Annotated in this window: 42 protein-coding genes and 1 other RNA gene (2 of these 43 only partly in view); 27 read left to right on the forward strand and 16 right to left on the reverse strand. The window is 72.3% G+C overall.

Features of this window, described 5'->3' with window-relative positions; translation table 11 throughout:
* On the reverse strand, positions 1 to 536 hold the start of the coding sequence (locus tag OG520_RS25045; protein ID WP_406014665.1) for a hypothetical protein. It extends 901 nt beyond the left edge of the window; the window shows 536 of its 1,437 coding nt (coding positions 1–536); it begins with the start codon at positions 534 to 536; its stop codon lies off the left edge, out of view.
* Between the two features lie 46 nt (positions 537 to 582).
* Here OG520_RS25045 and OG520_RS25050 point away from each other — a divergent pair, with 46 nt between their 5' ends.
* Positions 583 to 2,133 carry a hypothetical protein gene (locus tag OG520_RS25050; RefSeq protein WP_406014666.1) on the forward strand — a complete coding sequence of 517 codons (1,551 nt, stop codon included), beginning with the start codon at positions 583 to 585 and terminating at the stop codon, positions 2,131 to 2,133.
* 6 nt (positions 2,134 to 2,139) lie between these two features.
* Positions 2,140 to 2,751 carry a hypothetical protein gene (locus OG520_RS25055; protein WP_406014667.1) on the forward strand — a complete coding sequence of 204 codons (612 nt, stop codon included), beginning with the start codon at positions 2,140 to 2,142 and terminating at the stop codon, positions 2,749 to 2,751.
* On the opposite strand, the gene OG520_RS25060 is transcribed toward OG520_RS25055, so the two are convergent.
* From OG520_RS25060 to OG520_RS25075, 4 genes are all read right to left on the reverse strand, one after another.
* Entirely contained in the window at positions 2,732 to 4,546 is a 1,815-nt protein-coding gene (locus OG520_RS25060) for a serine/threonine-protein kinase (RefSeq protein ID WP_406014668.1), read from the reverse strand. The two genes, OG520_RS25055 and OG520_RS25060, sit on opposite strands and share 20 nt — an antisense overlap.
* Positions 4,547 to 4,598: 52 nt before the next feature.
* The gene (locus OG520_RS25065) at positions 4,599 to 5,618 is read right to left on the reverse strand and encodes a serine/threonine-protein kinase (RefSeq protein ID WP_406014669.1); all 1,020 of its coding nucleotides are present in this window, start codon (positions 5,616 to 5,618) and stop codon (positions 4,599 to 4,601) included.
* A gap of 71 nt (positions 5,619 to 5,689) precedes the next feature.
* A complete protein-coding gene (locus OG520_RS25070; protein ID WP_406014670.1) occupies positions 5,690 to 6,556 on the reverse strand; it encodes an ABC transporter ATP-binding protein in 867 nt (288 codons plus the stop codon).
* On the reverse strand, positions 6,462 to 7,403 hold the full coding sequence (locus OG520_RS25075; protein ID WP_406014671.1) for an ABC transporter permease: 942 nt from the start codon (positions 7,401 to 7,403) through the stop codon (positions 6,462 to 6,464). The genes OG520_RS25070 and OG520_RS25075 overlap by 95 nt, the downstream gene beginning before the upstream one ends.
* Positions 7,404 to 7,531: 128 nt before the next feature.
* Here OG520_RS25075 and OG520_RS25080 point away from each other — a divergent pair, with 128 nt between their 5' ends.
* Entirely contained in the window at positions 7,532 to 8,137 is a 606-nt protein-coding gene (locus OG520_RS25080) for a TetR/AcrR family transcriptional regulator (protein ID WP_399332034.1), read from the forward strand.
* Between the two features lie 6 nt (positions 8,138 to 8,143).
* Here OG520_RS25080 and OG520_RS25085 read toward each other — a convergent pair whose 3' ends face one another.
* Complete coding sequence (locus OG520_RS25085; RefSeq protein ID WP_406014672.1) at positions 8,144 to 11,668, reverse strand: CDP-glycerol glycerophosphotransferase family protein; 3,525 nt, start codon at positions 11,666 to 11,668, stop codon at positions 8,144 to 8,146.
* Between the two features lie 100 nt (positions 11,669 to 11,768).
* On the opposite strand from OG520_RS25085, the gene OG520_RS25090 reads away from it, so the two are divergent.
* From OG520_RS25090 to OG520_RS25110, 5 genes are all read left to right on the forward strand, one after another.
* Positions 11,769 to 13,907, forward strand: a complete 2,139-nt coding sequence (locus OG520_RS25090) for a CDP-glycerol glycerophosphotransferase family protein (RefSeq protein ID WP_406014673.1) — start codon at positions 11,769 to 11,771, stop codon at positions 13,905 to 13,907.
* 42 nt (positions 13,908 to 13,949) lie between these two features.
* A complete protein-coding gene (locus OG520_RS25095; RefSeq protein WP_406014674.1) occupies positions 13,950 to 17,498 on the forward strand; it encodes a CDP-glycerol glycerophosphotransferase family protein in 3,549 nt (1,182 codons plus the stop codon).
* 350 nt (positions 17,499 to 17,848) lie between these two features.
* Positions 17,849 to 18,931, forward strand: a complete 1,083-nt coding sequence (locus OG520_RS25100; protein ID WP_406014675.1) for a glycosyltransferase family 39 protein — start codon at positions 17,849 to 17,851, stop codon at positions 18,929 to 18,931.
* A gap of 72 nt (positions 18,932 to 19,003) precedes the next feature.
* Complete coding sequence (locus OG520_RS25105) at positions 19,004 to 20,518, forward strand: methyltransferase domain-containing protein (RefSeq protein ID WP_406014676.1); 1,515 nt, start codon at positions 19,004 to 19,006, stop codon at positions 20,516 to 20,518.
* A 70-nt stretch (positions 20,519 to 20,588) separates the two neighbouring features.
* Positions 20,589 to 20,963, forward strand: coding sequence for a hypothetical protein (locus tag OG520_RS25110; RefSeq protein ID WP_399332024.1), 375 nt, complete (start codon positions 20,589 to 20,591; stop codon positions 20,961 to 20,963).
* A gap of 91 nt (positions 20,964 to 21,054) precedes the next feature.
* On the opposite strand, the gene OG520_RS25115 is transcribed toward OG520_RS25110, so the two are convergent.
* The 6 genes from OG520_RS25115 to OG520_RS25140 form a co-directional block, all read right to left on the reverse strand.
* Positions 21,055 to 23,226, reverse strand: a complete 2,172-nt coding sequence (locus OG520_RS25115) for a CDP-glycerol glycerophosphotransferase family protein (RefSeq protein WP_406014677.1) — start codon at positions 23,224 to 23,226, stop codon at positions 21,055 to 21,057.
* Between the two features lie 62 nt (positions 23,227 to 23,288).
* Complete coding sequence (locus OG520_RS25120) at positions 23,289 to 25,613, reverse strand: CDP-glycerol glycerophosphotransferase family protein (RefSeq protein ID WP_406014678.1); 2,325 nt, start codon at positions 25,611 to 25,613, stop codon at positions 23,289 to 23,291.
* Positions 25,614 to 25,795: 182 nt separating this feature from the next.
* Positions 25,796 to 26,707: a carbohydrate ABC transporter permease gene (locus OG520_RS25125; RefSeq protein WP_406014679.1), complete on the reverse strand. Its 912-nt coding sequence runs from the start codon at positions 26,705 to 26,707 to the stop codon at positions 25,796 to 25,798.
* Positions 26,704 to 28,122: a carbohydrate ABC transporter permease gene (locus tag OG520_RS25130; RefSeq protein ID WP_406014680.1), complete on the reverse strand. Its 1,419-nt coding sequence runs from the start codon at positions 28,120 to 28,122 to the stop codon at positions 26,704 to 26,706. Before OG520_RS25130 ends, OG520_RS25125 begins: the two co-directional genes overlap by 4 nt.
* Positions 28,123 to 28,126: 4 nt before the next feature.
* The gene (locus tag OG520_RS25135; RefSeq protein ID WP_406014681.1) at positions 28,127 to 29,488 is read right to left on the reverse strand and encodes an ABC transporter substrate-binding protein; all 1,362 of its coding nucleotides are present in this window, start codon (positions 29,486 to 29,488) and stop codon (positions 28,127 to 28,129) included.
* Positions 29,489 to 29,630: 142 nt separating this feature from the next.
* Positions 29,631 to 33,341: an FHA domain-containing protein gene (locus OG520_RS25140; protein WP_406014682.1), complete on the reverse strand. Its 3,711-nt coding sequence runs from the start codon at positions 33,339 to 33,341 to the stop codon at positions 29,631 to 29,633.
* Positions 33,342 to 33,839: 498 nt separating this feature from the next.
* Here OG520_RS25140 and OG520_RS25145 point away from each other — a divergent pair, with 498 nt between their 5' ends.
* The 4 genes from OG520_RS25145 (at position 33,840) to OG520_RS25160 (ending at position 39,523) form a co-directional block, all read left to right on the forward strand.
* Positions 33,840 to 35,525: a serine/threonine-protein kinase gene (locus OG520_RS25145; protein ID WP_406014683.1), complete on the forward strand. Its 1,686-nt coding sequence runs from the start codon at positions 33,840 to 33,842 to the stop codon at positions 35,523 to 35,525.
* 181 nt (positions 35,526 to 35,706) lie between these two features.
* Positions 35,707 to 36,945, forward strand: coding sequence for a serine/threonine-protein kinase (locus tag OG520_RS25150; protein WP_399332010.1), 1,239 nt, complete (start codon positions 35,707 to 35,709; stop codon positions 36,943 to 36,945).
* Positions 36,946 to 37,039: 94 nt separating this feature from the next.
* Positions 37,040 to 38,146 carry a peptide chain release factor 2 gene (gene prfB / locus OG520_RS25155; RefSeq protein ID WP_389971956.1) on the forward strand — a complete coding sequence of 369 codons (1,107 nt, stop codon included), beginning with the start codon at positions 37,040 to 37,042 and terminating at the stop codon, positions 38,144 to 38,146.
* Positions 38,147 to 38,530: 384 nt separating this feature from the next.
* Complete coding sequence (locus tag OG520_RS25160; protein WP_406014684.1) at positions 38,531 to 39,523, forward strand: hypothetical protein; 993 nt, start codon at positions 38,531 to 38,533, stop codon at positions 39,521 to 39,523.
* 120 nt (positions 39,524 to 39,643) lie between these two features.
* Here the strand turns inward: OG520_RS25160 and OG520_RS25165 are convergent, their stop codons facing one another.
* Positions 39,644 to 39,844 (reverse strand): hypothetical protein, encoded by a 201-nt coding sequence (locus OG520_RS25165; RefSeq protein WP_389971952.1) that lies wholly within the window; start codon positions 39,842 to 39,844, stop codon positions 39,644 to 39,646.
* 269 nt (positions 39,845 to 40,113) lie between these two features.
* On the opposite strand from OG520_RS25165, the gene ftsE reads away from it, so the two are divergent.
* The 5 genes from ftsE (at position 40,114) to ssrA (ending at position 44,030) form a co-directional block, all read left to right on the forward strand.
* Positions 40,114 to 40,803, forward strand: a complete 690-nt coding sequence (gene ftsE / locus OG520_RS25170; protein ID WP_093540601.1) for a cell division ATP-binding protein FtsE — start codon at positions 40,114 to 40,116, stop codon at positions 40,801 to 40,803.
* Between the two features lie 23 nt (positions 40,804 to 40,826).
* Complete coding sequence (gene ftsX, locus OG520_RS25175; RefSeq protein WP_385323756.1) at positions 40,827 to 41,744, forward strand: permease-like cell division protein FtsX; 918 nt, start codon at positions 40,827 to 40,829, stop codon at positions 41,742 to 41,744.
* 67 nt (positions 41,745 to 41,811) lie between these two features.
* The gene (locus OG520_RS25180) at positions 41,812 to 43,044 is read left to right on the forward strand and encodes a S41 family peptidase (RefSeq protein WP_406014685.1); all 1,233 of its coding nucleotides are present in this window, start codon (positions 41,812 to 41,814) and stop codon (positions 43,042 to 43,044) included.
* Between the two features lie 18 nt (positions 43,045 to 43,062).
* Positions 43,063 to 43,551, forward strand: a complete 489-nt coding sequence (gene smpB / locus OG520_RS25185) for an SsrA-binding protein SmpB (RefSeq protein ID WP_266418567.1) — start codon at positions 43,063 to 43,065, stop codon at positions 43,549 to 43,551.
* Positions 43,552 to 43,660: 109 nt separating this feature from the next.
* Positions 43,661 to 44,030, forward strand: a transfer-messenger RNA (tmRNA) gene (gene ssrA, locus OG520_RS25190).
* A gap of 59 nt (positions 44,031 to 44,089) precedes the next feature.
* Here the strand turns inward: ssrA and OG520_RS25195 are convergent.
* Positions 44,090 to 45,349, reverse strand: a complete 1,260-nt coding sequence (locus OG520_RS25195) for an MFS transporter (protein ID WP_406014686.1) — start codon at positions 45,347 to 45,349, stop codon at positions 44,090 to 44,092.
* A gap of 83 nt (positions 45,350 to 45,432) precedes the next feature.
* Here OG520_RS25195 and OG520_RS25200 point away from each other — a divergent pair, with 83 nt between their 5' ends.
* The 4 genes from OG520_RS25200 to OG520_RS25215 all read left to right on the forward strand — a co-directional run bounded on the left by OG520_RS25200 (position 45,433) and on the right by OG520_RS25215 (position 48,982).
* Positions 45,433 to 46,437 (forward strand): LysR family transcriptional regulator, encoded by a 1,005-nt coding sequence (locus tag OG520_RS25200; protein ID WP_406014687.1) that lies wholly within the window; start codon positions 45,433 to 45,435, stop codon positions 46,435 to 46,437.
* Positions 46,438 to 46,677: 240 nt separating this feature from the next.
* Entirely contained in the window at positions 46,678 to 47,850 is a 1,173-nt protein-coding gene (locus OG520_RS25205; RefSeq protein WP_406014688.1) for a uroporphyrinogen-III synthase, read from the forward strand.
* 113 nt (positions 47,851 to 47,963) lie between these two features.
* Complete coding sequence (locus OG520_RS25210) at positions 47,964 to 48,344, forward strand: DUF4259 domain-containing protein (RefSeq protein WP_399331999.1); 381 nt, start codon at positions 47,964 to 47,966, stop codon at positions 48,342 to 48,344.
* Positions 48,345 to 48,418: 74 nt separating this feature from the next.
* Positions 48,419 to 48,982: a GNAT family N-acetyltransferase gene (locus OG520_RS25215; protein WP_406014689.1), complete on the forward strand. Its 564-nt coding sequence runs from the start codon at positions 48,419 to 48,421 to the stop codon at positions 48,980 to 48,982.
* A gap of 22 nt (positions 48,983 to 49,004) precedes the next feature.
* Here the strand turns inward: OG520_RS25215 and OG520_RS25220 are convergent, their stop codons facing one another.
* A complete protein-coding gene (locus tag OG520_RS25220) occupies positions 49,005 to 49,580 on the reverse strand; it encodes a GNAT family N-acetyltransferase (protein ID WP_406014690.1) in 576 nt (191 codons plus the stop codon).
* A gap of 116 nt (positions 49,581 to 49,696) precedes the next feature.
* Here OG520_RS25220 and OG520_RS25225 point away from each other — a divergent pair, with 116 nt between their 5' ends.
* The 6 genes from OG520_RS25225 (at position 49,697) to OG520_RS25250 (ending at position 57,106) form a co-directional block, all read left to right on the forward strand.
* Positions 49,697 to 50,350, forward strand: coding sequence for a CGNR zinc finger domain-containing protein (locus OG520_RS25225; protein ID WP_406016562.1), 654 nt, complete (start codon positions 49,697 to 49,699; stop codon positions 50,348 to 50,350).
* 81 nt (positions 50,351 to 50,431) lie between these two features.
* A complete protein-coding gene (locus OG520_RS25230; protein WP_406016563.1) occupies positions 50,432 to 51,061 on the forward strand; it encodes a sigma-70 family RNA polymerase sigma factor in 630 nt (209 codons plus the stop codon).
* Complete coding sequence (locus tag OG520_RS25235; protein ID WP_406014691.1) at positions 51,058 to 51,933, forward strand: zf-HC2 domain-containing protein; 876 nt, start codon at positions 51,058 to 51,060, stop codon at positions 51,931 to 51,933. The genes OG520_RS25230 and OG520_RS25235 overlap by 4 nt, the downstream gene beginning before the upstream one ends.
* A gap of 104 nt (positions 51,934 to 52,037) precedes the next feature.
* On the forward strand, positions 52,038 to 54,446 hold the full coding sequence (locus OG520_RS25240; RefSeq protein WP_406014692.1) for a HelD family protein: 2,409 nt from the start codon (positions 52,038 to 52,040) through the stop codon (positions 54,444 to 54,446).
* A gap of 553 nt (positions 54,447 to 54,999) precedes the next feature.
* Positions 55,000 to 56,436, forward strand: coding sequence for an NAD-dependent malic enzyme (locus tag OG520_RS25245; RefSeq protein ID WP_406014693.1), 1,437 nt, complete (start codon positions 55,000 to 55,002; stop codon positions 56,434 to 56,436).
* A gap of 388 nt (positions 56,437 to 56,824) precedes the next feature.
* Positions 56,825 to 57,106: an HU family DNA-binding protein gene (locus OG520_RS25250; protein WP_003968811.1), complete on the forward strand. Its 282-nt coding sequence runs from the start codon at positions 56,825 to 56,827 to the stop codon at positions 57,104 to 57,106.
* A 229-nt stretch (positions 57,107 to 57,335) separates the two neighbouring features.
* On the opposite strand, the gene murA is transcribed toward OG520_RS25250, so the two are convergent.
* Positions 57,336 to 57,671, reverse strand: partial view of a UDP-N-acetylglucosamine 1-carboxyvinyltransferase gene (gene murA, locus OG520_RS25255; RefSeq protein ID WP_399331988.1) — the end only. 1,005 nt of this gene lie beyond the right edge of the window; 336 of the gene's 1,341 nt are visible here — the last part of the coding sequence; its start codon lies beyond the right edge, outside the window; its stop codon occupies positions 57,336 to 57,338.

Here is a 57,671-nt window from a genome sequence, read left to right on the forward strand (position 1 = left end):
CGCCCGCCGCCTGGGGCCCGGTGCACGGCCCCGCCGACCTCGGCGGCTATCTGTCGGCCGCCGGATTCCAGCGGGTGCCCGCGCTGCGCCCCGGACAGCTCGCCGACACCCTGGCCCGCGCCGCCCGGCACGAGGAGGAGGCCCGCGCCCTGCGCGACTTCGCCGAGGCCGAGGCGCTGCTCGTGTACGACGACGCCGCCCAGGGCTCCGGCGGCGGCGACCGGCTCGACATCAACCCCGAGGTGCTGCGCCTGGGCCTGCTGCACGACCACGGGCCCAAGGTGATCGCGCTGGCCGCGTTCGAGCAGCGGCGCCTGGGCACCCGCACCGCCACCCTGCTCTCCGGCGCGGGCTGGGTGCTGCTGAACCCGAAGGACTTCGCCGCCCAGGTCTGCCGGGCCGCCGCCGCGCCCCGGGCCCGGCTCGTCGTCGCGGGCCGGATCGGCGGCGAGGACCTGCGGCGGATCGAGGCGGTGCGCGGCGGGCGCGCCCCAGCGCGTCGACCCGGACGACCTCGCGGGCGCCGTACCGCGCATCGCGGGCCGCCCCGCCGACCAGCTGCCCTACCTCACCGACCGGGACATGGACGCCTACTCCGCCGAACTCCTCGGCGGCGTCGGCGGCCAGGCGATGCGGCGGCGGACCTTCGCGGCGGGCTGGACCCTGGCGCTGGGCGGCGCCGACCAGATGCCGCCCCGCCAGCGCGGCAAGCTCCTGGACCAGATGACCGACTGCTTCGGCACCAACACCGAACTGCTCGTCGCGGTGCGCGCCCGGCAGAACGCCCCCGGCATGCGCAAGCAGAACCGGCTGCTCGACGAGGCCCGGATGCGGCGCCTGGTCGCCGCCCTGTCGGGCGTCCCCGGCTCCGTCTTCCGCGACTGCCTGATGTCCGCGCTGCTGGGCCCCGCCGCCGAGGACCTCTACGACGAGGCCGCCCGCCGGCTGCTCCCCGTCGCCACCCGGCTCGCGACGGTCTTCGACCCGGACCGTCCGGTCGCCGCCGGGGCGCTGCCGATGGAGGACGCCCTGCGCGAGCGCCCCGGCATCCGCCGGGTCGGTCTCTACGGGCGGCTGTGCACCGCCGTCACCGGGGTCGACCCCGCCAGGCTCGCCGCGGCCGTCGCCTCGATGGACGACACCCTCGTCGCGGTGCTCTCCGAGATCCCGGCGCCCAGCCTCCAGTTCCTCGCCGGACGGCTGGAGGACCCCGAGCTGCTCGAACTGCTCGGCCCGCACCTCCAGGGCGACGACCTCGACCTTCTCAGCCGCTACACCCCGCAGATGTGGCGGATGCTCCTCGACGGGCTGCGGCAGCCCGAACACCTCGGCGCCCTCGGCCTCGGCTGGGTCCAGATCGCGGTCCAGGACCCGGCGGGCACCGTCGACGCCCGGGTGCTGCTGCGGATCGCCGCCGACGCGGAGGTCCCGGGACCCGACGCGGTACGCGCCCTCCTCGGCACCGGACCCGAACACTGGGCCACCGTCTGCGCGCACCCGCTGCTCGCCGCCCGCTGGCTCGCCGAACAGGGCGACCTCGACATCGCCGAGATCGTCGCCGCCTTCCCCGACCCGGCGGACGCCCTCGCCGAACTCGGCACCGAGGGGCTGCGGCACGCCCATGAACTCGGCCTGGACCAACGGGCGATGAGCATCCTCGGCGGATACGCGGAAGGGCTGCGGCGCCCGCTCGACGAGGTGCTCGTCGCCTTCCAGGAGCGGGGCTACGAGAGCGAGCAGGCGGGCCCGTTCGCCACCGCGGCGGCCGTCGAGTGGTCGCGGCGGCAACTCGGCCGGGGCAAGGCGCTGGGCTGGATCGTCGGCAATGTGGTGGAGCGCCCCGGCAAGATCCGCGACTGGGCGGTGGACGGCACGGGGCTGGGGCGCCGGGTCACCGAGGCGGTGCTCGGCGCGCCCGGGACGGCCGCGCCCGTGCTGGAGTCTCTGCTGGCCACCCCCGCCCTGCTGCCCCTGCTCGCCGGCCTCGGCAGCCCGCGGCAGCGCGCCGCGCTCCTCGACCTGTACGCCGCGGAGCCCGAGGCCGTACTCGACCCGCGGGCCCGTCGCGAACTCCCGATGATCCTCGCCGCCCCGGACCCGGGCGACGCCCTGCGGACCCTCCTGCGCGAGTGACTCGGGGTGATCGCCCAGCAGTTCGCCGACCGGCTGCGGCTCAGCCCCGAACAGCGCCGCACCCTCGCCGGGCTCGCCCCGCTCACCGGGGTGCTGGCGCCGCCCTCGCTGGAGGCCGTGCTGACCGTCGGCGTCCGGTTCGGGCCGCGCGTCGCCGTCACCGCGGGCGTCGTCGAACAACGGCTGCCGGGCGCCGCCGACGCCCTCACCGTCTGGGGCCCGCGCTGGCTGCCGCTGCTGGCGGGCCCGGCGGGGGAGCGGGTGCTGCGGCTGCTGGTGGAGCAGCGGGAGCGGCACGGCGGGCAGAGCGGCCGGCTCACCCCGTGGCTGCTCGCGGCGGGCGAGGACGGGCTCGCACTGGTGGAGCGCTTCGGCTCGGACGCGCTCGACCTGGTCCTCGCCACCGACGCACCGCCCGCCGACGCCCGGCTGCTCGGCGAACTGCTGATGCTGCCCGGCCCCTCTCCCGTACTCCACCGGATGATCACCGCTCACGGGCTGCCCGCCGCCACCTGGTCGCGGGCGGCGGCGCTGCTGGCGGCGGGGGAGTCGCGGGAGCGGGTGCTGCTGCGGCTGTGGAGCCGCAGTGGCGGTGTGCCTACTGCTGCCACAGGGTGAGTTCGGTGAAGTAGTCCGGCAGATCGTTGGTGGCGCGCTTCACCACCTTGGTGATCTTCAGCATGGCGAGATTGCCGTCGGACGTCACCGTGCAGAGCCGGGTGCCCACCGGCAGGGTCTGGCCGCGCTGGAGTTCCTTCTCCCTGATCTCGGACGGCAGCACGTCGGACTGCGAGCCCTGGAGGCACTGCTCGGGGGTCGCTCCGGTGCTCTTGCCCATCGGCGTGCGGAATTGCCACTTGCCGCCCGACACCTCGCTCAGCTCCAGCTCGTCGTCGCTGTCGGTGAATTCGCCGGGGCCCGAGATCCGTGGTTCGTCGAGATCGACTCCGATGACACTCGGCTCGGCGGGTGCCCGCAGCGCGAACGGCCGGTCCTTGAAGATCACCTTGTAGCTGCTCTGCTGCGCGGGCGGTCCGGACGAGGTGGAGTCCGATGCCTTCGGATCGGGGCCCGGATTCGAGGGCCGGTCGCTGTGTTTGTCGTCGGCGTTCGTGGTGTCGCTGCCCTTGTCGTTGCTGCGGGTGGCGATCACCCACGTCCCCGCGACCAGCAGCAGCGCGACCCCGGCGGCCGCCGCGACCCGCACCGGCCCCCGGGACTTCGGGGCGGGTGCGGTCGCCGGTGCCGGGCCGGGCACCGGCGGCGGCACGGTGGGGTAGCCGGGCTGCGGCGGGGCCTGGGTGGGCGGCTGGTGCGACAGGGTGTGCGTGGGCGGCTGGTGCGGCACGGTCGTCGCGAATCCGGTCTGCGCGCCCGGCGGCACCGGGTCGGCGGGGGCGGTGGCGCCGGTCGGCGACGGGCCCGTGCCCGGCGGGTACGTGGGTGCCGCCGCCGGGTCCGCCGGCCGCGGGGGCAGCTGCGCGGCCTGCTCGCGGCGGGCGATCTCCGCGGCGAGCGGCTCCGGCAGCCAGTCGGCCGATTCGCTCAGCGGCCGGCCGGCCGACTGCTCGCACAGGGCGGCGAGTTCGGTGGTGCCGATGCGTGCTCGCGGATCCGCGGCCAGGCAGCGTTCCAGCAGCGGGCGCAGCTCCTGCGGATAGCCGTCGAGCCGGGGCGGCCGGTGCTCGGTGTTGGCGATCTGGGCGGCGACGGTCATCGCCCCGCCCGTTCCGTACGGATGACGGCCGGTCGCCGCGAGCGCCGCGATCAGACCGAGCGAGAAGACGTCGGTGGCCGGTCCGACCTGCTCCCCGAGCGCGTGCTCGGGCGACATGAACTGCGGGGTTCCGATCAGCCCGCCGCTGCGGGTGAGCTGGGTGGCGTCGGCGGCGCGGGCGATCCCGAAGTCGATGACGTACGGGCCGCTCGCCCCGAGCAGGATGTTGCCGGGCTTCAGATCGCGGTGGACGACCCCGGCCGCGTGGATGGCGGTGAGCGCCAGTGCCGTACAGCCGATGAGCCGGAAGACCGTGGGCAGCGGCAGCGGCCCGTGGTCCGTCAGCGCCGCATGCAGCGACATGCCGGGCACGAACGCCGAGGCGAGCCAGGGCTGTTGACCGGAGGTGTCGTGGTCGACCACCGGCACCAGGTGGTAGCCCTGCACCCGGCGGGCTGCCTGCACCTCCTGCTCGAACCGGCGGCGGAACTCGGGATCGTCGCCGAATTCGCGACGGATCAGCTTCAGCGCGACGGCCTGGCCGCCGCGGGTGTGCGAGAGGTAGACGGTCCCCATGCCGCCCTCGCCGATGCGGGCGAGCAGCCGGTATCCGGCGGCCTCGCGCGGATCGTCCGGTCCCAGAGGTGTGAGTATGTCGCCCGTGCCGGTACTGATGGGAGCCTCCCCCGCTCGCATGACCGAAATCTGACCGGATGGAGCCTACGGCAGGTGGCGGGCCGTCAATTCATCATTCGGGGCCGGACGTTCGGCGCAACCGATGGGGCCGGTCGGCGGCCGACGGGTCGCGCACGGTCGGCACATGGGTGGGGGTGTACGAGGACGGGCGGGGCCGCGTCGCCGCCTCGATCCGGGCCACGGCCGACGCCACCGGGTCCGGCAGCCAGCCGGTGAAGTTCCGCAGCCCCGGTCCGCCGTCCCCGCCGAGCGCCTGCTCGCACAGCTCGGCGACCTCGCGGGCGGCGGGGCGCTCCTCGGGCCGGGCGGACAGGCAGCTCCGGAGCAACTGCCGCAGCGGCTGCGGGTGATGGTCCAGGCGAGGGGGTTCGCGGTCGGTGCCCGCGATCCGGGCGGCGACGGCGAGGCCATGGCCCCGGCCGTAAGGATGCTGCCCGGTGGCGGCCTCGGCGGCCAGCAGCCCGAGCGCGAACACATCGGACGCGGGGGTGAGCCTTCTGCCCAGCGCGTGCTCGGGCGACATGTTCTTCGGGCTGCCGATCAGCCGCCCCGCCGTGGTGAGGGTCCGGGTGCCGGCCGCCCGTGCGATCCCGAAGTCGAGCAGCCAGGGGCCGCTCGCGGCGAGCAGCAGATTGCCGGGCTTGATGTCGCGGTGGATGACCCCGGCGGTGTGGACGGCGTCCAGCGCGCGGGCGAGAGCGCCGGTCAGCCGGAGTACCGCGGCCGTCGGCAGCGGTCCGTGCGCACCGAGGACGGCGTCCAGCGGCAGGCCGGGGACGTAGTGGGTGGCGAGCCAGGGCCGCGGCCCCTCGGTGTCGTGGTCGACGACGGGCACCAGGTGGTACCCGGAGACCCGGCGGGCCGCGGCCACCTCACGGGCGAACCGCACCCGGAACTCCGCGTCCTGCGCGTACTCCCGGCGGATCACCTTCAGGGCCACGGGCTGGCCGCCCCGGGTGTGCGAGAGATAGACGGTGCCCATCCCGCCCTCGCCCACCCGGGCCCGCAGGGCGTAGCCGGAGATCTCCCGCGGATCGTCCGCCCGCAGCGGTCCCGGTACGCCGTCCTGCATGTGCCCCCCTGAGCGGTTCGAACGCAACCCCGTGGTGCGGCAGGGGAGTTTATCGCCCCGGCCGCCGCGCCCTACTTCCTGCCGGAGGTGAACTTCTCGTACGCCGCCACGACCTCGTCCGCCGGACCGTCCATCCGCAGCGTTCCCGCCTCCAGCCAGATCGCCCGGTCGCAGGTCTCGGTGATCGACTTGTTGCTGTGGCTGACCAGGAAGACCGTGCCGGCCTCCTTGCGCAGTTCGATGATCCGTTCCTTGCTGCGCCGCTGGAACCTGGCGTCGCCGGTGGACAGCGCCTCGTCGATCAGGAGGACGTCGTGGCTCTTGGCGGCCGCGATCGAGAAGCGCAGCCGGGCGCCCATGCCGGAGGAGTACGTGCGCATCGGCAGGGTGATGAAGTCACCCTTCTCGTTGATGCCGGAGAAGTCGACGATCCCCTCGTAGCGCTCGCGGATCTGGGCGCGCGTCATGCCCATCGCGAGGCCGCCGAGCACCACGTTGCGCTCGCCGGTCAGATCGCTCATCAGCGCGGCGTTCACCCCGAGCAGCGAGGGCTGGCCCTGGGTGTGCACCCGGCCCTTCGTGGCGGGCAGCAGACCGGCGATGGCCTTGAGCAGGGTCGACTTTCCCGAGCCGTTGGAGCCGATCAGGCCGATGGCCTCGCCCTTGTACGCCGCGAAGCTCACCCCCTTCACGGCGTGCACCTCGCGCACCCCGGGGGCCTGCCGGCGCGAGGCGATCCGGCTCAGCGCCGAGGTGGCGCTGCCCTTTCCGGTGCGGGCGCCGTTGACCTTGTACGTGATGTGGACGTCGTCCACGACGACGGTCGGTACCCGCTCGTTGTTGTCAGCCACGTCCGTACCGCTCCTCCGCCTGCCAGAAGTACACGAATCCGCCGACCCCGCAGACCAGCGCCCAGCCCGCGGCGATGGCCCACACATGCGGCGGGAGGTGGGACGCGCCGAAGCTGTCGATGAGCGCGAACCGCATCAGATCGATGAAGACGGCGGCCGGATTGCACTCCAGCATCACCATCACGTAGTGCGGAACCCGGTCGCCCTTGAGCATCGTGTCCACGCTCCACATGACCCCGGACGCGTACATCCAGGTGCGCAGGATGAACGGCATCAGCTGGGCGATGTCCGGCGTCCGGGCGGCCAGCCGGGCCACCACCATGGAGACACCGGTGTTGAACACGGACTGCAGGAGCAGCGCCGGGACGGCCAGCAGCCAGGACGGCTTGGGGAACTGCCCGAACCCCACCAGGATCAGCACCAGCGCGCCCAGCGAGAACAGCAGCTGCTGGAGCTGCTGCAGGGCCAGGGCGATCGGCAGCGAGGCGCGCGGGAAGTGCAGCGCCCGGACGAGCCCCAGATTGCCGCTGATCGCACGGGTGCCCGCGGTGATCGAGCTGCTGGTGAAGGTCCAGATGAAGACGCCGGTGACGAGGAACGGCACGAAGTCCTCGACGTTGCGCTTGGTGTTCATCAGGACGCCGAAGATGAAGTAGTAGACCGTCGCGTTCAGCAGCGGCGTCATGATCTGCCAGATCTGGCCGAGCTTCGCCTGGCTGTACTGGGCGGTCAGCTTGGCGGTGGCGAACGCCGTGATGAAGTGCCGGCGTCCCCACAGCTGCCGGATGTACGCCACCAGCGAGGGCCGGACCCCGCTCATCGTCAGTCCGTGCCGGGCGGCGAGCGCGGCGAGCTCGCCCGGCGCGTACACCGGGAAGGGCGCACCGGCAGGGGTGTCGGCCGGGGCCGCTGGGGTTGCTGTCTGGCTCACCACGATCGCTTTCGACGGGAGGGCAGGAACGCGAAGACCGACGGAACGGGACCGTATCGTCGCAACGCCGAGGGTAGGACGCATCCACGTCGCAACGCAACCGTTTCGTCGTTACGGACTATGATTCGGCCATGACCACCGACCCGGGAACCCGCCGCCGTGTCCCCGCCGGAGCCGCCGTGCTGCGCGAGGACGTCACCGATGCGATTCGTGGCGCCGTCTTCGAGGAGCTGGCCGCGGTGGGCTTCGCCCGGATGTCGATGGAGGGGATCGCGCGGCGCGCGGGCGTCGGCAAGACCGCCGTGTACCGCCGCTGGAAGTCCAAGCTGGCCCTGGTCCTCGACCTGGTGTCCGCCGTCGCGGTCCAGGGCATGCCGGCTCCGGCCACCGGTTCGCTGTACGGGGACGTCCGGGCCGTGCTCGAACTCGCCTCCTACGCCCTGCGCCACCCCGTCGCCTCGCAGGTCATCCCGGACCTCTTGGTCGAGTCGGCCCGCAACCCGGAGATCTCCGACACGATCAAGGCCGCCCTGCTGGACCCGCAGCAGGGCATCGCCGCCGTGGTCGTACGGGACGCCGTGGCCCGCGGCGAGCTGCCGGAGGGAAGCGACCCGGACCGGGCGCTGGACCTGATCGTCGGCCCGCTCTACTGGCGGCTCGCCGTCGTCCGCGCCCCGCTGCCCAAGGGCTACCTCGACGACCTGGCGGCGTCGGCCGTCGCCGCCCTCAAGAGCTGAGAGGCTCTACCCCTCGGCCAGCAGCCGGTCCGCGACCCGGGCGGCCGCCCCGCCGTCGTCCAGGTCGCAGAAGTCCCGGCGGAAGCTCTCGTACGCCGCCGCGTGCTGCGCCGACGAGGCGTCCAGGGTGCCCGTGTCCCGCAGACACACCGCGATCTCGTCCGCGTCGGCGAACAGCGGGCCCGGCGCCCGGGTCTCGAAGTCCAGGCAGAAACCGCGCACCGTGTCGCGGTAGTGCTCCAGGTCGTAGGTGTGGAAGAGCATCGGGCGGCCCGTGTGCGCGAAGTCGAACATCAGGCCCGCGTAGTCCGTGACCAGTACATCGGCGATCAGCAGCAGCTCCGCGGTGTCCGGGTGCGCCGACACGTCGCGTACGCCCGGCCGCTGCGGCACGCTCCCGGTCACCCGGGGATGGCGGCGCACCAGCACCGTGTGGACGTCACCGATGGACCGCGCCAGTGCGGCCGGGTCCAGCGCCGGGTCCCAGCGGTAGCGGGGCCGCTCGTCGGTGCCGGAGGGGTGGGCCAGCTGGTCGCGGTAGGTCGGCGCGTACAGCACGACCCGGCGGCCGTCCGGGATGCCGAGCCTGTGCCGTACCCGCTCCGCGGTCTTGGCGCGGTCGGCCGAGAAGAGCAGATCGTTGGCGGGGGAGCCCGCCTCCAGGACCTCGCCCCGGTACCCGAGCGCGCGCCGCAGCAGCGGGGTGGAGTGGCTGCTGGGGGAGACCAGGACGGACCACTGGGCCGAGCGGTGCGCCAGCGTGGCGAGCTGCTGGTGGTCGGCGTACAGGGTGCCGTCCAGATCCGTGCCGAAGCGGCCGAGCGGGGTGCCGTGCCAGGTCTGCACGACGGTCTGGCCGGGGCGGCGCTCGAACCACTCGGGCAGCTGCTCGGCGGTGACGATGCGGCGGGACCGCGCCAGCGCCTCGTACCAGGCGGCGCTGTGCTCGACGACCGGGACGGTGGTGGACGGGACGTGTCCATGGACTCCGTCGGTGACCCAGAGGTGCTCCGACTCCACCCCCCGGCGCAGGAGTTCGGCGTGGACGGCGCGCGGCGAGTCGCCGCCCGTGTAGAGGACCGCGTCCCGCAGCGGCATCGCGCGCCGGGCCGGATAGTGCGTGGCGCGCAGTTCGGCCCGGCGGTACGCGCCGCGTTCGGCGGGCGCGAGCACCGGTCCGGCCAGTACGGTCAGCCGGTCGCCGGACCGGCGGTCCAGGGCGAACTCCCGGCCGGGCACGGGGGCCGCGGCGACCGGGACGCTCCGGCGAAGCGGCAGCCGGGCGGCGAGCGAGGTCAGCACCCGGACCGGCCGGCCGCCCAGATAGGCGTCCCAGCGGCCCTCGTGCAGCCCGGCCGCCACCGACGGCGCCAGGAACGCGGAGAAGCGGCACCCCCCGCCGCCCCCTTCGCGGGCCTCGCCGCGCGCGCCCCGCGCGCGCCGTTCGTCGTGGGTGACGGGCACCGACACCGTCTCGCGCAGCGTCTCGTGCCGCAGGACGAGACGGTCCGGGCCCTTGTCCTGCGGTACGCCCGTACCGGCGCCGGTCACCCCCTCCACCCGCAGCGCACCGTCCGGCGTCCACACGGCCCCGTCCACGAACGGCTGCCCGCTCAGGTCCAGCACCAGCTCGCCCGCCGCATCGGCCACGACCGGCGGAGCCGACTCCCCGGCCGCCGCGAGCGGTACCCGGGACCCGTCGGCCATGACCAGCCGCGCCTGCCACCGCCCGCCGGGCTCCGGCTCGACCTCGCGCGGCGCCCGGTGCGGCGCCGGTGGCGCGGCCGCCATCCCGGCGAGATCGGCGAGCGGGATCCGTACCGTGAAGCGGCCGTCCGGTCGGCACTCGACGGGGTGGCCGAACTCCTGGTCCGCCACCCCTTCGCAGGTCAGCACCAGGGCCTTCGGCCGGGCACCCCCGTACAGCCGGCCGGTCAGCTCCAGGTCCTCGCCGAAGCGGTGGGTCTCGCAGCGGGCGGGCAGCTGCGCCAGGGTCAGCCGGAGCCGCCCGCCCCGGTAGTCGAGCACCGCCCGCCGTCCGTCGCCCAGGTCGTGGACGAGCGGCTGGACGGCCCCCGCCTCCACGGCGCGCACCGCCACCCGGCGGACCGTGCCCTGGGCGGCCACCATCATGCCCACCAGCCAGCCGCCGGGCCGCAGCCGGCGCGGGTCGAGGGTCATCTCGAAGCCGGAATGGTCGTAACCGTGCACCTGCTGGCCGGAGTCGACGGTCGCCTCGGGCGCGGGCACACCGCGTACCGGCACCGTCCGCACCTGCTGTCCGCCGGCCGCCCGCACCATGCCCACCTTCAGCGAGTGACGCGGCGTCGCGGCCGGCAGATTGCGGATGTAGGCGTAACCACGCAGCCGCAGCTTCCCGTCGTCGCTCCACCGCGCCTCCAGCAGCCGTGCCACGGCCGGGAGATCGGCACGGGCCAGGCGGGTGGTGTCCGGGATGCCGGGGAATCCCGCCTGCCGCCGCCCCGGCACGCCGCCGACCGTGAACGTCCCGGCGCCGTTGGCCCGTTCGAAGGCAAGCACCTCCAGCAGCTCCGGAAGCCGACGCTCCTTCACCAGCCGCCACTTGATCCGCAGCTCCGCAGGCAGCTCGTGGGCCACGGCCCGGTCCGCGCGGCTTGCCCCGTCCATCCGCTCCATCCGGTCCAGGAACGCCCCGGCGTCCGCCATGAACGCCTCCCGGTACCCCGGCCCGCCCAGGGCGAGCCCCTCCAGGAAGTACACGAAGTCGTCGCGCAGGCACGAGAGGTCGTAGCGGCGCCGCGCACCGCCGTTCGCCACTCCGCCCCGGCCCGCGAGGAACGCGCTGACCTGCTCGCACGCCGCGATCCGGTCCCGTACGCCGGTCACGTCCGTACGGCGCCGGGTGATCGAACCCTCCCGCATCCGCCAGTAGTAGACGTGCTCGTGCAGCACGTCCACCGAGCCGGCGAGGTAGTGCGCCGGGATCATCACCGGGGTGTCCTCGTAGAGCTTCCCCTCCGGGAAGGTGAAGGCGTGCCGGTCCCAGAAGGAGCGCCGGAACACCTTGTTCCAGGCGACCCGGTCGGCGAGCAGCCGCGGATCGCGGCTGATGTGGGTGCGCGCCCGGGTGCCGGTCAGCCACCGGTACTGCCAGGCCTGCTGGCGACCCTGTTCGTTCAGCCGCCACACATTGCCGGTCGCGAGGTCGGAGCCGGTCGACTCCAGTGAGGCCAGCATCCGCGCGTAGGCGTCGTGGACGACGATGTCGTCGCTGTCGACGAACGCCAGGTACGGCACGTCCGGCGTGGTGTGCCGCACCCCCGTGTTGCGGGCCGCGCTCAGCCCGCCGTTGGGGCGGCGCACGAAGCGGAAGCGGCGGTCGCGGGCGGCGAAGTCCTCGGCGATGGCCGTACTGCTGTCCGTCGAGCCGTCGTCCACGAGGACCACCTCGATGTCGGTGACCGACTGCTCGGCCACCGAGTGCAGGCAGTCCTCCAGATAGTCCTCGACGTTGTGGACCGGGACGACGACACTGAGGCGCGGCTTCATGCCCGGTCAACCGGGGCGGACGCCCCGGGTCACCGGGACTGCCCCGAACGGGTGAACACGGGTTCGGCGCAGGGTGACGGCGCGATTACCCTCGGCTGCCATGCTTCTCAGTGTTGTCGTGCCCGTCCACCGGGTGCAGGGCTATCTCCGGGCGACCTGCGAGTCCGTGCTCGGCCAGGTTTCCGGTGAGCCGGAGCTGCTCGTCGTGGACGACGGGTCCCGGGACGGCAGCGCGCGGATCGCCGCCGAGTTCGCGCGGCGCGACCCCCGGGTCAGGGTGATCACCCTTCCCGAGCACCTCGGCGCGGGCCCGGCCCGCAACGCCGGGGCGGCCGCGGCGCGCGGACGGTATCTGCTCTTCCTGGACGGCGACGAGCTGCTGCGACCGGGCGCGCTGGCGGCGATCACCGGTCGGCTGACCGCGAGCGATCCGGACGTCCTCCTCCTCGGACACGACCGTATCGACTGGTGGGGCGAGGTCCCGGCCCCGCGGCCGACGGGGTCCGGCCCCGCGGCCGACGGCCTCTCCACCGCCGTCCCGAGGCTCTTCCGCCGCGCCTTCTGGACCGGGCACGGGCTCCGCTTCACCGAGGGCCCCTACGCGGACGTGCTCCCCGTCCACCGGGCCACCCTCCTCGCCGCCGACGCCGGCACGCTCGACACCCTCGACCGGGTCTGCGTCCGCCACCGGGTCCGTCGCTCCGGCACCCCCGCCACCACGCCGGGCCGCCACCACTTCGCGATCCTGGACGCATACCGGCGGCTGCTCGCCGAGACCGGCGACGACCCCCGGATCCGGGCGGCGCGCACCCGCCATCTGCTCGCCGTCCTCGACGACCCCGGCCGGATCGCCCCCGGCGACCGCGCCGCCTTCCACCGCGCCGCCGAACTCCCCGGCAGCTACACCGCCCACCGCGTCCGGGAAGCCGCCGACGCCGCCCGAAGCCGCACCCGGGCCGCTCTGGTCCGCGGCAGGAGGACGCTCCGGGCCGGCCTCACCCGCGCCGTCTACCGCACCGACCTGCTGCGCCCGCTGGACCCGAACCTCGCGGTGTACGGCGCCTACTGGAACCGCGGGGCCGCCTGCAACCCGGCCGCGATCCACGCCAAGGCCCTCGAACTCGCCCCGCACGTCCAGGGCGTCTGGGCGGTCTCCTCCCGGCACCGCGACCGCCTGCCGTCCGGCACCCCGTACGTCATCGAGGGGTCCCTCGCCTACTGGCGGGTCATGGCCACCGCCACGTACCTGATCAACAACTCCAGCTTCCCCGGCGGCTTCACCAAGCGCCCCGGCCAGTGCTACCTCCAGACCCACCACGGCACCCCGCTGAAGACCATGGGCCTGGACCAGCGCGGCTACCCGGCCCTCACCAACGGCATCAGTTTCGAGAAGATCGTCGCCCACGCCGACCAGTGGGACTTCTCCCTCTCCGCCAACCCCCACAGCACCGAGATCTGGGACCGGGTCTACCCCGCCGGGTACGAGCATCTGAACCTCGGCTACCCGCGCAACGACATCTTCTTCACCGCCACCCCGGAGCGGACCGCCGCGATCCGGCGGGAACTCTCCCTCGACCCGGACCGGACCGTGCTGCTGTACGCGCCCACCCACCGCGACTACCGCAAGGGCTTCGTCCCCCAGCTCGACCTGGAACGCCTGGGCCGCGAACTCGGCCCGCAGTACGTGGTGCTGGTCCGCGCCCACTACTTCTACGGCGGCTCGGCCCGGCCGGCCGGAGCCCGGGTGGTGGATGTGACGGAACATCCCTCCGTCGAGGAACTCTGCCTGGTCTCCGACGCGTTGATCACCGACTACTCGTCGCTGATGTTCGACTACGCCTGCCTGGACCGTCCGATCATCAGCCACGCCCCGGACTGGGCCGCCTACCGGGCCTCGCGCGGCACCTACTTCGACCTGCTCTCGGGACGCCCCGGCGACACCCCGGGCGCCGTCGCCACCACGGAGGACGAGCTGCTGGAGCTGTTCAGGACCGGCGAGTGGCGCTCGGCGCGGACGGCCCGGCTGCGCGCGGCGTTCCGGGAGCGCTTCTGCCCGTACGACGACGGGCGCGCGGCCGAGCGCGTGGTGCGCCGGCTGTTCCTGGGCGAGACGGAGATCCCGATCGGGACGGGGTTCCCGGGCGACGCGGAGCGGGGCCGGACGGCAACCGGGGCGCAGTCGATGTCACCCGTTCGGGAGAGACCGCGACCGGTGACCCCCGGCCCGTCACGGGGTTGAGCCATACGGCCAACCAGGCCCCGATGAACGGACGTGCTCAACATGTCGCCACGGCTCAGTGTCGTCGTACCCGTCCACAACGTCGAGCTCTACCTGACGGACTGCCTGAAGTCCCTCGCGGAGCAGACCATGGCCGACCTGGAGGTGGTGATGGTCGACGACGGGTCCACCGACGACAGCGCGGCCCTGGCCGCCGAGTTCGCCGAACAGGACGGCAGGTTCCGGCTGGTGAGCCAGGAGAACGGCGGGCTCGGCCACGCCCGCAACACCGGGGTCCGCAACTGCGACCCGGGCGCCCGCCATCTGGCCTTCGTCGACAGCGACGACGTGCTCCCGCCCCGCGCGTACGAACTCCTCGCCGGCGCCCTGGACGAGACCGGCTCGGACCTCGCGTCCGGCAATGTGCTGCGGCTGCGGACCGGCGGCCGGCTCCAGCAGTCGCCCAACTTCCGCAAGCCCATGGCGACCACCCGGCTGCGCACCCACATCTCCCGGGACTGGGACCTGGCCGCCGACCGGATCGCCTGCAACAAGGTCTTCCGCCGGTCCTTCTGGGACGAGCACGCCTTCGCCTTCCCGGTCGGCGCTCTCTACGAGGACATCCCGGTCGTCCTGCCCGCCCACTTCCTGGCCCGCTCCGTCGACGTGCTGAAGGACGCCGTCTACCACTGGCGCGACCGGCCGGGCTCGATCACCACCCGCCGCGCCGTCGTCCGCGGCGTCCAGGACCGGGTCTCGCACGTGCTGGGCGTCTCCGCCTTCCTCGACGAGCACCGCAGCGCCGACGACAAACGTCGGTACGAGTCGCATGTGCTCGCCAACGACCTCTGGTACTTCATGGAGGCGCTGCCCGACGGCGACGAGGAGTACCGGCGCGCCTTCGGCACGTACGCCAACGAGTTCACCGACCAGGTCGACCCGGCCGTCCTCGACGCGCTGCCGCTGCGGCTGCGCCTGATGTGGCACCTCGTGCGCGAACGGCGGACCGACGAACTGCTGGACCTGATCGCCTTCGACAAGGCCGAGCCGGGCGCGTTCGCGGTACGGGGCGTGCGCCGCCGCAGCGCCTCCTTCCCGGCCGTCACCCGGCCCGTGCCGCGCCCGGTGCTGCGGGTGAGCGACCGGGACCTGCCGCTCACCGCCCGGCTGCGGGACGCCTACTGGCAGGGCGGCAAGCTGCACCTCAAGGGGTACGCGTACATCCGCAACCTGCCCGCCGGCTCGCGCGCCGCCGAGTTCCGGGCCGGCTGGCTGCGAGCCGGGCGCCGGCACGTGGTGCCGCTGCGGCTGCGTACGGTCGACGAGCCGGAGGCCACCGCCCGGTCCCGGCAGAGCCTGCACGACTACGACCGGTCGGGCTTCGAGACCGTCGTCGACCCGGCCAGGCTCCGCATCGACCCGCGCGGCAGCCTCGAACGGCTCACCTGGCGCCCGGAGATCGGCATCGCCGGCCACGGCATGCTGCGCCGCTCCGAGCTCTCCACGGACGAGGCGGCCGCTCCGCCTCCCGTGCACCGCCCCGACGGCGACCACCGGATCGTGCCCGCCTTCGACGGCGGCAAGCTGGTGCTGCACGCCGAGCGGATCGACGCCCGCTTCGAGACGCACCGCGCGGGCGACACCGGCGACGGAACCGCCGCCGTGGTCATCGACGGGATGATCCGCGACCGCCTCGGCAAGGGGCCGCTGCGCCTCGCGCTCACCCACCGCCCCTCCGACACCTCCTTCGACTGTCCGGTGACGGTGCACGAGGGGGCCGTGCCCTCGGCGGCGGGATGGCGGCGGTTCACCGCGGACATCCCGCTCGGCGCCTTCGCCGAAGCCCGGCCGGACACGGCACGGGGGGCGGGGCGCGCCCAGGTCCCGTACAGCCTGCACCTCGTCGGACCGGACGGGCGCCGGACGCCGGTCGACGTGCCGGGGCCGGTGCTGCCGGGCCGCTACCCGCTGGCCGGGAGCGGCGACGAACGGCGCGAACTCGGTCTCACCACCAGCTCCCGCGGCAATCTGCTGATCAGCGACCGCACGGTACAGCCCGCCGTCGACCTGGCGACCTGGACGGAGGACGGACAACTCCTCCTGGAGGGCGGCTTCCCCGGCCTCCCGGAACGGCCCGTCGAGCTGGTGGCCCGGCACAGCGGACACGGCGAGGAGGCCGTCCTCCCCCTCACCCTCTCCGGGGCCGCCGACGCCCGGCGGTTCAGGGCCGCGCTCCGGCCCGACGCCGTCGAGGGCCCCGGCGGGAAACTGCCGCTGGGCCAGGGGAACTGGTACCTCTTCCTCCGCGAGCAGGGCGCCCGGGACGAGGCGGACGACGCCCCGCTGCGCATCCCGGCCGCCCTCCACCGCACCCTGCCCGCCGCCCGCACCCTCGCCGGCCGGACGTACATCGTCGAGCGGCGCTTCCACGACCAGTTGCTGATCAACTGCGCGTCGGTGCTCACCGCCGGGGAACGCGGCCCGCGCGGCGAGCGGCTGCTGCGCGACGGGTACCGGACCCGGCGCACCGCACCGCTGCGCGACACGGTGCTGTACAGCAGCTTCGACGGCCGCCAGTACTCCGACTCGCCGCGCGCGATCCACGAGGAGGTGGTCCGGCGGGGCGCCGAGCTGGAGCATCTGTGGGTGGTGCGCGACCAGCAGGCCCGGGTCCCGGCGGGCGCCACGGCCGTCGAGCACGGCTCCGCCGCCTGGCACGAGGCGCTGGCCCGCAGCCGGTACGTCGTCACCAACACCCAGCTCCCGGAGTGGTTCGAGCGGCGCGAGGGCCAGTGCGTCGTCCAGACCTGGCACGGCACCCCGCTCAAGCGCATCGGTCTCGACCTCGCGGGCACCGCGCGGGCCAACGCCTCCTACCTCGCCACCATCGAGCAGCGCGCCCGTCAGTGGAGCTTCCTGGTCTCCCCGAACAGCTTCTCCACCCCCGTCCTGAGGCGCTCGTTCGGCTACCGGGGCGAGGTCCTGGAGTGCGGCTACCCGCGCAACGACCTGTTCCACGCCCCGGACCGGGCCAAGGTCGCCGCAGCGGTACGGGAGCGGCTCGCCGTCCCCGAGGGCAGGCGGATCGTGCTGTACGCGCCGACCTGGCGCGAGGACCAGCCGCGCGGCGGTGGCCGCTACGCCCTCGGTCTGCAACTCGACCTGGCCGCCGCCGAACGCGAACTCGGCGCGGACACCGTCCTGTTGGTGCGCCGCCACTACCTGGTGTCCGACCGTCTCCCGGACAGCGGCAGCGGCTTCGTCCGGGACGTCTCGCGCTACGGGGACGTCGGCGAACTGATGCTGATCAGCGACGCCCTGGTCACCGACTACTCCTCGCTGATGTTCGACTTCGCCCAGACCGGCCGCCCGATGCTCTTCCACACCCACGACCTGGCGCACTACCGCGACACCCTGCGCGGCTTCTGCTTCGACTTCGAGGCCCGCGCCCCCGGCCCGCTGATCCCCGGTTCCACCGGACTCGTCGAGGCACTGCGCGACCCGGAGCGGGCCACCGCGGGACACGCGCAGGCCTACAAGGCATTCCGCCGGGACTTCTGCGACCTGGACGACGGGCACGCGGCGGCGGGCGTGGTCGACCGAATGCTGTAATCCGCGCCGCCCGGCCGGTGCCGCCCCCGGCCGGGCGAAGGGACCGGAGTCACCGCGCCCTCCCTGAACCGTTCGAGTGATTCAAGGGTGCGAATGTTTGCGCGAATATGCAGCGCATTCAAGTAATGGTCCATACAAGTGCGGTCATCGTTGCGTTGCTCAGCGTCTTCTGGTTGCTACGTTCTGCTTTCATGGGTATCCGAATGCGATGCGAAACCTGGGACGTGCCACGCGCAAGGGCGGCGGTGCTCATTGCCGCGGCTGCGGGTCTTCTCACCCGAATGCTGATCGCGGCGAATATGCCGGGCCCGGCCGACGTGCGAATCTTTCATGGTTTCGCAAAGGCGATCGTGCGTTACGGGCCCATTCGGATTTACGAACAGCCGCTGCCGGGACTGCCCGTCTACAACCACCCGCCACTGGCCGGCTGGATGCTTCTCGGCCTCAATGAACTCTCCGAACTCGGCATCCCGTTCGGAACGCTGATCAGATCGCCCGCCTCGATCGCCGACTTCTTCTGCGCGCTCATCGTGTTCGAGATCGTGCGCCGGCGCGCTTCCCTCGGTGCCGCCGTCGCCTGCGGTGTGGGCGTGGCCGTCAGCCCCGTGTTGATCGCCACCTCCGGCTATCACGGCAACACCGACGCGGTCGCCATCACCTTCGCCCTGGCCGCCGCCCATCTGCTCGTCGACCGGAAGGCGCCGCTGGCCGCCGGGGTGGCCGCCGCGCTCTCGATCAGCATCAAGTTCATCCCCGTGGTGGTGATCCCGGCACTGTTCCTCGTCGCGCTGCGGGCGGGCCGGCCGGCGTTCGTCCGCCTCTCCGCCGGGTTCGCCGCCCTGGTCGCCCTCGTCTGGGGGCCGGTCCTGGTGACCGTGCCGGAGAACCTCAAGGAGAACGTCCTGGAGTACGCGGGCGGCGGCTACCGGCTCTGGGGGCTCGTCCGCTTCGCCGACATGTTCGGCCTGCCGCAGTCCTTCATCACCTACATCGAGGGCGACGGCCACTTCTTCTTCGTACTGGCCTGCGTGGCGGCCGGGGTCTGGCTCGCCCGGCTGCGGCCCGCGCAGCTGCCCGTCGTCGTCGCCGTCACGATGGGCCTCCTGCTGCTGCTCTCCACCGCGTCCGCGCTGCAGTACCTGACCTGGGCCGCCGCCGGGCTGTTCGTCGTCGGGTTCTGGGAGGGCGCCGCGTACAGCTGCCTGCTCGGCCTGACAGCGGTCCTCGGCTATCAGGGACGCTCCGCCGTGCGCTGGAGCGAAACGGTGCTGCACCTCGGCGAGGCCGGCTGGGTGGTTCTCGCCGTGGGTCTCGGCAGCGGAATCCGCAAGATCCTCGCCACGCGATCGGACCCGCCCGGACAGCCCCCCGTCGAGGGGACCCCGCTCATGGCGCCCCGCACCTGTCAGCCCACCGGTTCCGCCATCAACTGACCGCCCCGAGCACTGAGCACCGCCCCCCCGAGCACTGAGCACCGAGCACCGAGCGCAACTGGAGAACGCCCCGTGAAGGAAAGCCCGAGCCCCAGGATCGGCATCCTGGTGGTCGCGTACAACGCCGAGACGACGCTGGAGAGGACCCTCGACCGCATTCCGGTGGACTTCCGGTCCAAGGTCGCCGAAGTCCTCATTCTCGACGACGCGAGCCATGATGCGACCTTCACCGCGGGCTGCCGCTGGTCGCAGACGGAGGGAATGCCGCGGACCGTGGTGATGCGGCACACCAAGAACCTCGGATACGGCGGAAACCAGAAGGCCGGATACGCACTGGCCGCCGAACACGGACTGGACATCATCGTGCTGCTGCACGGCGACGGACAGTACGCCCCGGAATTCCTGCCCGACATGGTCGCGCCGATCGAACGCGGCGAATGCGAGGCCGTCTTCGGGTCGCGGATGATGAAATCCGGCTCCGCGCTCAAGGGCGGCATGCCGATGTACAAATGGCTCGGCAACCGCATTCTCACCCGCCTGGAGAACACCCTTCTCGGCTCGCAGCTCACCGAATTCCACTCCGGATACCGCGCCTACAGCGTCGCGGCACTCAAGAAGCTGCCGATCCACCGGAACACCGACGCGTTCGACTTCGACACCCAGATCATCGTCCAGCTGCTCAACGAGGGGATGCGGATCAAGGAGATCCCCGTCCCCACGTACTACGGCGACGAGATCTGCTACGTCAACGGCATGAAGTACGCGAAGGACGTCGTCAAGGACGTCCTCGAATACCGGCTCGCCGTCAAGGGATTCGGCACCTGCGGCTGGATCCCCAAGCCCGTCGAGTACGCGTTCAAGGAGGGCGACGGCTCCTCGCACGCCGTCATCCTGGAGAAGATGCGCAGCCTCCCGCCCGGCCGCGTCCTCGACCTCGGCTGCTCGGGCGGCCTGTTCGCCCAGCGCCTGGAAGCCCTCGGTCACGAGGTGACGGGCGTGGACTACATCGAGGTCCCCGGCGTACGCGAGAAGTGCACCCACTTCCACCTCGCCGACCTGGAGGAGGGGCTGCCGGTCAAGATCGGCGCCGACTACGACTACGTGGTCGCCGGCGACGTCATCGAGCACCTCTCCCGCCCGGAGCGGGTGCTCGCCGAGGTCGTCGAGGTGCTGCGGCCCGGCGGCCATGTGCTGCTCTCCGTACCGAACTTCAGCCACTGGTACTCACGGCTGCGGGTCGCGCTCGGAGTCTTCGGCTACGACCGGCGCGGCATTCTCGACGAAACGCATCTGCGCTTCTTCACCCGGGCCAGCCTGCGCCGCACGGTCAGGGACGCGGGCTACGACGTCCTCGACATCGCGTCGACCGGGGCCCCGTTCTGGGCGCTGCTCGGCGGCGGACCGCTCCCCGCGGTCCTGGGCGGAATGTCGAAACTGCTCACCCGGATCCGGCCGACGCTGTTCGGCTATCAGCACGTCGCACTGCTCACCCCGCATGCGGCCGAGACGATCATCGCTGGAGAGCACGTCGATGTACAGGACATCCTCAACCGACAGTACGCCCCTGCCGACCGGGTCGGCGTCTGAGGCCGCCGTCCCCCGTCCCACCCCCGCCCCGGAGTCGGAATCCCCGGCCGCCGCAGTCAGGAGCAAGGTCTTGACCCTCCCCAGTCTGATGCTGCTGCTGTTCGCCGTGTTCTCGTCGGCGGGCGGCCAGATCATGCTCAAGCACGGGATGAAGAGCGCCGCGGCCGCCGCGGGACACGGCGGCGGATCCCTCGCCCTGCGCGCCGCGACCAGCCCCTGGGTCGTCCTGGGCCTGGTGGTCTTCTCGGTGTCCGCCCTCGCCTGGATGGCGACCCTGGCCAAGGTGCCGCTGTCCATCGCCTACCCGTTCAACGCCCTCGGGTATCTGCTGATCGTGCTGGCCGGGGCGACCGTGCTGCACGAGCGGACCTCGATGTGGACCTGGGGCGGCTCGCTGCTCGTGGTCATCGGCCTCGTCACGGTGATGGCGGGCCAGCAACGCTGAGAGCCTGCCGGGTGACCTCGGACCGGGCGGCCACGCTCGGTCCGAGGTCACCCGACAGGCTCTGAGGCGCCGCCGTCGGACGGGTTGCCCCTCAGGCCCGTCCGACGACCGGCTCCGCCTCGCCCAGCAGCACCTGCCGCACCACCCGCTCCGCGGCCCGCCCGTCGCCGTACGGACAGAACCGGGCCCGGAACGCGGCCCGCAGTGCCTCGTTCTCCGGGCTCCGCCAGCTGCCGTCGAGGAAGATCCGGGCCAGCCCGTCCGTGGTCGTGGAGATCGCCCCGGGGGTGTCGCCGGGCGCACCGGACAGCAGATCGAAACAGACCCCCCGGACCGTGCGGTACGTCTCCCAGTCGGGGGCGTGCACCACGATCGGCCGGTCCAGATGGGCGTAGTCGAACATCACCGACGAGTAGTCCGTCACCAGCGCGTCCGCCGCCAGGCACAGCTCCTCGATCCGCGGATGCTCGCAGACATCGATGAGCGAGGGGTGGTCCGGCAGCCCGGCACCCTCGTAGAAGTAATGGGCGCGGACCAGCACCACCGACTCCGGGCCCAGCGCCTCGCAGAACCGGGCCAGATCGAGCCGGCTGGTGAACGCCGTCTCGTAGTCGCGATGCGTCGGCGCGTACAGGATGGCGCGCTGTCCGGGGCGGACACCGAGGTCCCGGCGGATCGCCGCGATCCGGTCGCCCGGAGTCGTCGCGAGGACGTCATTGCGCGGATAGCCCGATTCGAGGGACCGCGCCGCGTTCGGATAGGCGCGGGCCCACACCTCGGTGGAGTGCGGATTGGCGGAGACGCTCCAGTCCCACCGGTCCACGCGCTGGAGCAGCCGGTCGAAGTTCAGCCCCTGGGCCGCCGCCGGGTAGTTCTGCTGATCGAGCCCCATGATCTTCAGCGGGGTGCCGTGATGCGTCATCACATGGACCTGGCCGGGGCGCTTGACCAGGTGGTCGGGGAAGTTGACGTTGTTGAAGAAGTACGTGGCCCGCGCCAGCACCTGCCAGTAGCGGCGGGTCCCCGGCACCACGTGGTCGACGCCCTCGGGCACCGAGCCCACCTGGTTGCGCGACACCACCCACACCCCGCGCACCTGCGGGGCCAGCTCCCGGGCCTTGCGGAAGATCGCCTCCGGATTGCAGCTCAACCCGCGGTTCCAGTACGCCGCGTAGACGGCGAGCCCGCCGTCCAGCGGGAGCCTGCGCTGCCACCAGTAGTAGTGCCCGGGGAGGCTGCGCCGGGCCCGCGCCCGGACCGCGCCGGGTGCCGCCCGCAGGCTCCGGCGCAGGGCCAGCACCGTGTCGAGCGCACCGAGCGCGGCGTACCGGCCGCCGCCCATCAGCCGGGGCCGAAGCCCCTGGGCACCGCCCTGGAAGCGGTGCTCCCCGGGCCGGTGCGCACGGTGGAACGCCGCCACGGAGCGTACGTAGCGCCTGCGCCGCCGGGTCACCGACGGGTATCCGGCAAGGAGTTCCTGGACCGCCCGCTCGAAGAGCAGGGTCCGTACGGGAGCCAGCGGCGGCCGGTCCCGCACGAACTCCATCAGGGCGGCGTACGCCTCCACGAGCTGGTGCGGTGCCGAGCCGTCCGCCGGTTCCGCCGCGTCGGCCCCGGGCGGCCGGCGCCGGCCGCGGTGCTCGACGCAGGGGGTGGCGAGCACGGCGACGGACTCGGCGGCGGCGAGGGTCTGGAACGCGTACATCCGCTCCCCGTGCTGCCCGGGACCGAAGCTCAGCTTCTCGCCCTCGTGGAGGGTGCGGCGCACGGCGCGGTTCCAGGAGACCGGTGCGATGTCCAGCAGCACGGGGTGCTCGGCGAGGGTGAGCCGGCCCTCGGGCAGCCCGTCGAGCAGCTCCAGCGAACGGGTCGGCCGGGGGCGGCCGCGGAAGGGCCGCCGGTGGTGGCCGAACAGCAGCAGCTCGGGGTCACCGGTCGCCTCCAGGCGGTCGGCGACGGCCTGGAGGGCGCCCGGCAGGTGGATGAAGTCGCCCTCCAGGAAGAGGAGGTAGTCCCCGAGGGCCCGCTCGGCCCCGGCATTGCGCCGCCCGTCCGCACCGGCCCCCGGCGGCAGATGGATGGCCTGCACCCGGCAGTCCCGGGTGGCGAACTCGTCGAACAGCAGCCCCGAACCGTCCGGCGCCCCGTCGTCGACCCCGATCACCTCGATGTCCGTGAACGACTGGGTGAGCACCGACTCCAGGCACTCGCGCAGCCGGCCTCGGACACGACGGACGGGGACGATGACACTCAGCCGGGGCATACGGGCTCTTTCTCGGACACGGATCCAGCGGATGCGACGGACCTGACTGATCCACGGGGCGCTCAGGGGTGGTTGGTGGGCCGGGCACCGGCGAGGCCGAGGTCCGCGGACGCCTTCCGGTCCCCGGGCACCGCGGCGGTGGCCGGTACGGGGGCCGGTACGGGGGCCGGGAACCGCGCCGGGTTCCCCGCCGCCGGCGCGGGACGCCGCCGCTCCGGCGGAATCGCGGGCGGCTGCACGGCGGTGTCGTCGAGGAAGACCCGGCGCACCACCCGCTCCGCCGCGAACCCGTCGTCGTACGGGCAGAAGCGCGCCCGGAACGCCGCCCGCAGCCGGGCGGAGCGGGTGCCGCACCAGTGGCCGGTGGCGAAGACGTCGAGCAGTTCGTCCTCGCTGTGCGCGATTGCGCCGGGTGGGCAGGAGTGCAGATCGAAGTAGGTGCCGCGGGCCGCTTCGTACGCCTCGCGGTCGCCGCAGTGGAGGACGATGGGCCGGTCCAGATTGGCGTAGTCGAACATCAGCGAGGAGTAGTCCGTGATCAGCGCGTCCGAGGCGAGCGCGAGCGACTCGACGGAGGGATGGCCGCTGACGTCGATGATCCGGGGGTGCGGTTCGCGGTCCATCGGGGCGTCGTACGAGTAGTGCGCGCGGCTCAGGACCACGTAGCCCGGACCCAGGACCCGCAGCACGCGCGCCAGATCGAGAGCGGGGCACTGGGCGCGGCGGTAGTCCCGGTGGGTGGGCGCGTACAGCAGGGCCACCCGGCCCTCCGGGATGCCGATCAGCTCGCGCAGCCGCGCCACGTCGTCGGCGGTGGCCCGCTGGTAGACGTCATTGCGCGGGTATCCGTACTCCAGCGTCGCGCAGTTCGCGGAGGCCGACGGGTAGGCCTTCTCCCAGACGAGGGTGGAGTGCTGGTTCGCCGAGAGGGAGAAGTCCCACTTGTCGACATTGGCCAGCAGTCGGCCGAAGTCCGTCGCGCGGGCCGCCGCCGGACGGTCCTGGAGGTCGAGACCCATGGTCTTGAGCGGGGTGCCGTGGTGGGTCTGGAGCAGCACCTGGCCGCGCCGCTTGACCAGCCGCCGGTCGAAGTTGACGTTGTTCACCAGGTATCGGGAGCGGGCCAGCGCCCGCCAGTAGCCGTACGTCCCGGGGGTGAGCCTGCGGGTCGCGGTCGGCACGGTGTGCGCGTCCTCGGGGCGGCAGATCCAGGCGGTCCGCAGCCCGGGGACGAGCTCGCGGGCCTTCGCCTCGATCGCCGCCGGATTGCAGGCGTAGCCGCGGTGCCAGTACGCGGCGAACACTGCCCGGTCCGCCTGGACGGGCAGCGTCAACTGGACGCGGTAGTAGGCATGGAGCGCGACCGCTCGCACCGTCCGCCGGACCGCCGCGGCGATCCGGCGCAGCCGGCCGCGGAGCGTCTGCGCGCTCCACAGTGCTCGGTACGTGCGGTGGGCGCCCAGCCGGATCAGGCCGTGGCGCAGCCGGGCGCGGAGCGGGACGGGGGCGCCCGGGGTCCGGTAGCGGCGGGAGTGGGCGCGGGCCCGGCGCAGGAACTCGCCGTGCCCGCCGCGCGGCAGCCGCCCCCGGGTGGTGAACAGCGTGGAGAAGTGGTCGAGCATCCTGCGGAAGATCACCGGCCGCCAGCGGGCGAGCGGGGGGCGGGCGTCGATGAACGCGAAGACCCGGTCGTACTGCTCGAAGATGTCGAAGTGGCTGCGGCTGGTGGTGGACAGGATGTTGCCCCGGCGCCGCTGCCGGTAGCCCACGCACACCCGGTCGAGGACCGCGATCGAGCCGGCGGCCATCAGTACCGGGTAGGTCCAGGGCGTGTCCTCGTAGTAGCCGGGCGGAAAGGTGAACCCCTCGGCCTGGACGAACGCGCGGCGGTACGCCTTGTTCCAGGCGACCATCAGCACCTTCAGCAGGGCGGGCCGGTCGGCGAGCGTGAAGGCGGGCGGGCCGGTCTCGGCGAGATGCTCGGCGTAGCTGTTGCGCACGCTCTCGCCCGTCCAGTAGGTCCGGGCGTAGTCGTAGACCAGTACGTCCGGTTCCCCGGTCGCTCCGATCCGGTCGGCGACGGCCCGCAGGGCGCCGGGGGTCAGGGTGTCGTCGCCGTCCAGGAAGACCAGGTAGTCGCCGGTGGCCTGCGCGATCCCCGCGTTACGGGCCCGGCCCAGGCCCACGTTCTCCGGCAGGTGCAGGGCCCGCACCCGGCGGTCGCGGGCGGCGAACTCGTCGATGACGGTGCCGCAGGCGTCCGGTGAGCAGTCGTCCACGGCGATGATCTCGAAGTCCTCGAAGGACTGGGTGAGCACCGAATCCAGGCTCTCGTGCAGATACGCCTGAACCCGGTACGCGGGCACGATGACACTGAACCGGGGCACAACACATCCATGGGTCGTTCGCTGCGCGGGCGGGTGGTCCACAAACGCCCCATGGAGTGACCGGGTTACGTCAAAACGTGGCAAATCCACGAAATGGCAGGTGGGGCGGGGTTGCCGTGAAGGGCAACCCCGCCCCGTGTTGACGTACAGCTGTGCGCATTACGCCACCGCTTGCTCGCGGCTCACTTCACCGCGCCCGCCATCACGCCGGAGACGAACTGGCGCTGGAAGGCGAAGAAGACCGCCAGCGGAATCACCATCGACACGAAGGCACCGGGCGCCAGCACGTCGATGTTGTTGCCGAACTGTCTGACCTGCTGCTGGAGGGCCACCGTGATCGGCGGCGAGTCCGAGTCGGCGAAGATCAGCGCGACCAGCATGTCGTTCCAGACCCAGAGGAACTGGAAGATCCCGAGCGAGGCGATCGCCGGACCGCCCAGCGGCATCACGACCCGGGTGAAGAGCCGGATCTCGCCCGCCCCGTCCAGCCGGGCCGCCTCCAGCAGCTCCCTCGGGATCTCCGCGAAGAAGTTCCGCAGCAGGAAGATCGCGAAGGGCAGACCGAAGGCCGTGTGGAAGATGACCACGCCGAAGGTCGTCTCGAAGATCCCGACCGCACCGAAGAGCTTGGAGACCGGGACCAGGGCGACCTGCACCGGGACCACCAGCAGCCCCACGACCACCAGGAACCACCAGTCGCGGCCGGGGAACTCCATCCAGGCGAAGGCGTACCCGGCCAGTGAACCGATCACGACGACCAGGACGGTCGCCGGGACGGTGATCATGACCGTGCTCAGGAGGGAGTGGGTGATCGTCGAATTGTCCAGCAGTCGGGAGTAGTTGTCGAAGGTGAGCTGGGACGGGGCCGTGAAGACCTTCCACCAGCCGGTCGCCGCGATGTCGTCCGCGCCGCGCAGCGAGGACAGCAGCAGACCGATCGTCGGCATCAGCCAGAACAGGCCCACCAGCACGAGGAAGATCCGCATCGCACCGCCGCCGGCGCGGGCGGCGAGGCGTGCGCCGAGGGACCGCTCGGCCTTCACCGGAACGTCTTCGGCCGTCGTGCTCGTGGCCGTGGTCGGCGCTGTCGTCATCGGCGCCCCTCCTTCCGGATCCGGCGGATGTTGACGTACATCACCGGGAGTACCAGCAGCAGCAGGAGTACGGCGATGGCGCTGCCGATCCCGAGGTCCGCGTCCGTGCCGAACGAGGACCGGTAGAGCTGGAGCGCCAGCACGTTCGCGTCGTCCTGCGAGGAACCCGGCGCGATGATGAAGACCAGGTCGAAGATCTTCAGCACGTTGATCATCAGCGTGACCAGCACCACCACGAGCACGGGCGCGAGCATCGGCACCGTGATCCGGCGGAACACCTGCCACTCGTTCGCGCCGTCCACCCGGGCCGCTTCGAGGAGTTCACGGGGCAGCCCCGCGAGCCCCGCCGCGATCAGCACCATCGCGAACCCGGCCCACATCCAGACGTAGGAACCGATGATCCCGGGGGTGACGAGGGTCGGGCCGAGCCACTCGACCCCGTTGTACGGCTCCTTGAAGTTCGAGGCGGGGAGCCGGAGTCCGGCGCCGTCCGCCGACGCGGGCAGGGTGAACGTACCGTCCGCCGCCGCCGTCGCCGAGGCGACCACCTTGCCGTCCTTGACCGCCTCGACCTTGAGGCCCTTGAGCCCCAGCTCCTTGGCGTCGATGACATTGGGCCGGCCGCCACCGCCCTTGGTGAAGTCCAGCCACGCGGTGCCGGTGATCTCGCCGTCCGCCGCCGCGGCGGCCTTCGCGGGCTTCGCGTCCTTCGGCATGTTCGCCGGGATCACACCGACCAGTGGCAGCTGCACGGGCTGCCCGGCCCGTACCGGCGCCTTGGTGACGAAGGAACCGCCGTCGCCCGCCCTGAGGGGGTGGACGGGCAGCGGATGTGCCTTCGGGTACCCCGCCGACTCGGAGAACGTGTCGTGCACACCCACCCATACGGCGTTGGCGACCCCGCGCTCCGGAGCGGCGTCGTACACCAGCCGGAAGATGATGCCGGCGGCGAGCATGGAGATCGCCATCGGCATGAAGACGACCAGCTTGAACGCCGTGCCCCAGCGGATCCGCTCCGTGAGCACCGCGAAGATCAGCCCGAGGGCCGTGGAGACCGTCGGGGCGAGCACGACCCAGATCGCGTTGTTCTTGACCGCCGTACGGATGGTGTCGTCCGTGAACAGCGCCTTGTAGTTGTCGAGTCCGGCGAAGCCCGTACCCGTCTGGTCGAGGAACGACCGGTAGACGGAGTACACGATCGGATAGACCACGAGCGCGCCCAGCAGCACCAGCGCGGGTGCCAGGAAGAGGGCCGCGAAGAGCCGGCGGGTGCCGGTCACGCTCCGGCGGCTGCGTCCCGGGCCGCCGGACGGCGGATCGGACGGCTTCCTGGGCGCGGGCACCGACGGCTCCGCGGACGATTGCTTGTCGGCGGGGGGCACCGCGTCGGCGCCCCCCGCTGCGGCTGTCGTCATCCCGTCAGCTCTTGTACGCCTTGGCCGCGTCGGACTCCAGCTTCGCTTGAGTCCCCGCGATGTCCTTCGGGTTCTTCAGGAAGTCCTGGAGGGTCTTCCATTCGCCCTTGCCGGGCGTCCCGCCGAACGACTGCGGTGCCTGGTCGGACATGTCGAACCGGACGGAGTCACCGGCCGAGATCAGCGCCTGCGCCATCGTGCGCTGCACCTCGTTCGGGTACGCGGAGGCGTCCAGGGACTTGTTCGGCGAGATGAACCCGCCCTGCTCGGCCATGATCTTCGCGGCGTCGGCCGAGGCCAGCCAGGTCAGCAGGGCCTGGGCGCCCTTGCCGTCCTTCAGCGCCACCGCCGCGTCGCCGCCGGTCACGACGGGGGACTCGGCGCCGACCGCCGGGAACGGGAACACCTTGGCGTCCGTCCCGATCTTCGACTTCGTCTGCGCGATGTTGACGCCCACGAAGTCGCCCTCGAAGACCATCGCGGCCTTGGGCTGGTCACCGCCGGTGAACGTCTGGGTGACCGAGGCGGGGAACTCCGTCTGCAGGGCGCCGTCGGCGCCGCCCGCGATCAGCGAGGGCTTGCCGAAGAGCTGCGCGAGCGTGGTCAGCGCGTCCTTGACGGACGGGTCCGTCCACTTGATCTTGTGCTGGGCCAGCTGGTCGTACTTCTCCGGACCGGCCTGGGAGAGGTAGATGTTCTCGAACCAGTCGGTCAGCGTCCAGCCGTCCGCGCCACCGACCGAGACCGGGGTGACACCCGATGCGGAGACCGTCTCGGCCGTCTTCAGGAAGTCCTTCCAGGTCTTCGGCTCGGCCGCGCCCGCGTTCTCGAACGCCTTGGCGTTGTACCAGATCAGGGACTTGTTGGCGGCCTTGAAGTAGACGCCGTACTGGGTGCCGTCGACCGCGCCGAGGTCCTGCCAGACCTTCGCGTAGTTCTTGGCCAGCTGGGCCTTGGCCTCGGGGCCGACCGGCTTCGCCCACTTCTTCTGGGCGGCCTGCTGGATCGCGCCGACCTGCGGGATCATCGCGACGTCCGGCGGCTGACCTCCCGCGATCTTCGTACCGAGGAAGTTGACGATCGGGTCCTGCGCCGGGACGAAGGTGACCTTCGCGCCCGTGCGGTTCTCGAACTCCTTGAGGACCTTGACGAAGTTGGCCTGCTCGGCACCGGTCCAGACGGCCGCGACCGAGAGCTTCTCGCCGTCCAGCTTGGGCAGCGCGACGCTGGAGGGGCTCCCCTTGCCGCTCCCCGAGCTCTTGTCCGGCTTGTCCTTTCCGCCGTCGTCACTGCAACCGGTGAGGGCCAGTGCGCCGACGGCGGTGAACACCGCGGCGGCCCTGCTGATCCGAAGGGTTGTGCGCATTGCTTCCCCGTCTCTCACATCGTTGTGTGCGCACAGTCCTACGCCCGGTGCACGGACGCCGCAATACCGCTTCTCGTGTCAACTCCTTGATCGTGATGGGCTCGTGACGCGATGTCAGTGGATGTCCGGACCCGACAGCCTCTCAGGAGTGGACGGGCCCGAACGGGGCTATCGGCTCGGCGTTCACCGAACGGGCCGCCCACTCCAGCGCACTGGCCAGCAGCGCCAGGTCGGTCGGTCCGTTGCCCAGCTCACGGACCGGGCGCCGGGTCGGCGGATCGCCCATCCGCTCCCACTCCAGCGGCACGACGGTGGGCCGCAGCGTGGCGGTGCGCGGGATGCGACCGGTCACCCGGCCGCCCTGGAACGGCGTCACCCGCCCGTCCGGATGCCCGAGCCGGCCCCGTCCGGGCGCCGGGCCCTCCGGCGACGGCGGGACCACCGGTGCGTCCAGCACGATGCGCAGCCGGGCCCCGTGGGCCAGGTCCGTGTCCTCCGTACGGTCCGGGCGGGCGGACGCCGCGACCAGGTGGACGCCCAGCCGGCCGCCTTCCCTCGCCACCGCCTCCAGGGCCCGCACCACCGAACCAGCGGCGGGGCGGCCGGGGCTGCCGAGCGCCGGGGCGACCAGCGCGTCGAAGTCGTCGACCAGGACGACGAGCCGGGGCAGCGGGGACGGCCCGGGGGCCGAGGAGCGGGCGGCGGGGCGCAGCCGGAGCGTCCCGCTCATCGGGGCGTCCACGTCACCGCGCTGTTCCGCGGTGGTCGGCGGGCGCTGGCCGACCATCCGCCGCGCCACCTCGTGCCGGTGGTGCCATTCGGTGAAGTCGTACGGGCCGAGCAGCTCGGCGCGGCGCTTCAGCTCACCGCCCAGCGCCTGGGCGAACTCCCGCATCCGCACCGGATCGGAGGCCACCAGGTGCGTGAACGCGTGCGGGAGCTCGGTACAGGGGCGAAGGCCCTCGCCGCGGTCGCCGCCCGCGCCGTCGACCAGCAGGATGCCCAGCAGGTCGGGCCGGGCCGCCGCGGCGAGCGAGGCGGCGACGGCCCGCAGCAGCTCCGTGCGTCCGCTGCCGGCCGGTCCCTCGATGAGGAGGTGGGGTCCCTCCTCCGCCAGATCCACGCTGACCGCGCCCCGGGGCCCGGCGCCGAGCACCACCACGGGCCGCCCGACGGCCGCGGGTGTGCCGGTGTCCGGGTCGGCGCCCGGGTCCGCTGCCGCCCCGGCGGCGGTGCGTCCGGCCGCGGCGGCGCTCTCGGCGCCTCGCGCGGCGACCCGGGGAGTGTCGCCGCCGCGCGGCCCGCTGACCCGGTTCGAGCCGCGCCCGGACCCGGCGGACCGGAGACTGTCGGCGCCCTGGACGTCGCCGGCGCGGTCACCGTCGCCGGCACCGGTGCGGTCACCACCACCGGCCCAGGAACCGGTCCCGGTCCCGGGAACGGTCCGCGAGCTCGGGGTGTCCCCGGGCGAACTGCCGTACCGCTGCCCGCCGACCCGGCCCGCGGAACCGCCGGGATACGGGGTGCGCCCGGAGTCGGGGTACGGGGTACGGCCCGAGTCCGGGTACGGGGTGCGCCCGGAGCCGGGGGTGTCGTGGCCGTCGTCGGGGGCGAGGGGGTGGCCCGGGGTGCCGATGTGGGTGGCGTTCTCGCTGCCCGGGTACGGGGTGCGGCCCGAGCCGGGGGCGTATCCACCCGTGCCGTCCGGGCCCGGCGCGGCGCCCATGCGCTGGGCGCCCACGCGGGGACCCGCGCCGCGCGGGTACTCCGTACGGCCCGAACCGCGGGTGCCCGCATCGGCGCCGTCGTCCGCGCCGCCGCCCGCCGGTCCGCCCGTCCAGCGGCCCGAGCCGCGCACCGTGGCGCCGGGCTGGTCGTCCGCGGTGGAGGCCCAACGCGCCATCAGGGAGGCCGGGGTGGCACGGGCCAGGCCCAGCTCGTCCAGCAGACGGGCGGTGGTCGGCAGCGAGGCCGACGCCGATCGGCCGTGGGCCGTGGCCGAACCCTCCGTACGCAACGGGGCCAGCGCCCGGCCGAACCGCTCGGCCCAGTGCGCCGACACCGCGTCCACCGCGGCGACCGTGCCGCGGCCCGCGGCCCGGCCGTCCGCCGTCCGCAGCAGCCGCAGGGCCGTCGCCACATCGCCGCTGAGCATCGCCACCGCCCCGCACTCGCGGAACGCGATCGAGGCGTGGCAGGCGGCCTCGTACGTCGCCGCGACCGGTGAGGTGGGTGTGGCGGCCGGGGTCTCGGCCAGACAGATCAGATGGATGCCGGCCGCGGCACCGGCGGCGGCCAGCCGGGCGGTGTTCTCGCGCAGTGCCGCCGAGCCCGGGTCGCCGTCGACGATCACCACGGTGTACGGACCCGCGTACCGCTCCGCGGCCTCGGTGACCGTACTGCGGTCCAGGCTCGCCCAGCCGGGCCCGAGCGGACCGTCGTCCAGCCGGCGCACCAGCTCCGTCACGCGGGCGGTGGCCTGGTCGCGGTCGTACGCGAGGAGCAGCCGGCAGTCCTGGCCGTGCATCGGCCGCAGATGGGGCAGCCAGCCGAGCCAGGCCCACTCGCGCCTGCGCTCGTCCGCGCCGCGGGCGCGGTCCGTGCTGATCAGGACGATCTCCAGATCGGCGGGGGAGTGCAGCGCGGCGAGCTGCGCCACTGTGGAACGGGCGAGTCCGGCCAGCCGGGTCCGCGGCCCGGCGAGCCCGAGCGAACCGGCCTCCCGCAGCCCCACCGTCACCGGCACGGCGGGCAGCTCGGCCCGGTCCGTCGTCCCGAGGCGCACCACGAGCGCCTCGGGGTGGGTGGTGCCGCGCTCCCACAGCCGGGGGCCGGGGCCGAGCGCGGTCAGCAGCACGGCCGCCGGGTCGGGCCAGACGCTCTGCGCGGCGGCCCCCGACGGCGCCGCCGGGAGGGCCGGGAACGGCGGCTCGGCCGCGCCCGCGCCGTCGGGCGTCGCCTCGTGCACGGGCTCGCCCCTGTTGCCCGCGAGTCTGCGCGCCCAGGCACCTATCCCGCCCCGTCGCGGCGTCCCGTCGTCCGGGACGGGGGCGGGGTGCCCGGAGGAGGACGCCCGGCGGGCGCCGGTCCGCCCGTCGTCGCTCCCGTACGCGTGACCGGTGCCGGAATCCCCGTGGGGGACGGGCCCGGGGCCGGGGGAGACGGCCGGGGCGTATCCGTGACCGGAGCCGTCGTCGGCGCCGGCCGTGCCGGACACCCGCAGATGACCCTCACCGTCCGGGGCCGTCGCCAGCGTCGGCGCGGGCGCGCCGGAGGTCAGCCGGAGCGTGGACTCGCCGAGCCGCAGCAGCGCACCGGGCTTCAGCCGGACCGGGCGGTCGCGGACCTCCGTACCGTCGAGCAGGGTGCCGTTGGTGGAGCCGAGGTCGGCCACCGAGACCTGGCCGTCGGCGGAGACCGTCACCGCGCAGTGCAGCCGGGACACATCGGGGTCGTCGAGCGGGACGTCCGCGTCGGCGGAGCGGCCGATCCGGATCCGGCCGCCGTGCAGCAGATGGACCCCGCCCGCGTCCGGCCCCGCGACCACGTGCAGCCGCGCCGGGACGGCGTCGTCCACCGCCTCGTCCTCGCCCGGGACCTGGAGCGAGAGCATCGCTCCGTCCACCAGCGGTGGTTCGCCCAGCGCGCACCGCTGGGCGTCGAGCCGCTCGCGCCCGGCGAACAGCACCACCGCGCCGCTGCCGAGCGAGCCGTCGGGCCCCAGGACGGCCGCGGCCAGGTGGGACGCCACGGTGGCGAGCGCCGTCCCCGAGGGGGCGGTGACCAGCACGTCGCACGCGCGCGCCGGGGTCTGGCCGCTGCGCGGCGCGAGGACGGTCAGCCGGATCTGCATCGCCGTCAGCGGTCCCTTCTGCGCGGGGCGCCGGGCAGGGGAAACGCCCTGTGATTCCCCCCACCCGACACGGACGCGTCGTCCGGTACAGGTTCGTCACGTGCCGCAGGGCTCCCGACCCCACAGTTCCGTGCTGGAGGCATCCTCGCACCTGCCACCGACAACACGCCCGGGGGCCACCGCTAAGTGATCTTGAAACGTCGGCTGTGCGCCCATAAGTGCCTGCTTGGAACGTCGTCCACGGGGACGGAACCGTTCCGGAAGGGCGTCCGAAACGATTCGTCGCACATGAGTGCGGCAACCATTCGTCCGATGTGAGCGTCTTGTCCTGCGACCGGCCGGTGCCTCCCCGGGGCGGCATCCGGCCAACGGCGGACAGGGCGACGAAGGCAACCGGACGGAGCTGCCTGGCCCCGCCGGACAGGCCCTAGAGTAGGCGGAACTCCCGGGCGGATCCGGGAGCACCGCAATCACCACGATCTGCAGGGAGCGCATGACGTGCGGCCGGTAGGCAGCAAGTACCTCCTGGAGGAGCCGCTGGGACGCGGCGCCACGGGCACCGTCTGGCGTGCCCGCCAGCGGGAGACCGCGGGCGCCGAGGCGGCCGTCGCCGGCGAGCCCGGCGAGACCGTGGCGATCAAGGTCCTGAAGGAGGAGCTCGCCAACGACGCCGATGTCGTGATGCGGTTCCTGCGCGAGCGCTCCGTGCTGCTCCGGCTCACCCACGAGAACATCGTGCGCACCCGCGACCTGGTCGTCGAGGGCGACCTCCTCGCCCTCGTCATGGACCTGGTCGACGGCCCCGACCTGCACCGCTACCTCCGCGAGAACGGCCCGCTCACCCCGGTCGCCGCCGCACTGCTCACCGCGCAGATCGCCGACGCACTCGCCGCCAGCCATGCCGACGGCGTCGTCCACCGCGACCTGAAGCCCGCCAACGTCCTGCTCGACGAGCGCGACGGCCAGATGCACCCGATGCTCACCGACTTCGGCATCGCGCGCCTGGCCGACTCCCCGGGGCTCACCCGGACCCACGAGTTCGTCGGCACGCCCGCCTACGTGGCGCCCGAGTCCGCCGAGGGCCGCCCGCAGACCTCCGCCGTCGACATCTACGGCGCGGGCATCCTGCTGTACGAGCTGGTCACCGGCCGCCCGCCGTTCGCCGGCGGCACCGCCCTCGAAGTGCTGCACCGGCACCTCAGCGAGGAGCCCCGCCGCCCCAGCACCGTCCCGGCCCCGCTGTGGACGGTGATAGAGCGCTGCCTGAGCAAGGACCCCGACCGGCGGCCCAGCGCCGAGAACCTGGCCCGCGGCCTGCGCGTCGTCGCGGAGGGCATCGGCGTGCACGCCAGTTCCGCCCAGATCGCCGCGGCCGACGGCGTGGGCGCCCTGCTCGCACCCGATCCGGCACCCGCGGCCGTTCCGGAGACCCCCGGTGCGGCGGACCCGACGCAGGTGCTGCCGAGCAACGCGGGCTCGTACGACCCCAACGCCGCCACCAGCCTCATGCAGCACACCCCCGGCCAGGGCCAGGGCGCGGGCGGGCACGCCGACCCGACCTCGGTCATGCCGCCCGTGCCGCCGCGTCCGGACGGCTCTCCGCAGCCCGAGGGGCCGCACCCCTGGCAGTCCCAGCTCCAGGCGGCCCGCGACCGCAACGAGCAGACCCAGGTCCAGTACCTCGACCCGGGCCAGGACCCGCTGCGCCGCCGCCCCCAGCGCGCCCAGCCCCAGCAGCCACAGCACCAGCAGCCACAGCCGCAGCGGCGGCAGCCGCCTCCGCAGCATCAGCAGTACCAGCAGCCGCAGCAACAGCAGTACCCCCAGCACCACCAGCAGCAGTACCAGCCGCAGCCCCAACAGCAGCCCCAGCGCCAGCAGTACGCGCCCCCGCAGCAGCCGGTGGCGCCCCAGCCGCCGGCCCCGCGTCAGCCCCGCGAGCCGAGGCAGCGCAGCGCCAACCCGATGAGGATCCCCGGCCTCGGCTGCCTCAAGGGCTGTCTGTTCACCCTGGTGCTGCTGTTCGTCGCGGGCTGGCTGATCTGGGAACTGACGCCGTTGCAGGACTGGATCGGCCAGGGCAAGAGCTACTGGCAGGCGATCAGCGACACGGTCTCCACCGTCACCGACTGGATCTCGAAACTGGGCGGCAGCAGCGACGGCGGCGGCAACACCAACCCCTGAGCAGCCGCACCACCATCAACTCTGTAGCTATATCGACTTCCGCGGGCCAGTTTCCACCGCATATCGCCCGCGGAAGTGAAGGTTGGCACCATCCCGGGCACTCAACCCCCCGGCCGACGCGTAACTTTGTCGACCGGGGGTCATGAGCGACGGTCCATCGCCAGCCGCTGAGGGAGCAGTCTTGGCACGGAATATCGGCAGCCGGTACACCGCACACCAGATCCTGGGGCGCGGCAGCGCAGGCACGGTCTGGCTCGGCGAAGGGCCCGAGGGCCCGGTGGCCATCAAGCTGCTCCGCGAGGACCTCGCGTCCGATCAGGAACTCGTCGGCCGCTTCGTCCAGGAGCGCACCGCCCTGCTCGGTCTCGATCATCCGCATGTCGTTGCCGTCCGCGACCTCGTGGTGGACGGCAACGACCTGGCACTGGTCATGGACCTGGTACGCGGCACCGACCTGCGCACCCGCCTCGACCGCGAACGCCGCCTCGCGCCCGAGGCCGCCGTGGCGATCATCGCGGACGTCGCCGACGGCCTCGCCGCCGCACACGCCGCCGGCGTGGTCCACCGCGACGTCAAGCCGGAGAACATCCTGCTCGACATGGAGGGCCCGCTCGGACCCGGCGGCTCGCACCCGGCGCTGCTCACCGACTTCGGCGTGGCCAAGCTGATCGACACCCCGCGCCGCACCAAGGCCACCAAGATCATCGGTACGCCGGACTATCTGGCCCCCGAGATAGTCGAGGGGCTGCCGCCGCGCGCCGCCGTCGACATCTACGCCCTCGCCACCGTCCTGTACGAACTCCTCGCAGGCTTCACGCCCTTCGGCGGCGGACATCCCGGCGCCGTCCTGCGCCGCCACGTCACGGAGACGGTCGTACCCCTCCCCGGCATCCCCGACGAGCTCTGGCAGCTCCTGGTCCAGTGCCTGGCCAAGGCCCCCGCCTCCCGGCTGCGCGCCTCCGAGCTCGCGGCCCGGCTGCGCGAGCAGCTCCCGCAGCTGGCCGGCATCCCGCCGCTCGACGTGGACGAGCCGGACGCCGAGCCGGAACCCCAGACCTACGACGAGCAGCAGTACACCCCCGCCCCCGAGGAGCCCCGCCGCCGCGGCGCGGTCCCGCTGGTGCCCGGCTCGTCCGCCGACTCCAACCGCGACACCCACACGAGCATGCGCGTCCCGGCCCCCGACGAACTCTCCGGCGGCCCCCGCGGCACGGCCAGGGCCCCCCGCTCCCCGGGCACGCCCCGCCCCGGCTCGGCCCGCAACAAGTCCGCCGCCGTCCGCAAGCGCCGCCTCACGCTGGGCGCCGCGGCCCTGGTGCTGGTGGCGGCGCTGGGCGTGGGCGGCTGGCTGGCGCTGAGCGGCGACGACGAGGGCGCACCCGCCCAGGACACGGGGAACTCGGCGCCGGGCACGCCCTGACCCGAGCGCCCGCGAGGGCGCCGCGCACGTGATCGCCGGGACGTGATCATGCGGCCCGAGGAACGTCCGTCCCGACAGCCGTTACGCTGGACCCGTGGCAGTCGTCGATATTTCCGAAGAGCTGAAGTCCCTCTCATCGACCATGGGGTCGATCGAGGCCGTCCTGGACCTGGATGCGCTGAGGGCGGACATCGCCGCGCTCGAGGAGCAGGCGGCCGCGCCTTCCCTCTGGGACGACCCCGAGGCGGCGCAGAAGATCACCAGCAAGCTTTCGCACCTCCAGGCCGAGGTCCGCAAGACCGAGGCCCTCCGCAACCGGATCGACGATCTCGAAGTCCTCTTCGAGCTCGCTCAGGACGAGGGCGACGCCGATGCCCTGGCCGAGGCGGAGTCGGAGCTGGAGTCCGTCCGGAAGGCGCTGGACGAGATGGAGGTCCGTACTCTCCTGTCCGGCGAGTACGACTCCCGCGAGGCCCTGGTCAACATCCGGGCCGAGGCCGGTGGCGTGGACGCGGCCGACTTCGCCGAGAAGCTCCAGCGCATGTACATCCGCTGGGCCGAGCGGCACGGCTACAAGACCGAGGTCTACGAGACGTCGTACGCGGAAGAGGCCGGCATCAAGTCGACCACCTTCGCCGTCCAGGTGCCGTACGCCTACGGCACGCTCTCCGTCGAGCAGGGCACCCACCGGCTCGTCCGGATCTCGCCCTTCGACAACCAGGGCCGCCGCCAGACGTCCTTCGCGGGCGTCGAGGTGCTGCCGGTGGTCGAGACGACCGACCACATCGAGATCGACGAGTCCGAGCTGCGCGTGGACGTGTACCGCTCCTCGGGCCCCGGTGGTCAGGGCGTCAACACCACGGACTCCGCGGTCCGTCTGACCCACCTCCCGACCGGCATCGTCGTCTCCTGCCAGAACGAGCGCTCGCAGATCCAGAACAAGGCGTCCGCGATGAACGTCCTCCAGGCGAAGCTCCTTGAGCGCCGCCGCCAGGAGGAGCAGGCCAAGATGGACGCCCTCAAGGGCGACGGCGGCAACTCCTGGGGCAACCAGATGCGGTCGTATGTCCTGCACCCGTACCAGATGGTCAAGGACCTGCGTACGGAGTTCGAGATGGGCAACCCGGAAGCGGTCTTCAACGGTGAGATCGACGGCTTCCTGGAGGCGGGCATCCGCTGGCGCAAGCAGCGGGAGAAGTAGAAACAAGCGTTCACGGCGGTGCCGGAGACCCCGCGGGGTCTCCGGCACCGCCGTTTTTGTCGGGGCGACCTCATGACCGGGCCGCCCCTGAAGGGGAGTTGGGGCTCCTGGTTGCGCGGGAGCTGTGGCGAGTGCGTCACAGTCGTGATTCCGAATGAAGGTCAACTGCGAACAAACCAGTGCATATTGCACGGAACGGCCTTGACGTAGTCCTTAACTGTGGACAGGGTGCTAGGGCAGCATGCGTATGTCTGGGACGGGTGTGAACGGGGGCGGGCGGCATGACCACGGCTCTGTGTGGCGCCGTTCGGAGCGAACTCCGGAGAGCCGGGGCCCGCATATGGCTGCTCCACTGACGAGAACAGCTACTGGGGGTAGCAGCACATGACGAAGAAGACGCGAGTCCGCGTCGCGCGGATCGCCGCGGGCGCGGTCATCGCCGCGGGCGCCTCGCTCACCGCCGCCGGTGCAGCTTCGGCGGTCGGCATTGGCGTCGACCTCGGCGTCGTGTCCACGAAGGCCGAGGTCGACGAAGGCGGTCTGGGCATCGACGCCGACATCAAGGGTCCGCAGGGCGATTCCGACGGCGGTGGCCCCGGCGGTGTCGACGAGGGACAGACGTCCGGCACCGGCACGTCGGGCACGGAGGGTTCTTCCGGCACCGAGGGCACGTCGGGCACGGAGGGTTCTTCCGGTACCGAGGGCACGTCGGGCACGGAAGGCACGTCCGGCACGTCGGGTACGGAGGGCACCTCCGGCACGTCGGGCACGGAGGGTTCTTCCGGCACCGAGGGCACGTCGGGCACGTCGGGTACGGAGGGTTCTTCCGGTAACTCGGGTACGTCCGGTAACTCGGGTACGGAGGGTTCTTCCGGTAACTCGGGTACGTCCGGCAACTCGGGTACGGAGGGTTCTTCCGGTAACTCGGGTACGTCCGGCAACTCCGGTACGGAGGGTTCTTCCGGTAACTCCGGTACGTCCGGCAACTCCGGTACGTCCGGTAACTCGGGTACGTCCGGTAACTCGGGTACGTCCGGCAACTCGGGTACGTCCGGTAGCTCCGGCACGGAGGGTACGTCGGGCACTTCCGGGAGCGGCTCGTCCGGTACCACCGGTAACGCCTCCACCGGCTCCACCACCGGCGGCGACGACGCCAGCACCTGCACCGTCGACCTCGACGGCGCGAAGTGCGCGGACAACACCACTCCCGACTCCGCCGGCAACCAGCCGGTCGAGCAGGGCAAGGGCAAGGACGAGCTCGCCGAGACCGGTGCCGCCGAGACCACGTTCCTGCTGGTCGGCGCCGCGACGATGATCGCCGGAGGCATCGGCTTCCGGATCCTGCCGCGCCTGATGAACGGCCGTACGGTCGCCTAAGGGGCACCCGCGGTAACAACTGCACAGCTACGCACAGAGGGGCCCGGGACGCCGATCGGCATCCCGGGCCCCTCCACGTACACGTACCGGCGCCTGCGGGCCGACAGGCGGGGCGCGCGGCTACACGGTCTGGTGCGCCAGCAGTGCCAGCGCGCCCAGCAGCACCACCAGCAGGGCCACGAGCATCACCGGGTTCAGCCCGGCGAACATTCCCTGCTCCTGTTCCTGCTGCAGCCGCGCGCGGCTTGCCCGGCAGACGGGGCAGCGGCCCTCGTTGACGGGCGCCGCGCAGTTCGCGCACACCAGTCGGTCATAGGTCATGCGCTTTCCTCCTCCCGCGCGGCGGAGCCGCATACACTCTGTCTCCGCACAACGCTCATGGAAACGCAACCGTTCCCCCTACCACTGTGCCAGCTCGCGCGGATTTCGGCGCGGCCCGCCGGAGATCACCCGTTCCGTCGCACTTCGGACCCGCTTCCGGCCGGTACCGTTCCGCCATAAATCACCCATCCCCGGACGCGCGCCTGCACGCCTCAGTCCGGTTCGCGTATGGTCACGCACACCTACTCCCGGCCGACCGTGGTGCATCCGTGATCCGATTCGACAACGTCTCCAAGACCTACCCGAAGCAGAGCCGTCCCGCTCTACGGGATGTGTCTCTCGATATCGAGAAGGGCGAGTTCGTCTTCCTGGTGGGCTCATCCGGCTCCGGCAAGTCCACCTTCATGCGACTCATCCTCCGCGAGGAGCGTGCCAGTCAGGGCGCGGTCCACGTCCTGGGCAAGGACCTCGCGCGCCTGTCCAACTGGAAGGTGCCGCACATGCGCCGCCAGCTGGGCACGGTGTTCCAGGACTTCAGGCTCCTCCCCAACAAGACCGTTGCGGAGAACGTGGCGTTCGCGCAGGAGGTCATCGGCAAGCCGCGCGGTGAGATCCGCAAGGCGGTGCCCCAGGTTCTCGACCTGGTCGGCCTCGGCGGCAAGGAGGACCGGAGGCCCGGTGAGCTCTCCGGTGGTGAGCAGCAGCGCGTGGCGATCGCGCGGGCGTTCGTGAACCGCCCGATGCTGCTGATCGCGGACGAGCCGACCGGCAACCTCGACCCGCAGACCTCCGTCGGCATCATGAAGCTGCTGGACCGGATCAACCGGACCGGTACCACCGTGATCATGGCGACCCACGACCAGAACATCGTCGACCAGATGCGCAAGCGCGTCATCGAGCTGGAGCAGGGCCGTCTTGTACGTGACCAGGCCCGCGGCGTCTACGGCTACCAGCACTGAGCATCGAGCACTGAAAGGACGCCATGCGCGCCCAGTTCGTCCTGTCGGAGATCGGCGTCGGCCTCCGTCGGAACCTCACGATGACCTTCGCCGTCGTCGTCTCCGTCGCCCTCTCGCTCGCCCTGTTCGGCGGCGCGCTGCTCATGCGCGAGCAGGTCAGCACGATGAAGGACTACTGGTACGACAAGGTCAACGTCTCGATCTTCCTCTGCAGCAAGAGCGATGTGACCTCGACGCCGAAGTGCGCCAAGGGTGCTGTGACCGCGGAGCAGAAGAAGGAGATCGAGGGCGACCTCCACAAGATGGACGTCGTCGACACGGTCACGTACGAGTCGGCCGACCAGGCGTACAAGCACTATCAGGACCAGTTCGGCGACTCACCCATGGCGAGCAACATCACGCCGGACCAGATGCAGGAGTCGTTCCGGGTCAAGCTCCACGACCCGAAGAAGTACAAGGTCGTCGCCACCGCCTTCGCCGGCCGTGACGGGGTGCAGTCCGTCCAGGATCAGAGAAGCATCCTGGACAACCTCTTCCAGCTGATGAACGGCATGAACGTGGCCGCCCTCTTCGTGATGGCGCTGATGCTGGTCATCGCGCTGATGCTGATCGTGAACACCGTCCGGGTGTCCGCGTTCAGCCGACGGCGTGAGACGGGCATCATGCGGCTCGTCGGCGCCTCCGGCTTCTACATCCAGATGCCGTTCATCATGGAGGCCGCGTTTGCCGGCCTCATCGGCGGCGTCCTGGCCTGTGTGATGCTGCTGGCCGGCCGGTACTTCCTGATCGACGGCGGACTGGCACTCCAGAGCAAACTGAACCTGATCGACTTCATCGGCTGGGACGCGGTCTTCACCAAGCTGCCCCTGGTCCTGGCAATCGGCCTGCTGATGCCCGCCGTTGCCGCGCTCTTCGCACTCCGCAAGTACCTCAAGGTGTGACATGCGCCCCCTGGGCACGCGGCCAACCGGCCGTGTGCCCAGGGGGCGTTGTCCTAGACTCGGCGACATGTCGGGCCCCACGCAGTGTTTCGGGCCCCGCGGCGTGCGCCGCGGGGCGGCCCTGACATTGGTTTTCGCGAGCGTGCTGGCCACCGCGGCGGTCACCGGGGCGCTGCCGCGCGGCAGCGCGAAGTCCGAGGACTTCGCGACCCGTTCCGTGGCCTCCACCGTCGACCGCGACGAGGTTGCCGCCGCCGCCGCCCGAGCCGTGGCCGACGGCAAGTCCGGCAAGGAGGCGGCCGAGGAGGTCGTCAGCCGCAGCGGCGACCGCTGGGGCGCGGTGTACGACGAGCGGCAGTACGAGGAGTTCGAGCAGGCCCTGGACGGCTCGTACACCGGCGTCGGGATCGCCGCGAAGCGCTCCGCCGACGGGCTGGTAGAGGTGGCCCGGGTGCAGCCCGGCGGCCCGGCCGACCGGGCCGGCATCGAGCCGGGCGACCTGCTCCGTACGGTCGACGGCCACCGGGTCGACAGGCGCCCCGTCGCCGAGGTCGTCGCCCTGCTGCGCGGAGACCGTACGGAGGCCGCCGCGGGCAGCACCGTCGTCCTGGGGGTCGAGCGCGGCGCGGGCCTGCGGACCGAGACGCTGCGCCGGGCCAGGCTCACCACCGAGGCCGTGACCGTGCGACGGATCGGACCGACCCGTCCCGCCTCCTCCACCTCTCCCGACTCCTCCGACTCCTCCGATTCCTCCGGTTCGTCCGGCGCCGTCATGATCGAGGTCGACTCGTTCACCAGGGGCTCGGGCGCCAAGGTCCGTGACGCGGTCCGGGACGCACCGTCGGACGCCGGGGTGCTCCTCGACCTCCGCGGCAACTCCGGCGGACTGGTCACCGAGGCCGTCACCGCCGCCTCCGCCTTCCTGGACGGCGGCCTGGTCGCCACGTACGACGTGCACGGTGAGCAGCGCGCCCTCTACGCACAGCCGGGCGGCGACACCGACCGGCCCCTCGTCGTCCTGATCGACGGTGGCACGATGAGCGCCGCCGAGCTCCTCACCGGCGCACTCCAGGACCGGGGCCGCGCCGTCACCGTCGGCTCGCGGACCTTCGGCAAGGGTTCGGTCCAGATGCCCAGCAAGCTCCCGGGCGGCTCGGTGGCCGAGCTGACCGTCGGCCACTACCGCACCCCGGCGGGCAGAGGCGTCGACGGCCGGGGCATCACCCCGGACCTCGCGGTCGGTTCCGGGGCCGAGCAGCGGGCCGAGACAGTATTGAGTGGCCTCGGGGGTGGGTCGTAGTGCGAAAATGGCCGCACTATGGCTAAGGAAAAGGACACAGGGCGCAAGCTCATCGCGCAGAACAAGAAGGCGCGGCACGATTACCACATCCTCGACACCTACGAGTGCGGCCTCGTGCTCATGGGTACCGAGGTCAAGTCGCTGCGGCTGGGCCGGGCCTCCCTGGTGGACGGCTTCGTCCAGATCGACAGGGGCGAGGCATGGCTGCACAACATCCACGTGCCCGAGTACGTGCAGGGCACCTGGACCAACCACTCGGCCAAGCGGAAGCGCAAGCTGCTGATGCACCGGGCCGAGATCGACAAGCTGGAGTCGAAGTCGGGCGAGACGGGCCACACGATCGTGCCGCTCGCGCTGTACTTCAAGGACGGCCGGGTCAAGGTCGAGATCGCGCTCGCCAAGGGCAAGAAGGAGTTCGACAAGCGGCAGACCCTGCGCGAGAAGCAGGACACGAGGGAGACCAACCGCGCGATCTCGGCGGCGCGCAGGCGCCAGCGGAGCGCGTAGGACCGGGTCCTGCCGGGCGTCGGCAGGAATGGGCTGGCATCGTTGCGCGTTGGTCACGTACGATGGCACTGCACTCCACAGCGGGTGCGCGCATTTGAAAAAACAACATGGGGATGATCGGTTTCGACAGCGGATGTCGAAGCAGGGGAAGCGTGTCGAGGAAGCGGCAATGATCTCGTAAACCATATGTCGCAACCAATAATCGCCAACACCAAGCGCGATTCCTTCGCCCTCGCTGCCTAAGTAGCGACTTGCGAAGTGTCAGCCCGGGGGTGATCCCGACCCGGATCCTGGCATCATCAAGGGATCTAAACTTCTAGACCCGGTCACGGGGCCTGGAAGGAAATCAAACAGTGGCTGAGCCCGTCGGAGACTTGTTCGCGTGATCTCCGGGGCTGAGAAAAGCGCAGCGAACTGCACACGGAGAAGCCCTGATTCTGCACCGTTGGACGCGGGTTCGATTCCCGCCATCTCCACAATTCCCATGTGAACGAGGACCCCGTTGCCACCGGCAACGGGGTCCTCGTTTTTGTACCGGTCATCGGTTCCGGGGAGTCCGGACCCCGGCCGCCGCGACGGTCAGTGCCAGTGCCGCCGCGCAGACCGGTACGACGTACCCCGGCGCCTGTCCCGTGTGCTCCACCATCCAGCCGCCGGTCGCCGAACCCGCGGCGATGCCGCCCAGCAGTGCGGTCACGGCCAGTGTCATGCCCTCGTTCAACTGGCCCTCGGGGGTGAGGCGTTGCACCAGGGTCATACCGGTGACCATGGTCGGGGCCGTCGCCGCGCCGGCCAGGAGCAGTGCGCCGGCGAGGGCGAGCAGGGAATCGGTCGAGGCGGCGGCGAGCAGGGGCAGGGACATCAGCGCCGTCATCCCCGTCAGGCAGAGCAGCAGCCGGCGACGGATGTCCGCGGCCGGGCGCAGCGACCCGTAGAGCAGCCCCGCCGCGCACGATCCGGCCGCCTGGAGGGCGAGGATCGCGCCCCCGGCGTGGGCGATGGTGACGACCTCCATCGCACCGAAGACCGCGCCGGTGGCGAGGAAGGCGGCGAGCAGTGCCGGCATGCCCCGGGTGCGGAGCGGGGAGCCCGCGTGGGTGCGGGGCGCCACCGGTGGTTCGGTGGCGCGCTGGGCGGCGAAGATCAGTACGCCGGTCATCAGCAGGATCGCCCCGACGAGTGTTCCGGCCTCCGGGAAGAGCGCCGCGCACAGCAGTGCGGCGAGGGCCGGGCCGAGCATGAAGCAGAGTTCGTCCGCGGCCTGTTCGAAGGAGTTCGCGGTGTGCAGGGCGGCCGGATCGCCCCGGTGCAGATGGGCCCACCGGGCCCGGGACATCCCGCCGGTGTTGGGCGTGGTGGCGGTCGCGGCGTAGGAGGCGAAGAGGGTCCAGGTCGGGGCGCCGTAGTGCACGCAGATCAGCAGGGCCAGCGAGCCGAGCGCGGCGATCGCGGTGGCGGGCACCGCGACCCTGGCCTGTCCGTACCGGTCGACGAGCCGGGCCGTCCAGGGGGCGACCACCGCCGTGGCGGCGAGGCCGGTCGCGGTGACGGCTCCGGCCAGGGCGTACGAGCCGCGCGAACCGGCGATCATGATGACCGCGCTGACGCTGAACATCCCCATGGGCAGCCGGGCGAGCAGATTGCCCGCGGTGAAGGCGCGGGCGCCCGGGGTGGCGAGCAGCCTGCGGTACAGGTTGGTGGACGCCCGCCGGGCGGGGGTGGTGCGCGGGGCGATGACCAGCAGGTCACCGGAGACGGTGAGCAGGGGGGCGGTGGCGGGGGTTCTCTCGTACGGCATGGGCCAAGCCTCGGGGCGCACGGTCTCCGGGGTCCAACACCTTCTCCGTACCGATTAACGCATCTGTGTTGTAAATTCTGGGGGTGGCCTCCTTCGCTGCCGATGCGGGCACCCAGACGCATACCCATACTGATCCCCGGCTGCTCCGGGCCTTCGTCGCCGTCGCCGAGGAACTGCACTTCACCCGCGCCGCGGCCCGGCTCTACATCGCGCAGCAGGCGCTGAGCCGGGACATCCGCCGGCTGGAGCGCGAACTGGGCGCCGAGTTGTTCGTACGGACCACCCGGCAGGTCTCCCTCACCCCGGACGGTGACCGGCTCCTCCCGCACGCGCGGCGGGTGCTGGAGGCGCACGACGAGCTCGCCGCCGCCTTCGCCGATCCCGCGGTCAGACCGCTCTTCGTCGACCTCAACACCGACGGCATGACGGCCGCCCGCGTCCTCGCCCGCGCACGGGAGCTGGCCCCGGCGTGCGAGCTGATGGCGCGCTTCGAGAGCGGCCTGACCTGGGCCGCGGGGGAGATCCTCGCCGGGCGGCTCGATGTCTCCTTCGGCCGCGCCGCCGGACTCGACCCCGCGGTACGGGCACGGCTCGGCGTGCAGCCGGTGCGGTACGAGCCGATGGCCGTGCTGTTCCCCGCCGATCACCCGCTCGCCGCGCACGAGGCCGTCGCGTTGGACGATCTGGCGGGCGAGACCGTCTACGCGGGCGCCGGAAACCCCCGCACCCCGGAGTGGACGGACCTCGCCCGGCTGCTCTTCGCCGAATGGGGCATCGCGCTGGCGCCCCCCGTCCCGCTCGCGATCGGTGTGGCCGAGTTCCAACGGGTCATGGCCAAGTCGCCGCGTTACCCGATCCTGTGCGTGACCGACTTCCCTCCGATGCCCGGCACCGTGTTGCGACCGCTGGTCCGGCCCGTACCGCTCTCCCCGTTCCTGCTGGTCTGGCGCAAGGGGCTGCGCCACCCCGGCCTCGACGCCCTGCGCGAAGCCGCGGAACAACTGGGTGCCGAGGAGGGCTGGCTGATCCGTCCCGGCGGCAGCTGGCTACCCGGGCCCGACACGTCCCTGATGGCGAATCCCGACTGACCGCGCCAGTCGTCGACCGGGGAGACCGTCAACCGCGCGTATACCTTCGCCGGACCCGATCCCACCGGACCCGAGGCCGGGAAGTCGCTGTTCAGCGGCGTCGGGGCAGGACCATGTCCGCTCGGTGTCAGGTGACGTAACCGGCGGGAAATACGGGTGAACCAGCCCTGTCACGCATCATTGGCAGGCTCGCCCCTCGGCATCATCGGGCAGCAGCGGTACGAGAGCCGGGAAGACCATATGCACGACATGCACGAGGACGAACAGCACGGGCCCCTCGCGGGCTTCACCGTCGGGGTGACCGCCGCACGGCGCGCGGAGGAGTTCGGCGCGCTGCTCGAACGACGGGGCGCCACGGTCCTGCACGCACCCGCCCTGCGGATCGTGCCGCTCACCGACGACGGCGAACTCCTCGCCGTCACCCGGGCAATCATCGAAACCGTCCCTGACGTGGTCGTCGCCACCACCGCGGTCGGCTTCCGCGGCTGGGTCGAGGCCGCCGGGGGCTGGGGCCTCGGCGACCGGCTGCTGGAGGCCCTGCACGGTACCGAACTGCTGGCCCGCGGCCCCAAGGTCAAGGGCGCCGTCCGGGCCGCCGGGCTGACCGAGGCGTGGTCACCCGCCTCCGAGTCCATGGCCGAGGTGCAGGACCGGCTCCTGGACGAGGGCGTGGCGGGCCGCCGCATCGCCCTCCAACTGCACGGCGAACCCCTCCCCGGCTTCGTCGAGTCGCTGCGCGCCGCGGGCGCCGAGGTCCTCTCGGTACCCGTCTACCGCTGGACGGACCCCGAGGACATCGCCCCGCTCGACCGGCTGCTCGACAGCACCCTCGCCCGCGACCTGGACGCGCTCACCTTCACCAGCGCCCCGGCCGCCGCCTCGCTGCTCGGCCGGGCCGAGAAACGCGGACTGCTCCCGGAACTCCTGGGCGCGCTGCGCGACGACGTCCTCGTGGCCTGCGTCGGACCGGTCACCGCCCTGCCGCTGCAGGCCCGCGGCATCGACACCGTCCAGCCGGAACGCTTCCGGCTCGCCCCGCTCGTCCAGCTGCTCTGCCAGGAACTCCCCGCCAGGGCACCCGCGTTGCCGGTCGCCGGACACCGGGTCGAGATCCGGGGGCACGCCGTGATCGTCGACGGCGAACCGCGCCCGGTGCCGCCCGCCGGAATGGTGCTGCTGCACGCCCTGGCCCGCCGGCCGGGCTGGGTGGTGGCCCGCGCCGACCTGCTGCGCGCACTGCCCGGCGGCGGCACCGACGAGCACGCGGTGGAGACGGCCATGGCGAGGCTGCGTACGGCACTGGGCGCGCCCCGCCTCATCCAGACGGTCGTCAAACGCGGCTACCGGCTGGCGCTGGACCCGGCGGCCACGGACGGCCCGGACGCCGGTCCGGGGAGCGGTCCGGCCTGCTAGGGCCCCGTTGACGTCCCCTTGCCGACCCTGTTGTCAGCCCTCGTTGTCAGTCCTCCTTGCTAGAACAGAGGCAAGCAGGAAAGACCATGGAAAGACCAGTGGAAGGGGGCTCCGTGGGTACCTGGGGCAGTGGGAATTTCGACAGTGACACGGCTGCGGATCATCTGTCGGGCATCACCGGACGGCTCGTCTCGGAGATCGAGGAGGCGATGGCCGACGACCCGGTCGTCCTGGAGGCCGACGAATACTGGGGCGTCGCCGTGCCGTGCAACGTCGAGCTGCTGTCCCTGATCGCGGAGCAGGGGTATGTCGGCGCGGGCGTGCCGGAGGTGGCGGTGGTCGAGGGCTGGAAGAAGAAGTTCATGGACGTGTGGGAGCGGACCATCGACGACCTGGAGCCCAAGCAGGAGTACAAGGAGGACAGACGCGCCGAGCTGATCCGCACCTTCGACCGGCTGACGGCCCTGGCGGAGCGGGAGCACGCGGCGCAGTGAGGGGGCGCGGGGCAGGCGTGGGCCGGAACCGCACCGGCCGTGGGGCCGGAACCGCACCGGGATAGCGTGCGGGAATGATCCAAGACATCCACCGGCTCGACGCGGAGGTACGACTCCGTCCCGCCGCCCCGGCCGATGCCGCTTCCCTCGCCGTTTCGCTGACCCGCAGCCGCGCGTACATGCAGCCCTGGGAGCCCGTGCGGCCCGACTCCTTCTACACCGAACAGGGGCAGCGGGAGCGGCTGGCCGGGATGCTCGCGGACCGTGACGCGGGGCGTGGGATGCCCTGGGTGCTCGCCGACGAGGCGGACCGCGCGATCGGCGGGTTCAACCTGAACAGCATCGTGCTCGGGCCGTTCCGCAGCGCGACGCTCGGCTACTGGGTCGATGTCGAGTACGCGGGCCGCGGTCTGGCCACGACCGCCGTGCAGCGGATCTGCGAGGTGGCCAGGGACGGGCTGCGCCTGCACCGGGTCGAGGCGGGGACGATGGTGGACAACGTCGCCTCGCAGCGGGTGCTCGCCAAGTGCGGCTTCGAGCAGTACGGGACGGCCCCGCGCTACCTCCACATCAACGGCGAGTGGCGCGACCACTTCCTGTTCCAGCGGATCCTGCACGACGGCCCGCCCACGGGCTGAGCGGCCGGCCGGGGACGGACGGCTACGGGCGGAGATCCCTGGTACGCCGCACATCCCCGGCGCGCAGCCGCACATGCCGGTGCCCGTCCAGCGGCCACGGCGGCCGCGCCGGAAGCACCTCCACGAAGCCGTAACCGCTCTTCTCCGCGACCCTGCAGGACGCCTCGTTGTCGATCCGGTGCAGCAGGTCCAGCCGCGTCAGCCCGTCCCCGGCGAACGTTTCGAACGCCCAGTCGCCGAGCGCCCCGAGCGCCAGCGGCGCGACCCCCCGGCCGCGGGCGGGCGCCGCCGTCCAGTAGCCGACCTCCGCGCTGTCGGAGCCCGGTGCGGGGTACTTGAGCGCCACGTTGCCGACCAAGGCACCACCGCGGTCGCGGTCCACCACCGCGAAACCGAAGCGGCTGCCGGACTCCCGCCCCTCCTGCTGCGCCCGCAGCCACTGCTCCGCCCCCGCCTCGTCCATGACCTGCGTCAGCAGCATGGCGCGCATCGCGGGATCGCGGTACGCCTCGACCAGGGCCGGGGCGTCGTCGGCTCGCCAGGGCCGGAGCAGCAGCGGGCCTGCCGAAAGGACGGTGGTACCGAGATTGTCGCTCATCCGGCCACCGTACGGCCCCGCGCACGACGACCCGTGGGGCAGCAGGGGTTCCGGGTGGGCCCCGCGAGGGGCACCCTGGGGGAGACCCACCGGTGACCCGAGGCGGTGACATGCGCATGGCGGCCGGCAAGAGCTCGTGCGACTGGCGGTTCGACTCCGGTCGGCCCTGCCTCGACCTGGTGGCGACAGGGATCGGGACCACCGGTGCATGTGAACTGCTCGACGGCGCCGAGCGGCTCGCCGACTGGCTGGTCGCCGCCCGACTCGTACCGGGCGGCACCCGCCTCGACGCCGTGGACGAGTCCTGGGTGGTGCGCTTCCGGCAGCTGCGTACCGGCGTCGACCGGCTGCTGACGGCCGAGCTCGGCGGCCGCGGCGCCGGGAGCGCCCTGGAACGGGTCAACGCGCTCGCCGCCGGGGCGCCGCCGGGGCTGCGGGCCGTGCGCGGCAGGGGCGGCAAGCTGGTGCGGGCGCTGAGCGCCGATCCCGAGTGCGGGGCGCTGCTGGCCGCCGTCGCCCGCGACGTCGTGGAACTCCTCACCGACCCCGTGGCACGGGCCGGACTGCGCCGCTGCGAGGCCGACAACTGCCGCCGCTTCTACCTGGACACCTCGCGCGGACGCCGTCGCCGCTGGTGCTCCAGCGAGGTGTGCGGCAATCGCGAGCGGGTGGCCCGGCACCGGCGCCGAACGGCGGGCGCGGCGATGCCGGATGCGACCGCGACGGTGCCGGACGCGACCGTTCCGGTGGTGGACACGACCGTGCCGTAAAGAATCCTGAGGCTGCTTTGAACGGATCGCGGCCCGCCCCCGTATTCGATGACCGAGGAGCTCCACAAGGCCGACCGGGAGGTGCGGGTGCGCAAGGAAGCGGCCGTGGCCGATGACCGTCCGCACAGGGCTCGACATCGCAACGAGCCGCGCCCATCACCGCATCCGTCGCCGCATCCGCCCCCGTCCCCGGAGCCTTCCGCCGTTCCGGACGAGGAGCTGATGCGGGCGCTCTACCGCGAACACGCCGGGCCGTTGTTCGCGTACGTGCTCCGCCTGGTCGCCGGCGACCGGCAGCGAGCCGAGGACGTGGTGCAGGAAACGCTCATCCGCGCCTGGAAGAACGCCGGGCGGCTGGGCGGCGCCACCGGATCGGTCCGCCCCTGGCTGGTGACGGTCGCCCGGCGCATCGTCATCGACGCCCACCGCAGTCGGCAGGCCCGGCCGCCCGAGGTCGATCCCTCGCCGCTGGAGGCCATTCCGGCGGAGGACGAGATGGACAAGGCGTTGTGGCTGATGACGCTCTCCGACGCGCTCGACGATCTGACCCCGGCGCACCGGGAAGCCCTGGTCGAGACCTACTTCAAGGGCCGTACGGTCAACGAGGCGGCCGATGTGCTGGGCATCCCGAGCGGGACGGTACGGTCCCGGGTCTTCTACGCACTGCGTTCGATGAAGCTCGCCCTGGAGGAGAGGGGGATCACGGCATGAACGACGACCACGAGTGGGAGCCCTTCGGCCTCAGGCCGACCGGCCCCTCCGCCCCTTCCACCCCCTCCGCCCCTTCCAACCCCCGCAACCCCCGCACCCCCTCCAGCCCCCGCACCCCCTCAGGGCACGACGCCGCCGGTGCGTACCTCCTCGGTGTTCTCGACGATGCCGAGGCATCCGCCTTCGAGGCGCATCTGGCCGGCTGCGAGCGGTGCGCCGCCCGGCTCGACGAGCTCGCCGGCCTGGAACCCGTGCTCGCGAGGCTCTCCGGGCCCCCGGCCGCCGTGCCGGGCGCCCGCCCCGTCCGGTACGTACCGGGCCCGCCCGGCCCCCGCGTGCTGGAGCGGCTCGTCGACGAGGTGGCGGCCGGGCGGGCCCGGCGCAGGCGCCGGTCCGGGTATCTGGTGGCGGCGGCGGTGGCGCTGATCATCGGCGGCCCGGTGGTCGCGGTCATGGCGAGCGGCAACGGCGGCCCGTCGACGCGGGCGGCGGGCCCGTACCCCACCGGCACCGACGAGGGCACCCCCCTCCGGCGCATGCCGGAGAAGGTACGGGCCACCGACCCCGTCACCAAGGCCGACGCCACGATCGGCATGGAGAGGAAGCCCTGGGGCACCAGCACCGTGCTGGAGCTCAGGAATGTCACGGGTCCGCGGAAATGCCGCCTGATCGCGGTGTCGAAGACCGGCGAGGAGGAGGTCGTCACCTCCTGGTCCGTACCGGAGCGGGGATACGGCATCGAGGACTCCCGGCACCCGGGCGCGACATACCCGCTCCGTGTCCAGGGCGGCGCGGCCATGGACCGGGGCGACATCGACCACTTCGAGGTGCGTACGTTCGACGGCAGGCGGCTGGTCGAGGTCGATGCCTGACCGAGATCGTCTGCGGACCATTTCGATATGCGCGGCAGGTGCGCGGCGGGTCCCCCTTCGCATAAGGTTGACGGCTGCCCAATGCACGTCAGAAGGGGGCCTCGGTGGCCGCGCAGGATGCCGCTGTCGATTCGTTGCGGGACCGGGAAATCGGTGTCGAGCAGGAACATCTCGACCGTGTGTACCACCGCCTTGAGGAGAAGATCCACGAGGCGGAATTTCTCATGCATGACGCCGTCAAGCGCGGCCAGGTCGGCACCCCGGGAGCGCTCGCCGAGCGCGACGCCCAGGTGTTCCGGGCCGGAATCCACCTCAACCGGCTGAACAGCGAGTTCGAGGACTTCCTCTTCGGGAGGATCGATCTGCTGCTCGGCAAGGACGGCGAACGCGGCCCGGACGGCGCGTACACCTCCGTCGAACCCGCCGACGACGCCGTCCGCGACGACAGCTCGGCCGATATCGCGGAGACGCTGCACATCGGCCGGATCGGGGTCCTCGACTCCGACTACGCGCCGCTGGTCATCGACTGGCGCGCCCCGGCCGCCGCACCGTTCTACCGCTCGACGCCGAAGGAACCCGGCAGGGTCGTACGCCGCCGGGTCATCCGCTCCAAGGGCCGCAAGGTCCTCGGCGTCGAGGACGACCTGATGCGCCCCGAGCTGACCGCGCACCTGGGCGGCGACAAGCTGCCCGTCATCGGCGACGGCGCCCTGATGGCGGCGCTCGGACAGGCCCGCAGCCACACCATGCGGGACATCGTCTCCTCCATCCAGGCCGAACAGGACCTGGTGATCCGGGCCCCCGCCGCCTCCGTCACCGAGGTCTCCGGCGGCCCCGGCACCGGCAAGACGGCCGTCGCCCTGCACCGTGCCGCGTACCTCCTCTACCAGGACCGGCGGCGTTACGCGGGCGGCATCCTCGTCGTCTCGCCGACCCCGCTCCTGGTCGCGTACACCGAGGGCGTGCTGCCCTCGCTGGGCGAGGAGGGGCAGGTCGCGATCCGCGCGGTCGGCTCGCTCTCCGACGAGGCGGCCGGCGTCGAGGGCGCCACCACCTACGACGAGCCCGCCGTCGCCCGGATCAAGGGCTCCTCGCGGATGCTCCAGGTACTGCGCAAGGCGTCCCGCGGCGCGCTGGAACAGCCCGGCACCTCCCGCAGGGCGGCGGCGGACCGGGACGGCCAGCTGTCCTTCGGCGACGCGGCGGACGGGGCGGACGGGGCCGGCGACGGCGACCGGGCCCCCGCCACCCCGACCCGGCTGCGGGTCGTCGCGTTCGGCGCCCGCGTCGAGCTGAACGCCGACGAGCTGCACCGCATCCGGCAGGCTGTCCTCGGCGGCACCGCGCCGGTCAACCTGCTGCGCCCGCGCGCCCGCAGGATGCTCCTGGACGCCCTGTGGAACAAGTCCTCGGGCCGGGGCCGCTACACCGACCCCGAGCTCGCCGCCGAACTGCGTTCCTCCTTCGACGAGGACGTCTCCACCGAGACGGACTTCCTCGACTTCCTGAACGCCTGGTGGCCCGAGCTCACCCCGCGCGGGGTGCTCGCCGCGATGGCCGACGAGAAGCGGCTCGGCCGCTGGGCCCGCCGGGTCCTCAACCAGGGCGAGGTACGCCGCTTCGCCCGCTCCCTGAAGCGGCTCGACCGCGACGGGAACGGGCCGCTGTCCGTGCACGACGTGGCCATCCTCGACGAGTTGCAGACGCTGCTCGGCACACCGCACCGGCCGAAGAAGAAGCGCGAACTCGACCCGCTGGACCAGCTCTCCGGTCTGGAGGAGCTGATGCCGCAGCGCGAGGAGACCCAGCGCGAGCGTGCCGAGCGGCTGGCGGCGGAGCGTACGGAGTACGCGCACGTCATCGTCGACGAGGCGCAGGACCTCACGCCCATGCAGTGGCGGATGGTCGGCCGCCGCGGCAGGCACGCCACCTGGACGATCGTCGGGGACCCGGCGCAGTCCTCCTGGTCGGACCCGGACGAGGCCGCCCGCGCGCGCGACGAGGCGCTCGGCAACCGGCCGCGCCGCCGCTTCACCCTCACGGTCAACTACCGCAACCCGGCGGAGATCGCCGAGCTGGCCTCGAAGGTCCTGGCGCTGGCGATGCCCGGAATGGAGTCACCGGCCGCGGTCCGCTCCACGGGCGTGAAGCCGCGCTTCGAGACCGTACGGGACGGCGATCTGGCCGCCTCGGTGCGCGAGGAGGCGCGGCGGCTGCTCGCCGAGGTCGACGGCACGGTGGGTGTGGTCGTCGCGATGAACCGCCGGGCCCAGGCCCGCGGCTGGCTCGCCGAGCTCGGCGAACGGGTGGTGGCGCTGGGCAGCCTGGAGGCGAAGGGCCTGGAGTACGACGCCACGGTGGTCGTCTCGCCCGCGGAGATCGCGGACGAGTCCCCGGCCGGCCTGCGGGTGCTGTACGTGGCGTTGACGCGTGCGACGCAGCAGCTCACGGTGGTCTCGGGGGAGCGGGACCTGCCCGACGAGGACGGTGTCCCGGACCTGTTGAGGGACTGAGACGGGGCCGGGCGGGGGCGGCGAGGACCTGGGGCCTGTCCGGCGGATCAGGGGCGGACAGGCCGGGGCCTCTCGGGGCGGACTGTTTTCGGGTCAACCTGTGCTGCGGGGAATCACTTCTTCGGGGTCTTTGTTAGCCTGGTGTCGGCACCGGCTCGATCCAAGCCCCCGGGCCCAACCTTCGTCGCTACGAGCGACCACTTGCCGCGAGGCGAGCATGGCGGGTCGGTGCCGCTCGACCAAGAAGACAGACCCGCGTCACCTTCCGGTGGCGCGGGTCTGTTCGTGTTTGCGGAGTCCGTTCCCGCGCAGGGGGCGCCCCCGCTCCCGCGCAGGTGGTGCCCCGCCTCACGGCGATGGCCGGTACCGAATCCGGCCGGGGCCGGGTGGGGGTTCCGCTGAAGCGGTCATATCTCGTATGGTGGAAAGTACTTTCCGAAGAGTGGCAGTCATTACCGGCTACCGGCCAGTAGGTGCGACGATCGGGAAGCGTGTCCGAGGCGAGCGCCCCGGTCGCGCGGCAATGAAGCTAAGGAAAGCGAAGGACTCGGCCATGGCAACGGCGCCCAGCGTCTCGTACTCGATGACGGTCAGGCTGGAGGTGCCCGCGAGCGGCACAGCGGTCTCCCAGCTCACCACGGCCGTGGAGTCCTCCGGTGGATCGGTCACCGGCCTCGACGTGACCGCTTCCGGTCACGAGAAGCTGCGGATCGACGTCACCATCGCGGCCACCTCCACCTCGCACGCGGACGAGATCGTCGAGGGCCTGCGCGGCATCGAGGGTGTCGTCCTGGGCAAGGTCTCCGACCGTACGTTCCTGATGCACCTCGGCGGCAAGATCGAGATGGCGTCCAAGCACCCCATCCGCAACCGTGACGATCTCTCGATGATCTACACCCCGGGCGTGGCCCGGGTCTGCATGGCCATCGCCGAGAACCCCGAGGACGCCCGCCGCCTCACCATCAAGCGCAACTCCGTCGCAGTTGTGACGGACGGCTCCGCCGTGCTCGGTCTCGGCAACATCGGCCCGATGGCCGCCCTCCCGGTGATGGAGGGCAAGGCGGCCCTCTTCAAGCGGTTCGCCGGCATCGACGCCTGGCCGATCTGCCTGGACACCCAGGACACCGACGCCATCGTCGAGATCGTCAAGGCGATTGCCCCCGGCTTCGCGGGCATCAACCTGGAGGACATCTCCGCCCCCCGCTGCTTCGAGATCGAGGCACGGCTGCGCGAGGCCCTGGACATCCCGGTCTTCCACGACGACCAGCACGGCACCGCGATCGTCGTCCTGGCCGCGCTGACCAACGCGCTTCGCGTGGTGGGCAAGGGAATCGGGGACGTACGGGTCGTCATGTCCGGAGCCGGAGCGGCCGGTACGGCCATCCTGAAGCTCCTCATCGCCGCGGGCGTCAAGCACGCCGTCGTCGCCGACATCCACGGTGTGGTGCACGCCGGTCGTGAGGACCTCGTCTCCGCCGACGCCGACTCGCCGCTGCGCTGGATCGCCGACAACACCAACCCGGAGTCCATGACCGGCACCCTCAAGCAGGCCGTCGTGGGCGCCGACGTCTTCATCGGCGTCTCCGCCCCGAACGTGCTGGACGGCTCCGATGTCGCCGCCATGGCCGACGGTGCGATCGTGTTCGCGCTCGCGAACCCGGACCCCGAGGTGGACCCGGCAATCGCACGTCAGACGGCGGCGGTTGTCGCCACCGGGCGCTCCGACTTCCCGAACCAGATCAACAACGTGCTGGTCTTCCCGGGTGTCTTCCGCGGCCTGCTGGACGCTCAGTCCCGCACTGTCAACACGGAGATGATGCTCGCCGCGGCGGGCGCCCTCGCCGACGTGGTCGCCGAGGACGAGCTGAACGCGAACTACATCATCCCGTCGGTCTTCAACGACCGGGTCGCGGGCGCGGTCGCCGGCGCAGTCCGGGGCGCCGCGAAGGCGGCCGGCGGCACCGCGAAGGCCTCGGGCGACCTCGGCTGACCCGCCTCCGCCGGCAGGACCCGGCAGGCCTCCTGCGGGCGTCGTCCGCGCCCCCGGCGCCGCACGTCGGTCCGGACTACGGCGCGTCGCGGGTCGCGGCGCCCCAAACGCCCCTTTAGGGTGGGCGGGCGGCGCGTCCCGCCGAGGCCCGCATCCGCTGCGGAACGCTTTCGGAGAGTCGACGGAACGTCACCACGACGAGGCAGTGGCGCTTTTCGTGTGACTCCGGAGGGTGCCGGATTGGCGTTACCGCCGCAGGTGGGGGCAGGATGCGTAATCGGGCGCGAGGGTCTGACGACAGACCCGGGTCCGGGGACTGTCCGAGGGCCCTGGCAGCATCGGCTTCGATCTCACGCCTCACAGGCAAGAAGAACACGGGAGTAACAACATGAACCGCAGTGAGCTGGTGGCCGCCCTGGCCGACCGCGCCGAGGTGACTCGCAAGGACGCCGACGCCGTGCTGGCCGCCCTCGCCGAGACCGTCGGTGAGATCGTCGCCAAGGGCGACGAGAAGGTCACCATCCCCGGCTTCCTGACCTTCGAGCGCACCCACCGTGCCGCTCGCACCGCTCGTAACCCGCAGACCGGCGACCCGATCAACATCCCGGCCGGCTACAGCGTGAAGGTCTCCGCGGGCTCCAAGCTCAAGGAAGCCGCCAAGGGTAAGTAAGCCCCACAGGCGCGCCGAAGGGCGGTCACCCCACCAGGGTGACCGCCCTTCGGCGTACCGGCCCGAGAGGCCCCGTTCTGGGCCTCTACGGCCCGGTATCGAGGGGCAGGGGCCCGGTCGGCAAGGAAACGGGGGCCCGGGGCAGCGCCCCGAACCCCCGTCAGCAGCCGTCCGGCGCCCGGTACCCGGCAGGGCCCGGCCCGGTCCCGGACCGGCGCCCCGCCCGGTCTCAGACCAGCGCCCCGCCCGGCAGCTCCACCTTCGCGCCCAGCTTCTCCAGCTTGTCCATGAAGTTCTCGTAGCCGCGGTTGATCAGGTCGATGCCGTGCACCCGCGACGTGCCCTGCGCCGCCAGCGCGGCGATCAGGTACGAGAAACCGCCGCGCAGGTCCGGGATGACCAGATCCGCGCCCTGCAGCCTCGTCGGCCCGGACACGACCGCCGAGTGCAGGAAGTTGCGCTGGCCGAAGCGGCAGTCGGAGCCGCCCAGGCACTCGCGGTAGAGCTGGATGTGCGCGCCCATCTGGTTGAGCGCCGAGGTGAAGCCGAGCCGCGACTCGTACAC

The organism is Streptomyces sp. NBC_00984 (assembly GCF_045162475.1).
Classification (GTDB): Bacteria; Actinomycetota; Actinomycetes; order Streptomycetales; family Streptomycetaceae; genus Streptomyces.

Coding starts and splice junctions, on each gene's coding strand:
- OG520_RS25205 (WP_406014688.1), top strand. CDS start 46,678: ATGCACGACATGCACGAGGACGAACAGCACGGGCCCCTCGCGGGCTTC.
- OG520_RS25225 (WP_406016562.1), top strand. CDS start 49,697: ATGGCGGCCGGCAAGAGCTCGTGCGACTGGCGGTTCGACTCCGGTCGG.
- OG520_RS25180 (WP_406014685.1), top strand. CDS start 41,812: ATGTCGGGCCCCACGCAGTGTTTCGGGCCCCGCGGCGTGCGCCGCGGG.
- OG520_RS25060 (WP_406014668.1), bottom strand. CDS start 4,546: ATGCGAGCGGGGGAGGCTCCCATCAGTACCGGCACGGGCGACATACTC.
- OG520_RS25140 (WP_406014682.1), bottom strand. CDS start 33,341: ATGCAGATCCGGCTGACCGTCCTCGCGCCGCGCAGCGGCCAGACCCCG.
- OG520_RS25160 (WP_406014684.1), top strand. CDS start 38,531: ATGACGAAGAAGACGCGAGTCCGCGTCGCGCGGATCGCCGCGGGCGCG.
- OG520_RS25220 (WP_406014690.1), bottom strand. CDS start 49,580: ATGAGCGACAATCTCGGTACCACCGTCCTTTCGGCAGGCCCGCTGCTG.
- OG520_RS25250 (WP_003968811.1), top strand. CDS start 56,825: ATGAACCGCAGTGAGCTGGTGGCCGCCCTGGCCGACCGCGCCGAGGTG.
- OG520_RS25165 (WP_389971952.1), bottom strand. CDS start 39,844: ATGACCTATGACCGACTGGTGTGCGCGAACTGCGCGGCGCCCGTCAAC.
- OG520_RS25090 (WP_406014673.1), top strand. CDS start 11,769: ATGCTTCTCAGTGTTGTCGTGCCCGTCCACCGGGTGCAGGGCTATCTC.
- OG520_RS25215 (WP_406014689.1), top strand. CDS start 48,419: ATGATCCAAGACATCCACCGGCTCGACGCGGAGGTACGACTCCGTCCC.
- OG520_RS25080 (WP_399332034.1), top strand. CDS start 7,532: ATGACCACCGACCCGGGAACCCGCCGCCGTGTCCCCGCCGGAGCCGCC.
- OG520_RS25070 (WP_406014670.1), bottom strand. CDS start 6,556: ATGTGTGGGCCATCGCCGCGGGCTGGGCGCTGGTCTGCGGGGTCGGCG.
- ftsX (WP_385323756.1), top strand. CDS start 40,827: ATGCGCGCCCAGTTCGTCCTGTCGGAGATCGGCGTCGGCCTCCGTCGG.
- smpB (WP_266418567.1), top strand. CDS start 43,063: ATGGCTAAGGAAAAGGACACAGGGCGCAAGCTCATCGCGCAGAACAAG.
- OG520_RS25135 (WP_406014681.1), bottom strand. CDS start 29,488: ATGCGCACAACCCTTCGGATCAGCAGGGCCGCCGCGGTGTTCACCGCC.
- OG520_RS25095 (WP_406014674.1), top strand. CDS start 13,950: ATGTCGCCACGGCTCAGTGTCGTCGTACCCGTCCACAACGTCGAGCTC.
- OG520_RS25065 (WP_406014669.1), bottom strand. CDS start 5,618: ATGCAGGACGGCGTACCGGGACCGCTGCGGGCGGACGATCCGCGGGAG.
- OG520_RS25195 (WP_406014686.1), bottom strand. CDS start 45,349: ATGCCGTACGAGAGAACCCCCGCCACCGCCCCCCTGCTCACCGTCTCC.
- OG520_RS25235 (WP_406014691.1), top strand. CDS start 51,058: ATGAACGACGACCACGAGTGGGAGCCCTTCGGCCTCAGGCCGACCGGC.
- OG520_RS25085 (WP_406014672.1), bottom strand. CDS start 11,668: ATGAAGCCGCGCCTCAGTGTCGTCGTCCCGGTCCACAACGTCGAGGAC.
- OG520_RS25245 (WP_406014693.1), top strand. CDS start 55,000: ATGGCAACGGCGCCCAGCGTCTCGTACTCGATGACGGTCAGGCTGGAG.
- OG520_RS25130 (WP_406014680.1), bottom strand. CDS start 28,122: ATGACGACAGCCGCAGCGGGGGGCGCCGACGCGGTGCCCCCCGCCGAC.
- OG520_RS25050 (WP_406014666.1), top strand. CDS start 583: ATGGACGCCTACTCCGCCGAACTCCTCGGCGGCGTCGGCGGCCAGGCG.
- OG520_RS25115 (WP_406014677.1), bottom strand. CDS start 23,226: ATGCCCCGGCTGAGTGTCATCGTCCCCGTCCGTCGTGTCCGAGGCCGG.
- OG520_RS25125 (WP_406014679.1), bottom strand. CDS start 26,707: ATGACGACAGCGCCGACCACGGCCACGAGCACGACGGCCGAAGACGTT.